This is a genomic window from Delftia sp. RIT313 (assembly GCF_000632165.1).
GTDB lineage: Bacteria > Pseudomonadota > Gammaproteobacteria > Burkholderiales > Burkholderiaceae_C > Comamonas > Comamonas acidovorans.
This window is the reverse complement of the sequence record NZ_JFYT01000032.1, coordinates 54,114-109,720: the sequence shown is the minus strand read 5'-3', so window position 1 is coordinate 109,720 and position 55,607 is coordinate 54,114. Positions and strand designations below refer to the sequence as shown.

Below are 55,607 nucleotides of genomic sequence, written 5' to 3'. Positions count from 1 at the left end.
TTCCAGCAGATGGCCGGTGGCCAGGCGCGCATGCGAGTCGCTGTCCTGCTGCGCTGCCGTGCAGGGGTAGAGCAGCAACTGCAGCAAGGGCTGGGGCATGCCCGCGTCGCGCGCGGCGATGCACAGGGCCGTGGCCAGCGTGCCCCCGACGCTGTCGCCGCCAATGGCCAGGCGCTGCGCGTCCAGGCCATGGCGGCCGCCGTGCTCCAGCAGCCAGGCCAGGGCGTCCTCTGCGTCGAGGAAGGCTGTGGGAAAGCGGTGCTCTGGCGCCAGCCGGTAGTCGATGGCCAGCACATTGCAGGGCGTGCCCAGCGCCAGGCTGCGGCACAGGCTGTCATGCGAGTCGAGCCCGCCCAGCACGTAGCCGCCGCCGTGAAAAAACAGCAGGCAGGGCGCGGCTGTGTGTGCAGGGGCTGCGCGGTAGAGCCGGGCACGGATACGCGCGCCGTCGCGCGTGGGCAGATCCAGGTCCTCGGCGGGCAGATCGTCGCCCGGCAGGTCCAGCGCCAGCGTGGCGTTGTCGTAGGCGGCGCGCGCCTGCGCTGCCGTCATCTGGCTCATGCGCGGGCGGCTGGATGCCTGGGCGTTGGCGAGTTCAAGAAATGCTTGCAGGTCGGGGTGGAGAGCCATGGCGTCCTTCGGGTGTGCGGCAGACAAAGCAAAGCGGGCCGGTGCAGGGCAGGGCGCCCGCGCTGCCCCTTCTTCGTGATGACGCAGGCCGGCGGAATTTGTTCATCGCCTGGGCGGTGAACATTTTTGGCGCACGCACGTCTTGCAGGGAGTAGGGAGTGCTCGCCGTGCGCCGCGCTCCAGGAAACGCCGGGCCGCGCCGGCATTGCAAGGTCATGCGCCCACGGGCGCCAGAGGAATCCCTTATGGAAAACGCCAGCCGACCGCCCTCCGAGGTACTGCGCCTGCTCAGGCCCTTCCTGCCGTGGATGGCGCTGTCCGTGGTCACGGGAATTTGCGCGGGTGGGGCCACGGTGGTGCTGCTGGCGACCATCAACCAGGTACTCAACCGCCCCGGTGGGCTGGCGGGCGGGCTGCTGCTGACCTTCATCGCCCTGTGCGCCACCGTGCTGGTGTGCCGGGCCACGTCCGACATGTCGGGCAATTTCGTGGGGCAGCGTCTGGTGGCGCAGCTGCGCAAGGAACTGGCCGGCAAGATCCTGGCCGCGCCCATCGACGCGCTGGAGCGCTACCGCACGCACCGCCTCATGCCCGTGCTCACGCAGGACGTGGACATGATCAGCGACGTGGCCTTCGTGCTGGCCTCCAACGTGATTGCCCTGGCCATTGCGCTGGGCTGCCTGGCCTACCTGGCCCTGCTGTCGCCGCCGCTGTTTGCCATGCTGGTGGTGGCGCTGGTGCTGGGCGTGAGCCTGCAGGCGCTGGCGCAGTCACGCGGCGTGGCGGGGTTCTGGAAGGCGCGCGATCACGAGGAAGTGCTGCACAAGGCCTACCGCGCAATCAGCGAAGGCGCCAAGGAGCTGCGCATGCACCGCGCGCGCCGGGGCCGCATCTTCGACGGGCAGATTGGCTCCACCGTGGATGCCATCCGCCGCATCAACAGCCGCGCCATCAATACCTATGTATTGGCCACGGCCTTCGGTTCGGCGCTGTTCTTTCTGTTGATCGCCCTCATCCTGGGCTGGGCCGCGCTGCGCACCACCGAGCCCGTGGTGCTCAGCGGCTTCGTGCTGGTGCTGCTGTTCCTCAAGGGCCCCATGGACCAGATCGCGGGCGCGCTGCCCAACCTGGGCCGTGCCAAGGTGGCGCTGCAGCGCATTGCCGACCTGTCGGCACGCTTTGCCAGCCCCGAGCCGCACCTGCACCTGGACAGCCCGCCCGGCGAGGTCCGCCTGGACCACGGCCTAGAGCTGCGGGGCGTGCGCTATGCCTTCGATGCGCCCGAAGGCGGCAAGGCCTTCGAGATCGGCCCCATCGACCTGAAGCTGGGCAAGGGCGAACTGGTCTTTGTGGTGGGCGACAACGGCTCGGGCAAGACCACGCTGATCAAGCTGCTGCTGGGCCTGTACGCGCCCCAGCAGGGCGAGATCCTGCATGACGGCCAGCCGGTCACGGCCCTGGCGCGCGACGACTACCGCCAGCTGTTCACCACGGTGTTCTCGGACTTCTACCTGTTCGAGGACCTGGTGGCCGGCGGCGAAGAGGGCCAGGCCGCCGCGCTGCCCGAGGCCGCGCTGCCCTACCTGCAGCGGCTGGAGATCGCCCACAAGGTCAGCGTGCGCAACGGCAGCTTCAGCACCATCGACCTGTCCACCGGCCAGCGCAAGCGACTGGCCCTGGTCCACGCCTATCTGGAGGGCCGGCCCGTGCTGGTCTTCGACGAATGGGCGGCCGACCAGGACCCGAGCTTCCGCCACCTGTTCTACACCGAGCTGCTGCCCGAGCTGCGCGCCAGGGGCCACCTGCTGGTGGTCATCTCCCATGACGATCGCTACTTCCACCTGGCCGACCGCATCGTGCGCATGGAGGCGGGCCGCATGGTCCTGCCGCAAGAAGGGGCGCAGCCGGTGGCGGCTGCATCGGCCAGTCCCGCCAGTCAAGGCGCGCTGGCCGACATCTGAATTCCTGCTGAATCCACGAACATGGCAAAGACAAAACTCGTCTACATCTGGTCCCTGAGAAACGCCGCCGCCGACCAGGCCGGCCAGCACATCGCCTACAAGGGCACAACGCGCTACATGAAGTCGCCGCTCGAATACCTGGGCGAGTTGCTGGACACCAGCCCGCTGGGCGATATCTACAGCCTGGAGGCCGTGATCCACGACGACGACGAGGCCTCGCCGCGCGACCGCGAAAAAATCGGCGACTACGGATTTCACTACCAGCCAGGCGGTCGCTGGTTCTATCCGCCGGACCTGCGCATCCAGGGGCGCAGGGTCAATGACCTGCTCATGGCCGTGCCGTCCTCCTACCGGCGCCTGCCGCTGAACGATCCGCAGCGCGCCGCGGGCAAGCAGATGTTCGAGGCACAACTGCAGGACCGGCTGGTGCAGCTGGGTGCCGAGCGGGTGGTGCTGGACGGCCTGCTCGTCATCCTGGACCGGCTAGTGCGGCCCGGGGCCCTGTTCCACCGCAGGATCGCCAACATCCACCCCGGCATCACGCGGCTGGAATCACCCTATGAACGCCGGGGGGCCTGTGCCACGCTGGACGCGCTGCATGGCGCGCAGGGCTACAAGATCGTGGACTGGAAGACCATGGAACAGCGCCCGGTCCCGCCCCTGTTCAAGACCGGCGCATCCTTTCACTACGTGGACAACGGCATCGACTCCGGCGAAGTCATCGCCGACGTGCTGGGCACCGACATCGATCCCGAAGACACCATCCTCGAACTGCGCTGGAACAACTTCCAGCACAGCCTGTTCCCTGCATTGCGCAAGGGGCTGGAGATGATGGCCAGAGCGCCTGCAGACACGCCTGCAGACACCACGGTGTGACAACGCGCGTATCTCAAAAACCGGCACGGCCCAAAGCGAGGGACACCGAGCAAGGGCCGCCCCGCCGCGAGGGTGTCGTCCCCCTCCCTCGCGAAGCGAGAAAGAGAGGGGGAAGCGGCGCAGCCGCTCAGGGGGTGCTTACTTCGGCGCCAGACGAATGGCCCCATCCAGCCGGATCACCTCGCCATTGAGCATGTCGTTGTCCAGAATGTGGCGCACCAGCTTGGCATAGTCCTGGGGCGTGCCCAGGCGGCTGGGGAAGGGCACGCCGGCGGCCAACGCGTCCTGCACTTCCTGCGGCATGCCGAACAGCATGGGCGTGCCGAAGATGCCGGGGGCAATCGTCATGTTGCGGATGCCGTTGCGCGCCAGATCACGCGCAATGGGCAGCGTCATGCCGACCACGCCGCCCTTGGACGCCGCATAGGCCGCCTGGCCGATCTGGCCGTCGTAGGCCGCCACGCTGGCCGTGGAGATCAGCACGCCGCGCTCGCCCGTGCTCTCGGGCTCGTTGGCCGACATGGCGGTGGCGGCCAGGCGGATCATGTTGAAGCTGCCGATCAGGTTGACCGTGATGGTCTTGGAGAACAGCGCCAGGTTGTGCGCGCCGTTCTTGCCCACGGTCTTCTCGGCGGGCGCAATGCCTGCGCAGTTGACCAGGCCTGCCAGCTTGCCCAGGCTCACGGCCTTGTCCACCACGGCCTGGCCATCGGCCTCCTGGCTCACATCGCATTTGACGAAGACGCCACCGATCTCGCGCGCCACGGCCTCGCCCTTGTCCGCCTGCATGTCGGCAATCACCACCTTGCCGCCCTCGGCCGCCAGCATGCGCGCCGTGCCTTCGCCCAGCCCGGAGGCGCCGCCCGTGACGATGAATACCCGGTCCTTGATCTGCATGGAATGTCTCCTTGGTTATCTGACGTTGACGTAAACGTAACTCTCAAATTATGCATGCAGCCCCGGCCGCAGCCATGTCGCGCCCAAGAAAAAGCCCGGCAGTGCCGGGCTGGTGATGGGCGCGATGGGGGTTACTGGAACCCGGCGCGGTCCAGCATTTGCTGGACCTTGGTCATGTTCTTGCCCACGGCCGTGATCGGGATGGTCTCGCTCTTGAAGGGCTTGCCGCCGGTCATTTCCTTGAGTGCGGGGTTGTCCAGTTCCACGCCCTTGGCTGCGGGCCACTCGTTGTTGCCGTTGGCAAAGTAGTTCTGGGCGGCGGGGCTGGCCAGGTACTCCAGGAACTTGACGGCGTTGTCCTTGTTCTTGGCGTGGCGTGCCACGGCGCCGCCCGCGATGTTCAGGTGCGTGCCCCAGCTGGACTGGTTGGGGAAGACCACGCCGATCTTGCCGACCACGGCCTGGTCCTCAGGCTTGCCCGAACGCATCATGCGCGCCAGGTAGTAGCTGTTGGTCACGCCGATGGTGCATTCGCCCGAGGCCACGGCCTTGATCTGGTCGGTGTCGCCACCCTTGGGCGGGCGGGCCAGGTTGGCCTTCATGCCCTGGATCCAGCCTTCGGCCTTTTGGTCGCCCATGTGCTCGACCACGGTGCCGAACAGGCTCAGGTTGTAGGGGTGCGAGCCCGAGCGGATGCACAGCTGGCCCTTGAACTTGGGGTCGGCCAGCGATTCGTAGTTCTGCACGTCGGCGGGCTGGACCTTGGCCTTGTTGTAGACGATGACGCGGGCACGTGTGGACAGGCCGAACCAGCTGATGCCATCGGCCGTGGGCTGGGCGCGCAGGTTGGAGGGGATGGCGTCTTCCAGCAGCTTGGAGTGGATGGGCTGGAACAGGCCATCGACCTCGCCGCGGTACAGGCGTGCGGCATCGACCAGCAGGATCACGTCGGCCGGCGAGGCCTGGCCTTCGGCCTTCAGGCGCGCAATGATGCCGGCGTCGTCGCCGTCCACGCGGTTGATCTTGATGCCGGTGGCCTTGGTGAAGCCGTTGTACAGCTCCTCGTCCGTGGAGTAGTGGCGCGCGGAGTAGAGGTTGACGACCTGGGAGTCGGCAATGGCTGTGCCGGCAGCCACCAGGGCGCAAGCGGCAAACAGGGCTTTCAGGGATTTCGACATGAAGACAGGCCTCTCTTTGTTGGCAAAGCGCGATGATAGGTCAAACGCGAATTGTTCTTAATAAAGGGTGGGGCCCGTCTAAGGGCTTGTGCGCGGTGGTCCCTGGTGGGCCGCGAGCCATGGCGCGCGAAAAAGCGCACGAAAAAAAACCCAGTCCAAAGACTGGGTTTGAAAGGATCCAGAAACGGGGGTTTCAAGAGGATCCAAGGAGACAACTGGTCAGGTCTTTCGACCCGGGATGCGTGCAATTATGCGGGTAATCACTGATTCTTGCACGCAGCCTCGTTGTAAGACAGCGTGATCAACGCTTGCGGGTCTGGGCCGACTGGACGGCTTCGTTGGCGGTGTTGGTCACGGCCGTGAAGTTGGCTTCCGCCAGGTCCGAAGCCTGCTTGACGGCCTTTTGCACCGACTCGAAGGCATTGTTGGCAGCCGACACGGCGCTCTTCATCACGGCAACGGCGGTTTCGGAACCGGCGGGTGCGTTCTTGGCCGTGGTGTCCACCAGGGCGCTGAAGTTCTTTTGCAGGTCGGAAGCCTGGCTTTCGAAGGTCTTGGCCAGTTCGGCGCCGGTGCCGCTGGCGATGTCGTACAGGTGACGGCTGTAGGCAGCGGTCTTTTCAGCCAGGGGCTGGAACAGGTTGGCCTGCAGCGACAGCAGTTCCTGTGCGTCCTTGACGCTCAGGACAGCCTGGGTGTGCTGGGCGGCTTCGGTCAGTGCGGCGCGCGAGGCGGTCACATTCAGTTCCACCAGCTTTTCAACGCCTTCGAAGGCCTTGCTCGTCAGGCCGAACAGGGTTTCCAGGTTGGCCTTTTGTGCGCTCAGGATTTGGTCAGGGGTCAAGCTCATGTCAGTCTCCAGAAAAACGGACCACAGGGGTCTCGGGTTACGGGGAATTGCCTGCGCTGACCTGACTGAGTGTCATGTTGCAGTGCAGCATGGGTCTTATTGTAGGGATTGCAAAAAAGGAATCAAGTACCTGATGCTGCGGTGCAGCAAAAAAATCCGGAAAGCTGTGGGTTTTTTGTAAGTCTTTGATTTTGAATTGGTTTTATGTCGGTTTGACGACATTTTTCAGTTTGCATGCTTACTCACCTGGCGAGTGATTGGCCGCAGTGCGCGTCGTGATGGCGACAGTGTCCGGGGACAGGGCGCATTCGGCCGGCGGCACAATGGCCGCCATGAATGAATCGCCCCCGAGCCGCCCCGCGCCGCAGCCCCGTTCGGCCTATGCGGCATTCCGACGCATCAGCACGCGCTGGTCGGACAACGATGTCTACGGGCACGTCAACAACGTCGTCTATTACAGCTGGTTCGATACGGCGGTGAATGCCCATCTGATAGAGCAGGGCGCGCTGGACATTCATGCGGGCGAGACGATAGGACTGGTCATAGAGACCCAATGCAACTACTTCGCCCCGCTGGCCTTTCCGCAGGAGGTGGAGGCCGGCATCCGCGTGGCCCGCATCGGCGGCTCCAGCGTGCGCTACGAGGTGGGGCTGTTTGCACAGGGTGAGCCGCTGTCGGCCGCAGCCGGGCATTTCGTCCATGTCTATGTGGACCGGCAGACGCGCCGGCCTGCCCAGATTCCACAGGCGCTGCGCCGGGTGCTGGAGCCGTTGCTGCGCGGTTGATGGCGTTCGGGGCGCATGCAAGGCGCCCGCTCGCAGCGCGGCGGCGTGTGGATGGCCTACACTCGAAAGCTGTCTGCCATCTGACCGCTTGGGCGCTTACCGCCCGGCTCTGTCCATGATCATCACCAGCCTGCTCGATACCGACCTGTACAAATTCACGATGATGCAGGTGGTGCTGCACCAGTTTCCCGGGGCACAGGTCGAGTACCGTTTCAAGTGCCGCAATCCCGGAGTGCAGCTTGCGCCCTATGTGAACGAGATCCGGGCCGAGATCCGCTCGCTGTGCAGCCTGCGGTTCCAGGATGCGGAGCTGGCCTACCTGAGCTCGCTGCGCTTCATCAAGAGCGATTTCGTCGATTTCCTGAGCCTGTTCCACCTCAACGAGAAGTGCGTCACGGTGCAGGCGCTGCCCAGCGGCGAGATCGACATCACCATCCGCGGGCCCTGGCTGCACACCATCTTGTTCGAGATTCCCGTGCTGGCCATCGTCAACGAGGTGTACTTCCGCAACACCCAGCCGGTGCCCGATTTTCCCGAGGGCCGGCGCCGGCTGGATGCCAAGATCGCGCTGCTGCAGCAGCCGGGCCTGGAGCAGCTCAAGATTGCCGACTACGGCACGCGCCGCCGCTTTTCGCGGGCCTGGCATGAAGAGGTGCTGCGCGTGCTGTGCGCACGCCTGGGCCGGCCCGGCGCATCCGCGGAGTCCGAGGGGCAGTTCGCGGGTACCAGCAACGTGCTGTATGCCATGAAGCTGGGCGTGCGGCCCCTGGGCACGCTGGCCCATGAATACCTGCAGGCCTGCCAGTCGCTGGGTCCGCGCCTGCGCGACAGCCAGATCTTCGGCTTCGAGTCCTGGGCGCGCGAGTACCGGGGCGACCTTGGCATTGCGCTGTCGGACGTTTACGGTATGTCGGCCTTCCTGCGCGATTTCGACCTGTACTTCTGCAAGCTCTTCGATGGCGCGCGCCATGACAGCGGGGACCCGTTCGAGTGGGGCGAGCGGCTGCTGGCCCACTACCGCGCCAACCGCATCGACCCGCTGACCAAGACGCTGATCTTCAGCGACGGCCTGACGGTGCCGCGCACCATCGAGCTGTTCCAGCGCTTCCACGGGCGCTGCCAGCTGGCCTTTGGCATCGGCACCAACCTGACCAATGACCTGGGCGACGCGCCCGACCATGTGCCGCTGCAGATCGTCATCAAGATGACGCGCTGCAACGGCCAGCCCGTGGCCAAGCTCTCGGACACGCCGGGCAAGAGCATGTGCGACGACGAGAAATACCTGGCCTATCTGCGCCAGGTGTTCGAGATCGCGGCGCCCGCGGCACAGACTTGATCGCTGCGCGGCCCGCTGCCAGGAGGGGACAGTGAATACAGAACAAAGAGGAGACGGGACCATGAAGGCCTTGCGTGGATTGTTGGTGCTGCTTGTCGCCTGCGTGCCCTCCTGGGCCCTGGCGGCCGAGATCGATGGCGGCCAGCTGTCGGTGCTCTGGGGCGTGCCCTTTGCGGGCATGCTGCTGTCGATTGCCCTGGTGCCGCTGGCGGCTCCGCATTTCTGGCACCGGCATTTCGGCAAGTTGACGGCGGCCTGGGCGCTGGCCTTCCTGCTGCCCTTTGCAGCGGTGTTCGGTGCGGGTGCGGCCCTGGCCAACCTGGTGCATGCGCTGCTGGCCGAGTACCTGCCCTTCGTGATCCTGCTGACGGCGCTGTACACGGTGTCGGGCGGCATCTATGTGCGCGGCAATCTCAAGGGCTCGCCGGGGCTGAACACGGCCATCCTGGCCATCGGCGCCGTGCTGGCCAGTTTCATGGGAACCACGGGCGCATCGATGCTGCTGATCCGGCCGCTGCTGCGCGCCAACGACAACCGCAGGCACCAGGTGCATGTGGTGGTGTTCTTCATCTTCATCGTCTCCAATGCCGGAGGCTCGCTGACGCCGCTGGGCGACCCGCCGCTGTTCCTGGGCTTTCTCAAGGGCGTGGACTTCTTCTGGACGGTGCGCCACATCTTCACCGAGACCCTGTTCCTGGTCGGCGTGCTGCTGGCACTGTTCTACGCGATCGACACCTGGCTGCTGCGCAAGGCCGGCGAGGCGGACCTGCCCGATCCCACGCCCAGCATCGACGCCTCGGGCCGCGCCAGCCGCCTGGGCTTCGATGGCAGCGTGAACTTCGCGCTGCTGCTGGCCGTGGTGGCCCTGGTGCTGATGAGCGGCCTGTGGCGCACCGATGCGGGGCTGGTGCTGGCCGGCACGCATGTGGGCCTGCCGGGGCTGGTGCGCGATGCGGGCCTGATCGTGGTGGCGCTGCTGTCCCTGCGGCTCACGCCGCGCAGCGTGCACCAGGCCAACGAATTCGGCTGGGGGCCCATGCAGGAAGTGGCCAAGCTGTTCGCGGGCATCTTCCTGACCATCATCCCCGTGATCGCCATGCTCAAGGCGGGCACGGGCGGGCCGTTCGGCGCCATCGTGGGCGCCGTCACGCGCGCCGACGGCACGCCCGATCCGCTGATGTACTTCTGGGCCACGGGCCTGCTGTCCTCCTTCCTCGACAACGCGCCGACCTACCTGGTGTTCTTCAATACCGCAGGGGGCGACGCCGCGCAGCTGATGACCACGATGGCCTCCACGCTGGCGGCCATCTCCGCGGGCGCGGTGTTCATGGGTGCCAACACCTATATCGGCAACGCGCCCAATCTGATGGTCAAGGCCATTGCCGAGGAGCGCGGCGTGAAGATGCCCAGCTTCTTCGGCTACATGGCCTGGTCGCTGGGCATTCTGGTGCCGCTGTTCGTATTGATGAGCTTCATCTGGTTCCGCTGAAGAACCGCCTCCCGCCAAGACAAGGAAAGAGACAGACATGGCAAGCAAACCCCGCATCCTGATCGCCCGCGCCATCCCGCCCGAGGTGGTGCGCAAGCTGGAGCAGCACTTCGAGGTCGAGTCCAACCAGGACGACGTGGTCTGGAGCCCGCAGGAGCTGGCCGCGCATCTGCAGGACAAGGACGGCGTCCTGACCACCGGCTCGCAGACCATCGATGCGGCACTGCTGGCGGTCTGCCCGCGCCTGAAGGTCGTGGCCAACATGGCCGTGGGCTACAACAACTTCGACGTGCCCGCGATGACGGCTGCGGGCGTGCAGGGCACGAACGCGCCCGACGTGCTGACCGAGACCACGGCCGACTTCGGCTTCGCCCTGCTCATGGCCACGGCCCGCCGCGTGACCGAGAGCGAGCACTACCTGCGCGCCGGAAAGTGGAACTCCTGGCGCTACGACCTGTTCGCCGGCTCGGAAGTGCACGGCAGCACGCTGGGCATCATCGGCATGGGCCGCATCGGCCAGGGCATTGCCCGGCGCGGTGCGCATGGCTTCGGCATGAAGGTGGTCTATCACAACCGCTCGCGCCTGTCGCCCGAGCTGGAAGCCGAATGCAAGGCCGGCTACCTGGGCAAGGACGAGCTGCTGGCCATGGCCGACCATGTGGTGCTGGTGCTGCCCTACACCAAGGAAAACCACCACACCATAGGCGCGGCCGAAATCGCAAGGATGAAGCCCACGGCCACGCTGATCAACATCGCGCGTGGCGGCATCGTCGATGACGCGGCGCTGGCCAGGGCGCTGCGCGACAGGACCATTGCCGCCGCCGGCCTGGACGTGTTCGAGGGCGAGCCCTCGGTCCATCCCGACCTGCTGACCGTGCCCAATGTCGTGCTGACCCCGCACATCGCCAGCGCCACCATGGGCACGCGCAGCGCCATGGCCGAGCTGGCAGCTGACAACCTGATCGACTTTCTGAGCGGCAAGGGCCCGCGCACGCCCGTCAACCAGCCCGAGGCGGCGGCCGCAGGCGCGCGCGCCAGGGCCTGAGTGCCGTATTCCGACAATCGCGGGAAGGCAGGCCCTGGCCGTTTCCCGCTGCATGGAGCTGAAGCAAGATCTTGACCCAGATATCCGGAGTGTGGTGGGCGGCATGGGCCGTGCTGCTGTTGGGGCAGGCGGCCGTGATCTGGCTGCTGTGCAGGCGCTCGGCGCAGCGCGATGACGGGGTGGCGCCGCAGCAGTTGCTGCAGGCGCTGCAGATGCTGGATGTGCGGCTGCAGCAGCTCGAGCGCGGCGCCCAGGCCACGCAGATGGCCGTGGCCAAGAGCGACGGCGGTCTGGACCGCGTATCGCAGCAACTGCAGGCCCATCTGGCCCAGGCCCAGCTCGATGCCCAGGCGGCGCGGCGCGAGCAGGGCGAGGCGCTGGCGGCCTTTCGCATGGAGCTGGGCCGGCTCACGATGCGCCTGGCCGCCGACAGCGCCCAGGCCCGCGAGGCCCAGGGCGAAAGCACGCAGCGCTTCAACGCCCATGTGCAGGAGCGTTTCGAGGCGCTGGCGCAGACCACGCGCAGCACGCTGGACTCCCTCAAGACCGACATCCAGCAGCAGCTGGGCGGGCTGGCGCAATCCAGCCAGGTCCATGCCGAGCAGCTGCGCGGCACGCTCAACGAGCGCCTTGCCACCATCCAGTCGGACAACGCGGCGCGGCTGGAGGAGATGCGGCGCACGGTGGACGAGAAGCTGCATGCCACGCTGGAGCAGCGCCTGGGCGAATCGTTCAAGCTGGTCAGCGACCGGCTGGAGCAGGTGCACAAGGGCCTGGGGGAGATGCAGACACTGGCCGGCAGCGTGGGCGACCTCAAGCGCGTGATGACCAATGTGAAGACGCGCGGCACCTGGGGCGAGCTGCAGCTGGGCGCCATCATCGAGAACGTGCTCACACCCGAGCAGTACGCGCGCAACGTCAAGACCGTGCCCGGCAGCGACGATATGGTGGAGTTCGCCATCCGCCTGCCCGGGCGCAGCGACGAGACGCCGGTCTGGCTGCCCATCGATGCCAAGTACCCGGTCGAGCAATACCAGCGCCTGCTCGACGCCCAGGATGCGGCCGACAAGGCCGCCATTGCCTCGGCCGGCAATGCCTTCGAGGCATCGATCAAGTTCGAGGCCCGCAAGATCCATGGCAAGTATGTGAGCCCGCCCCACACCACGGACTTTGCCGTGCTCTACCTGCCCACGGAAGGCCTGTTTGCCGAGGTCATGCGCCGCCCCGGCCTGGTCGAGGCCGTACAGAACGGCTGCCGCGTGATGGTCACCGGCCCGGCCAACCTGGCGGCCATGCTCAGCAGCCTGCAGATGGGCTTCAAGACGCTGGCCATCGAAAAGCGATCGTCCGAGGTTTGGGCCGTGCTGGGCCAGGTCAAGACCGAGTTCGCCAAGTTCGGCGAAGTGGTGGATGCCACGCGCAAATCCATCGATGCCGCCGCCAAGCGCTTCGAGCAGGTGGGTGTGCGCACGCGCGCCATCCAGCGGCAATTGCGCGATGTGCAGGAGCTGCCCGCGCCGGCCTCGAGCGCAGGGCTGCCCGGTCTGCCGGACGACAAGGACACGGCGGCAGGCATGGAGCCAGGGTCGGAGCAGGACTGAGATGAATCTGGCGCTGTTCAAAGTCATCATGGCCCAGGTCAGCGTGCACGCCACCATGGCCGGCATGCGGCTGGCCGCGCCTTTGCTGGCGCTGCAGCAGGGCTACAGCGCGGCGGCCGTGGGGATCTTGCTGGCGCTGTTTGCGCTGACCCAGGTGTTCCTGGCGCTGCCGGCCGGGCGCTTTGCGGACAAGCATGGTTTTCGCAAGCCGTTTTTCCTCTCCATGCTGGCGGCCAGCGGCGGCTGTGCGCTGGCGCTGGCGTTTCCGGTCTATCCCGTGCTGTGCCTGGTGGCGCTGCTGACGGGCGGTGCCAGCGGCGCGGTGGTGATTGCCGTGCAGCGCCATGCAGGGCGGGTCACCCACGATGCGTTGGCGCTCAAGAAGGTGTTCAGCTGGCTGGCCATAGGTCCGGCCATCTCCAACTTCATCGGGCCTTTCAGCACGGGGCTGCTGATCGATCACGCGAATTTTGGCGGCGAGGGCAGCACCATGGGCTACCGCGTCGCCTTCGGCCTGCTGGCCCTGGTGCCCGTGCTGGCCTGGAGCTGGGTGCGCCACACGCAGGAGCTGCCACCCGTGCGTGCGCCCATCGGCGGCCCCAAGCAGCATGCCTGGGACCTGCTGCGCGACCGCAACTTCCGCAACCTGCTGCTGGTCAACTGGCTGCAGTCGGCGTGCTGGGATGTGCACACCTTCGTGCTGCCGCTGCTGGGCCATGAGAAGGGGTTGAGCGCCTCGGTCATCGGCACGCTGCTGGGCATTTTTGCCGTGGCGGCCGCCGCCATCCGCCTGGCCATGCCGCTGGTGGCCGAGCGCCTGCGCGAAGGCGCCGTGATCTCCGGTGCCATGGCCATCACCGCCTTCGTCTTTGCGCTGTACCCCTTCATGGACTCGGCACTGACCATGGGCGTGTGCTCGGTGCTGCTGGGCTTTTCGCTGGGCTCGGTGCAGCCCATGGTCATGAGCATGCTGCACCAGATCACGCCCGAGCACCGCCATGGCGAGGCGCTGGGCCTGCGGCTCATGGCCATCAATGCCTCCAGCGTGGCCATGCCCGTGCTGTTCGGCTCGGCGGGGGCGCTGATCGGCGTGTCTGCGCTGTTCTGGGTGGTGGGCGCGGCCGTGGCCTCGGGCATCCGCACGGCTTGGTTCATGGGGCTGCCGCCGCGCAAGCCGGAATGAAAAAGGCGACCTGCGCCTTGGTGCGCAGATCGCCTTGCGATGCGGTGGCGGCCTGCCGGCCGCTGCGGCTTACCAGCCGCCAGCGTGGAACTGCTTGATCAGCGCCCAGGCCTCCACCGGATCATCGGTATAGCGGAACAGCTGCAGGTCCTTGGGCGAGATCGTGCCTTCCTCGATCATCAGGTCGATGTTGAGCAGCCGCTTCCAGAACTCGGTGCCAAAAAGGATCACGGGCACGGAATGCGTCTTGCCGGTCTGCATCAGGGTCAGCACCTCGAACAGCTCGTCCAGTGTGCCGAAGCCGCCGGGGAAGGCCACCAGGGCCTTGGCGCGCATCATGAAATGCATCTTGCGCAAGGCGAAGTAGTGGAACTTGAAGCTCAGGTCCGGCGAGATGAAGCGGTTGCCGTTTTGCTCGTGCGGCAGCTCGATGTTCAGGCCGATGCTGGGTGCGCCCACATCATGGGCGCCACGGTTGGCCGCCTCCATGATGCCGGGGCCGCCGCCGGTGCAGATGTAGAGGCGCTCCTCGGGCGGCTGGTTCAGGCTGTCGGCAGCCACGATGCGCGTGAAGGCGCGGGCCTGCTCGTAGCGGTGGGCGTTGCGCACGGCGCGCTCGGCCACTGCAATGCGCTGTGCATCGCCGCTGGCCTGCGCGTCGGCCAGTTGCTGCTCGGCCTGCTCCAGGTCCACGAAGCGCGCGCTGCCATAGACCACGACGGTGTTTTCTATGCCGCGTTCGATCTGCGCCAGGTCGGGCTTGAGCAGCTCCAGCTGCATGCGGATGCCGCGGGTCTCGCGGCGGAACATGAATTCCGGGTCCGCGAAGGCGAGGCGATTGGAATTCTGCTGCAATGCCATGCCGTTGTGCGCCTGGTTGTGAAGGGCCGACCAGCCGTTGGCCAGATCGGTATCGGTCAGGGGGGAAGAGATTTGCATGAACCCTCGTACACAGAAAAACCCAGGGCGGCCACGCCTGTGGCCGTTCCATCAAATGCGTTGCCAGCGCAGATGATGACTGCACTATACGCTCACAAACTCATAGCCGCGGGGCTCGCGTATCCGTTGCTTTGCGCATTGACGGGGCCGGTGGCAGATTCGTATGCTGAGCAGTTGGGCAGGGCTTGGGCCTGGGGCCCGCCACCGGCAATGGGCGGGCATTTTCAGGCGCCGCAAGCGATTTCAGACGTCCGGGTGCTCGGCCGGTTCGTTGCGCACGACGGTGCTCAGCGGCGGCGGCACGTCCTGGCCCGCACGGCGCGCGCGGAACAGGGCTGCGCGCATCAGGAAGATGGTGGTGATGGGCACGGTCACGGAAATGAAGACCGCAATCAGCAGCGCATGCACGGCCAGGCTCTGGCCGCTGACGGAAAAGTAGATCCAGGTGGCATGCATGATCAGCCAGCAGCCCATGGTGGCGATGATGGAGGGCGCATGCACGCGCTCGAAATAGCTGCCCAGCCGCCACAGTCCCATGGAGCCCAGGAAGGCGATGATGGCGCCGCCCAGCGCCAGCGCGGCAACCAGGATCTGGCACCACAGCGGCAGTGTGGTCTCCGGCGTCATTCGATCACCTCGCCGCGCAGCAGGAACTTGGCCATGGCGGTGGAGCCCACGCAGCCGAACAGCGCGACCAGCAAGGCCGCCTCGAAGTAGCTTGTGCTGTCGTAGATGATGCCCATGAGCAGCATGGCCAGCATGCCGTTGAGGTACATGCAGTCCAGCGCCAGCACGCGGTCCTGGGCGTGCGGGCCCTTGAGCAGGCGCAGCACGGCGCAGCCCATGGCCGCGACCAGCAGGCCCAGCGCGAACATCAAAGTCCAGTGGAACCAGGGCATCATTCGAAAATCTCCATCAGGGGGCGCTCATAGCAACGCTTGACGTGCTGGACGATCTCCTCGGGATCATCGACCTCCAGCACATGCAGCATGAGCTGCGAGCGGTCGCGCGAGATCTCGGCCCAGGCCGTGCCGGGCGTGATGCACACGATCATGGCGAGCACGGCCAGACCGTTGGGGTCGCGCAGTTCCAGCGGGATGCGCACGAAGTTGGCCGGGTGCTTGCGCATGCCCGGAAACAGCATGAACCGCACGACGTTGAAGTTGGACAACGAGGTGTCCCAGACCACGCGCAGCGCCAGGCGCAGGATGGTCAGCGGATGGCGCACCCGCACGGGCAAGGGGCGCAGGCCGCGCAGCAGCAGCGGCAGCAGCAGGCCCAGCAATGCACCGAGCAGGATCTGTCCGCTGCTGAACGAACGGTTGAGCAGCAGCCACAGCAGGAACAGCGCCACCGACAGCAGCGGCGCGGGCAGCAGGGTTTTCATCATCGGGAATCCTCCTTGCCCGCCGTCGTGCCTGCATCGCCTATGCCTGCGGGTATGGGCGCGCCACTGGCCTGGGCCGCGGCGCGTGCCGCGCCTTCAGGGCCGGCTTCCAGGCGAGCCTTCTTTTCTGCCGGGCTGGGCTCGGGCTGCGTGCCCATGACGGAGCGCACATAGACATCGGGCGCCAGCAGCGCATCGGCTGCGCGCTGTGTGTAGCCCATCAGTTCGCCGCCGCGCATCGTCAGTGCTACGCAGCAGGCCAGCAGCAAGGCGATGGGCAGGCCTTCGACCACGCGCAGCGAGGGGGAGTTCTGCTCCTCGGTCGCCCAGAAGTGGCGTATGCCGGCGCGCACCAGCGACAGCAGGGCCAGCAGCCCGGTGATGATCATCAGCGCCACCAGCACCCAGCCGGCCCAGCCGGCCTGGAAGCCACTGGAGTTGCCCAGGCCCAGCGGGTTGAGCAGGGCAGACAGCATGGCGAACTTGCCCACGAAGCCCGACAGCGGGGGCAGGCCGGTAACCACCAGGGTGGCCAGCATGAAGCTCAGGCCGATGAAGGCGGCTGCGGCGGGAATGGCGCGGCCGATCAGCACCTCTTCGGATTCGTCGAGGTTGAACCCTTCGGTGGGAAGCAGCTCGGCGTTGAGGAAGGGCGCCTCATCGTCTTCATAGGGCTCGCCCGCGTCGTCGTCCACGCGCCAGCGGTCCACCACGTCGGCAATCAGGAAGAGCGCGCTCACGGCCAGGGTGGAGCTGGGCAGGTAGTACAGCAGCCCCGCCGTCAGTGCATTCTGGCCAAAGCCCGTGGCAGCCAGCAGGGTGCCTGACGACAGGATGGCCGCAAAGCCCGCGATATGCGTCAGGCGCTGCGAGCCCAGCATGCCCAGGCCGCCGAAGGCCATGGTCAGCATGCCGCCGACGATCAGCCAGGTGCTGCCGAACAGGGCGGAGGAGCCGGCCTCGGAACTGAACAGCAGCGTCCACAGCCGCAGCACCACGTAGACGCCCACCTTGGTCATGAGCGCGAACACGGCACCGACGGGCGCGGTGGCCGCGCTGTAGGCCGGCACCAGCCAGAAGTTCAGCGGCCACATGGCCGCCTTGGTCAGGAAGGCGATGCCCAGGATGGCCGCTGCCGAATGCAGCAGCCCGCGGTCGGCACTGCTGATCTGGGGAATGGCGCGCGCCAGGTCGGCCATGTTCAGCGTGCCGGTCAGGCCGTAGAGCATGGACACGCCGATGAGGAACAGCGACGAGGCGGCCAGGTTGATGGCGATGTAGTGCAGGCCCGCCTGGATGCGAGCCCGGCCCGAGCCATGCAGCAACAGGCCGTAAGAGGCCGCGAGCATGATCTCGAAGAACACGAACAGGTTGAACAGGTCCGCCGTGAGGAAGGCGCCGCTCAGGCCCATCAGCTGGAACTGGAACAGCGAGTGAAAGTGCATCCCCGCGCGGTGCCAGCGGGCGCTGGAGAAGATCAGCGAGGCCAGGGCCACCGTGTAGGTCAGCACCAGCATCATGCCGGTCAGGCGGTCCAGCGCCAGCGAAATGCCGAAGGGCATGGGCCAGTTGCCCGGCATGTAGACGCCCAGGTTGACGGGTGCGCCGGCCTGGTCGGTCCACAGCATCAGCAGCACGGCCACGCCCAGGCCCAGCACGGTAGACACCAGGCCGAGGGCGAACTTCACGCGCTGGCGCTCCTCGCGCAGCAGCAGCATCAGCGCTGCCGAGAGCATGGGCAGCACGATGGGCGCCAGCATCAGGTGCGGCATGAGACGGGCAGTCAGCTCGTTCATGGCATCTCCTGCTCGGTGCGGGAATGGGCTCCGTCCACATGGTCGGTGGCGGTGGTGCCGCGCGAGGCCAGCAACACCACGAGGAACAGCGCCGTCATGGCAAAGCCGATCACGATGGCCGTGAGCACCAGCGCCTGGGGCATGGGATCGGCATAGTGCGCGAGATCCTGCGGTACGCCGGCCCGCAGCACGGGCTCCTTGTCAATGGCCAGGCCCTGGCGGCCCATGCTGAAGATGAACAGGTTGACTGCATACGACAGCAGGGCCAGCCCCATGATGACCTGGTAGGTGCGTGGGCGCAGCAGCAGCCACACGCCCGAGCCGGTCAGTACGCCGATGGCAATGGCAAGCACGACTTCCATCAGAAACCTCCTCGCGCCAGGGCTGCGGCGGTGGCCTGCTGCACGGCGGCTTCGGCCTCCTCGGCCTGTTGTTGCTGCTCCTCCAGCAGGCGGGCGTGGTAGCGGTGGCTGCGCACCGATTGGTGGGCGATGGCCGTCAGAATGAGCATGGTCGCGCCCACCACCAGCGAGAACACACCGATGTCGAAGAACAGGGCGCTGGCGAGATGCACGTCGCCGACGACTGGCAGGGTCATATGGAAGGTGTGGCTGGTGAGGAAGGGATAGCCGGCCACGATGGAGCCCATGCCGGTACCCAGTGCGAACAGCAGGCCGACACCGATCCATCGGCGCGGGAAGATCGGCAAGTGGGCCTCGACCCACTGCGTGCCGGAGATGATGTACTGCATCAGCAAGGCGACCGAGAACACCAGGCCGGCGACGAAGCCGCCTCCGGGTTCGTTGTGGCCGCGCATGAAGATGTAGACCGAGACCAGGGCCGCGAAAGGCAGCAGCAGGCGGACCAGCACGGCGGGCACCATCAGGTAGCCCACGGCTGTATCGCCGGCATTGCGCGGATTGAACAGATCGGTCTGCAGGTCGCCTGGCACGTAGCGCTGCTGTTCGGGCAGGTCCAGCGTCTCGCGGGCTGGGCGAAAGCGCCGCAGCAGGGCATAGACCACCAGGGCCACGATGCCCAGCACCACGATTTCGCCGAAGGTGTCGAAGCCACGGAAGTCCACCAGCATGACGTTGACCACATTGGTGCCGCCGCCGTCGCTGAGCGCATGTTCGAGGAAGAAGGTGGAGGCGCCGTCATAGAAGGGGCGGCTCATCATGGCGAAGGCCAGCCAGGCCATGCCGCCCCCGGCCACCAGCGACAGCAGCAGGTCGCGCATGCGGCGCGAGCGCGCACGCAGCTCGGCGGACAGCACGGGAATGTGCAGGCTCTTGTCGCGCTTGGGCATCCAGCGCAGGCCCAGCAGCATCAGCACCGTGGTGGCGACCTCGACCACCAGCTGGGTCAGCGCCAGATCGGGTGCCGAGAACCACAGGAAGGTCAGGCAGGTGCACAGGCCGGCACCGCCCAGCATGATCAGCGCGGTCAGCCGGTGGTACTTGGCCTTCCAGGCCGTGCCCAGGGCGCAGAGAATGCCCACCGACCACAGCAGCACGAAGGCGGGCGACAGCGGCAGCATGCCCCGATCGCCCAGCTTGATGCCCTGCAGCCACAGCGGTAGAACGCCCGCCAGCACGGCGGTGCAGACCAGCCACAGCATCTGCCACTGCAGGCGCATGGTGGACAGGCGCCGGCGCGACCAGCGGCCCAGCAGGGACAGGCGGGCCAGCAGGTTCTCGAAGATGCGCTGGCCGCTGAGCGTGCCCACCAGCGGTGCGGTATCGATATGGCCGGCCTGGCGCTGCCAGCGCAGCAGCATGTACAGCAGGATGCCGCCAATCAGGGCGACCAGGCTCATGATCAAGGGCATGTTCCAGCCGTGCCAGATGGCCAGGCTGTACTCGGGCAGATCGCCGCCGACCACAGGCGTGGCTGCCGCTGCAAGGAAGCTGCCCACCGCCCATGCCGGCAGCATGCCCACCACCAGGCAGGCCAGCACCAGCAATTCGACGGGCACGCGCATCCAGTGCGGCGGCTCGTGCGGCTCGTGCGGCAGGTCGGTGGCCTTGGGGCCGAAGAAGACGTCGATGGTGAAGCGCAGCGAATAGGCCACGCTGAACATGCCGGCCACCGTGGCGGCCACGGGCAGGGCCGTGCGCACCCAGGGAGCAGCGTCCAGGTAGACGGTTTCGGCGAAGAACATTTCCTTGGACAGGAAGCCGTTGAGCAGCGGCACGCCCGCCATGGCCGCGCTGGCCACGCAGGCCAGCGTGGCCGTGATGGGCATCATGTGCCGCAGGCCCGAGAGGCGGCGGATATCGCGCGTGCCGCTTTCATGGTCAACGATGCCTGCGGCCATGAACAGCGAGGCCTTGAAGGTCGCGTGGTTCATGATGTGGAACACCGCAGCCACGGCGGCCAGCTTGCTGTTGAGGCCCAGCAGCAGCGTGATCAGGCCCAGGTGGGAAATCGTCGAATAGGCCAGCAATCCCTTGAGATCGTGCTGGAACATGGCCAGATAGCCACCGATGAGCAGCGTTGCCGCGCCGGCTCCGCCCACCAGCCAGAACCAGGCATCGGTGTCACCCAGCACGGGCCACATGCGCGCCAGCAGGAACACACCCGCCTTGACCATGGTGGCGGAGTGCAGGTAGGCCGACACCGGCGTGGGCGCGGCCATGGCGTGCGGCAGCCAGAAGTGGAAGGGGAACTGCGCGCTCTTGGTCAGTGCGCCCAGCAGGATCAGCACCAGGGCGACCAGATACAGCTGGTGGTCGCGCACCTGCTGGCCGGCGATGAGCACGTTGTCCAGGTCATAGCTGCCCACGATGTGGCCCAGCACCAGCATGCCGGCCAGCATGGCCAGGCCGCCCGTTCCCGTCACCGTCAGCGCCATGCGCGCGCCCCGGCGCGCATCCTTGCGATGGTGCCAGTATCCGATCAGAAGAAAGGAGAAGAGGCTGGTCAGCTCCCAGAAGAAGGCAATCTGAATGATGTTGCCCGACAGCACCACGCCCGCCATCGCGCCCATGAAGGCCAGAAAAAACGAGAAAAAGCGCGGCACGGGATCGGCCGGCGACATGTAGTAGCGCGCATAAAGCACCACCAGCGAGCCTATGCCCAGCACCAGCATGCAGAACATCCAGGCAAAGCCGTCCATGCGGATCACCAGATTCAGCCCCAGTGCCGGCAGCCACTCGATCTCCTGGCGCAGCACCTCCCCATCGGCGATCTGGGGGAACAGCAATGCCGTCTGGATGGCGCAGCCCAGAGCAATGACGCCGGCCAGCGTTGACTCCGTATTGCGCGCATTGGCGGGCAGCATTGCGGCAATCAGGCTGCCGATGAAGGGTAGGAGGATGAGGGTGATCAGGGGCATGGGCGGTTCATTTTACGGGCAAGGTTTTTTGCTTCGCTATGAAAACCTGAGCATGTTTCAGGCTATGGCCGCGCATACCCCGAGGGTAGTACGCATGAAAAACCCGCCGAAGCGGGTTGGATAGAGACAGTTGGCGTACTCAGGAGGCCGCGCCGGCCTTGGCCGGCGTGGCCGGTTTGGCGGCCTGGTCCTTGGTCGGCTTGGCGCCTTTGGCTGCCGTGTCCTTGGTATCCTTGGCATCCTTGGCATCCTTGGCCGCCGTATCCTTTGCAGCGGGCTTGGCTCCCTGGCCCTTGTAGCTGGTGCCATTGACCGTCAGGCCGTCACCCGAGAACTTGGCGGCGGTCGGTTCGCCCACGCCTTTGACGCGGGCAATGAAATCGGGCCAGTCCTTGAAGGCGGAGGATTTGCGCTCCTCTAGAATGCGTGCCGACATGGCCGGGCCAATGCCCTTGATGGATGTCAGTTCGGCTTCATTCGCCTTGTTGACCTCCACGGCAGCCAGGGCCATCACGGACCACAGCAGTGCAATGAAGCCAGCCATCAGTTTTCTGAACATACAAACCTCCTGATCCCAAAATGTTGAGGGCCGCAACATTGCGACCCAGAGGCATCTTATGCAGGGCCTTGGCGTGCGGCTAGGCGGTGAAGGGGGCCAGCAGGCCCGTGCAGGCATGGCCGAACGTGTGCAAAGTCAATGGCCATGCGCCTGCCAAGGCGGTTTCTAGGAATACTCTGAAAATACACCGTCCATGCGGTGTTTGCCAATGGGGGTGACGCGATGCAGGGGGTGGAGCTGCCTCTCGCGCCTGCCCCGCATCACAGCTCCTCGACGCGCCGGGCCGGATAGCTGTCCCAGCTCTGGCAGCCGGGGCAATGCCAGAAATGCTGGCGTGCCTCGAAGCCGCAGGCCGCGCAGCGGTAGCGGGTCAGCGGCTTGGCCGCGTGGTCCAGCGCGCGTTGCACGGCCGGGTGGTACTGCTCCTCGGCCAGCTTCTCGCCTGCCAGCCACTGCGCGGCAGCCACCAGGGAGGGCTCCCTGTCCAGATGCTGGACCAGGCGTGCGCGTCCCGGTGCCCTGGTTTCACCATCGTTGCTCTGTTCTTCAATTTGAGCGTCCAGCGCGACCAGCGCCTGCAGCAGATCCAGCGAGGGTGCCTGCTCGTACTGCTGGCTGAGCAGTTGGTGGATGTGCTGGCGCTGGCCGGTGGCGGCGGCAATGTCCACCAGCAGCTGAGCCGCCAGCGGCAGCGAGGCCGGGGACTGCTCGGCCAGGCTTTCCAATGTGTGCAAGGCCTGGGCCGATTGCCCCATGCGGTGCTGCAGCTGCGCGTGCTCCAGGCGCGGGCGTGCGGCCTGGGGGGCGGTGGTGATGGCCTGCTGCAGCCGCTGCAGTGCCTCGGCCTGCTGGCCCTGGGTCAACAGGGCCTGGGCGTCTTCGCAGAGGTAGTGGGCCAGGCGGCCGCTGAAGTCGCCCTGGTTGGCTTCCTGCATGCGGCGCGCAATGGCGGCGGCCTGTGTCCAGTCGCGCGAGCGTTCGTAGATGGCCAGCAGGGCCAGGCGGGCTTCGGCCTCGAAGGCCGTGCCTTCCAGGCGGCGCAGCGCGTCCTCGGCACGATCGAGCAGGCCTGCCTTCAGAAAGTCCTGGGCCAGCGCGTGCTGGGCGCGGTCGCGGTCCACGCGGCTGAGGTCGCCGCGCGACAGCAGGTGTTCGTGCACGCGCACAGCGCGGTTGTATTCGCCACGGCGGCGGAAGAGGTTGCCCAGCGCGAAGTGCAGCTCCGAAGTGTCGGGGTCGTTCTGCACGGCTTCGATGAAGGCGTCGATGGCCTTGTCCTGCTGCTCGTTGAGCAGGAAGTTCAGGCCCTTGAAATAGGCCTTGGGCGCCTGGCGGTTTTCGGCGCGAATCTGCCTCAGGTCCCAGCGCGAGGCCAGCCAGCCCAGCACGAAGGCGACGGGCAGCCCAAGCAATATCCAGCTCAGATCAAATTCCATGCACGTCGCCCGGCAGGATGGGGGATGGGGCGGGCTTGGGCGCCGTGGCCGCTGCCGGTGCCTCGGCCGCGGCAGGCACCGTGGCCTGGGTCGAGCGCGCGGCGTTGCGGTGCTTGAGCCAGCGCGGCACCATGCCCAGAACGCCCACGATCAGGCCCAGGGCGAAGGCGGCCAGCACCACCAGTACCAGTGGCGCAGTCCAGGAGGTGCCGAAGAAGAAGTGCACCGTCGCGTCCTGTTGGTTGTTCAGGGCGAAAGCGAACAGCGTAAAAAAAATGGCCGCCTTGAGCAGCCACAGGAAGTACTTCATGTGTTCCCTTGTGTGACGGGAACGATTCTAGAGCCTGGCGGAGAGGGCGGCTGCGGCGCGCGCAGCCGGTCAGCCCGCTTTCAGGCGGCAGGGCCGGTGCCTGTGCCGGAGCCTGTGTTGTCTGTATCGATGGCCGCACCGGGGCGCAGGTCCACGGCTTCGCGCAGGGCCTTGCCGGGCTTGAAGTGCGGCACGCGCTTGGACGGAATGTGGACGGCCTCGCCACTGCGGGGATTGCGGCCCATGCGGGGCGGGCGATGGTTGACCGAGAAACTGCCAAAGCCGCGGATTTCGATGCGATGGCCTCGCACCAGGGCATCGCTGACGGCGTCAAGAATCGTCTTGACGGCCTGCTCGGCATCGCGCTGGCTCAGTTGGCCAAAGCGGGCGGCGAGTTCTTCGACGAGATCGGATCGGGTCATCAAGGATAGGAATCAGGGGTTGAAATGGCGACGGGCGCCCGGAGGCGCCCGTCGCATCCGACCTTCAGCGGTCAGCAGACTGGCTGCTGATTACTTGTCGGAGTTGTCCAGCTTGGCGCGCAGCAGGGCGCCCAGGCTGGTCGTGCCGGCGTTTTCCTTGGCCGACTGAGCGGACAGGGAAGCCATGGCTTCTTGCTGGTCGACCTGGTCCTTGGCCTTGATCGACAGCTGGATGTTGCGGGTCTTGCGATCCACATTGACCACCACGGCGGTGATCTCGTCGCCTTCCTTCAGCACCGAGCGGGCATCTTCCACGCGGTCCACGGCGATTTCCGAAGCACGCAGGTAACCGATGATGTCTTCGCCCAAGTCGATTTCAGCACCACGTGCGTCCACCGTCTTGACCTTGCCCGACACGATCTGGCCCTTGTCGTTCACGGTCACGAAGGTCGTGAAGGGATCGCTGTCCAGCTGCTTGATGCCCAGGGAGATGCGCTCGCGCTCGACGTCCACGGCCAGCACGATGGCTTCGACTTCCTGGCCCTTCTTGTAGTTGCGCACGGCGGCTTCGCCGGGCTCGTTCCAGGACAGGTCGGACAGGTGCACCAGGCCGTCGATACCGGCAGCCAGACCCACGAACACGCCGAAGTCGGTGATCGACTTGATCGGGCCCTTGACGCGGTCGCCGCGCTTGGTGTTCTGCGCGAACTCTTGCCAGGGGTTGGCCTTGCACTGCTTCATGCCCAGCGAGATGCGACGCTTGTCTTCGTCGATCTCCAGCACCATGACTTCGACTTCGTCACCCAGGGTAACGAGCTTGGTCGGAGCAATGTTCTTGTTGGTCCAGTCCATTTCGGAGACGTGCACCAGGCCTTCGATGCCGGGTTCCAGCTCGACGAACGCGCCGTAGTCGGCAATGTTCGTGACCTTGCCGAACAGGCGGGTGCTCGAGGGGTAGCGGCGCGAAACGCCCATCCACGGGTCGTCGCCCATTTGCTTCAGACCCAGCGAGACACGGTTCTTCTCGGTGTCGAACTTGAGGATCTTGGCGGTGATTTCCTGGCCAGCCTGCACGACTTCCGAGGGATGACGCACGCGGCGCCATGCCATGTCGGTGATGTGCAGCAGGCCGTCGATGCCGCCCAGGTCCACGAACGCACCGTATTCGGTGATGTTCTTGACCACGCCTTGAACGATGGCGCCTTCCTTCAGCGTTTCCATCAGCTTGGCGCGCTCTTCGCCCATCGAGGCTTCGACCACGGCGCGGCGGCTCAGCACCACGTTGTTGCGCTTGCGGTCCAGCTTGATGACCTTGAACTCCATCGTCTTGTTTTCGTACGGAGTCAGGTCCTTGATCGGACGGGTGTCGATCAGCGAACCGGGCAGGAAGGCGCGGATGCCGTTGACCAGCACCGTCAGGCCGCCCTTGACCTTGCCGGAGGTCGTGCCGGTCACGAATTCGCCCGATTCCAGGGCCTTTTCCAGAGCCAGCCACGAGGCCAGGCGCTTGGCGGTGTCGCGCGACAGGATGGTGTCGCCGTAGCCGTTTTCGATCGAGCCGATGGCGACCGACACAAAGTCGCCCACCTGGACTTCGATTTCTCCCTGGTCGTTCTTGAATTCGTCGATTGGCACGTAGGCTTCCGACTTCAGGCCAGCGTTCACGACGACGAAGTTGTGCTCGACGCGCACGACTTCAGCGGTGATGACCTCGCCAGGACGCATTTCCGTGCGTTGCAGCGATTCTTCAAACAGGGAGGCAAAAGATTCAGACATGTATTTCCTTGCCCGCAAGCAGGTTTCCGCTGGCACTATTGCCAGGCGTTTCTAGGACTGTTTGCGGAGGTGTTGTGGGTTCAACCACTGTGTTGGAGTCTATGGACCTCGGGCCGTACATGGGGCGGTGCCGCCATGTCTGGGCCCGGAGGGCGGGTTTGCCGACGTGCGGCGCAACTGGCAATCAGTCGCGGCCGAACGGCTGGCGTTCCTGCCACCACGAAAGCACCTGCTCTGCCACCTCTTCGATGGAGAGTTCGGAGCTGTCAAGCAGCATGGAATCCTGGGCGGGCTTGAGCGGTGCGACGCTGCGGTTCATGTCCCGCGCATCGCGTGCTTCAAGGTCAGCCCGAAGGGCGCTTATGTTAGCGGCAATTCCTTTGGAAATCAACTGCTTATGCCGGCGCTCGGCGCGACAGGCGGCGGAGGCCGACAAATAGACCTTGAGGGGAGCATGGGGAAAGATCACCGTGCCCATGTCGCGGCCATCGGCAACCAGCCCCGGAAGCTGCTGGAAGGACAGCTGCAGGTCCACCAGTGCGTCGCGCACGGCAGGCAGGGCCGAGACGCGCGAGGCGTTCATGCCCGACTCCTCGCTGCGCAGGATGAGGGTGACATCCTCGTCACCCAGCCAGATGCGCTGCTCGGCGTCAAAGCGCACGGGCAGCTCACGCGCCAGCACGGCGATCTGCTGGGCGTGCGGTTCATCCAGCACCAGGCCGGCGCGCGATGCGGCCAGCCCCGTGAGCCGGTACAGCGCGCCCGAGTCCAGCAGGTGGTAGCCAAGAGCCTGGGCGACCTCGGCGGCAATCGTGCCCTTGCCCGAGGCCGTGGGGCCATCGATGCAGATCACGGGAATGCGCGCGCGGGCCGTCTCGCAGACCGAGAACAGGGCCTCGAAGTAGTCGGGGAAGGTCTTGGCAACGCACTTGGGGTCTTCGATGCGCACGGGCAGGGCGGCCGGATTGAAGGCCGCCAGCGAAAAGCACATGGCCACGCGGTGGTCGTCATAGGTGTGGATGCTGGCCGCACGCCATGCGGCGGTGGACGCGGGCGGCGTGATGCGGATGTAGTCCGCACCCTCCTCGACGTCGGCGCCCAGCTTGCGCAGCTCCTTGGTCATGGCCGCGATGCGGTCGGTTTCCTTGACGCGCCAGCTTGCGATGTTGCGCAGCGTGGTCGTGCCATCGGCATACAGGGCCATGACGGCCAGCGTCATGGCGGCATCGGGGATGTGGTTGCAGTCCAGGTCGATGGCCTTGAGCGGCCATGCGCCACGGCGGATGCGTAGCCAGTTGGGGCCACCTTCCACCTCGGCGCCCATGGCGCGCGCGGCCTCGACAAAGCGGATATCGCCCTGGATGGAGTCCAGTCCCACGCCGAGGATGCGGATGCCTTCGGCGCTGTCCGAGGCGATGGCGCCCAGTGCGATGAAGTAGCTGGCCGACGAGGCGTCTGCCTCGACATGGATCTCGCCCGGCGAGCTGTAGCGGCTGCCGGCCGGGATGGTGAAGCGCTGCCAGTTCTCGTTGTGCACGGCAATGCCGAAGCGGGCCAGCAATTCCAGCGTGATGTGGATGTAGGGCTTGGAGATCAGCTCGCCCACGACTTCGATGGTGATGTCGCGCGTGTTGGCCAGCAGCGGCAGCGCCATCAGCAGCGAGGTCAGGAACTGGCTGGAGACATCGCCACGCACCTGGATGGGGCTGTGCGGCAACTGCGAGAAATCGGGCTGGCGGATGTGCAGCGGAGGAAAGCCCTCGTTGCCCAGATAGTCGATGCGGCAGCCGAGCTGGCGCAGCGCATCGACCAGATCGCCGATGGGGCGCTCATGCATGCGCGGCACGCCGCTGAGCTTGAAGTCGCCGCCCAGCACGGACAGGGCTGCCGTCAGCGGCCGCATGGCCGTGCCGGCGTTGCCCATGAACAGTTCGGCGCTGGCGCCAGAGGGCAGGACGCCGCCCAGGCCGGTGATGCGCACGGGCTGGCCGAGGGTGATGGTCGTGGGCTCCACCGTGCAGCCCAGTTGCTGCAGGGCCCGGAGCATGACGCGCGTGTCGTCCGAGTCAAGCAGGTCGTGGACCACGGTCGTGCCCTGGCTCAGTGCCGCGAGCAGCAGCACGCGGTTCGAGATGCTCTTGGAGCCCGGCAGGCTCACCGTGCCCTGCGCGCGGGAAAGAGGGGGGATATCGAGAAAGGCGGTACTGAACATGGCAATTCGGAGGCAAACAGGCTGTCGGGAGGCATTGCGGCCGCGCCGGCCGCAATGCACAGGAGCGCTTTGGGTGCGCCGGGCTTGCGTCTGGCGCTTGCCCTGCGTCGCGCGTCAGCGGCGCGGAGCGCCCATGCGCCAATGGGCGCGCGCGGCGCTGGCCAGGGTCAGGCGGTCTTCAAGACCTTGTCCGTCACCGCCCTGGATCAGGGATTCGAGTTGCTGCAGCGCCTGCTGGAACTGGCGCGACTGTGCCAGAACCTGCTCGCTGTTGGCCAGCAGCACATCACGCCACATCTTGGGATCGCCTGCGGCAATGCGCGTGAAGTCGCGGAAGCCGGGGCCGGCCAGGGACAGCACGTCGTCGGAGTCGGGCTGGGTGATCACGCTTTGCATCATGGCGAAGGCCAGCAGATGCGGCAGGTGGCTGACCGTGGCAAAGGCGCTGTCGTGGGCTTCGGGCGACATGGCGCGCACGCGGCAGCCCAGCAGTTCCCACAAGGAGCGGGCCTTTTGCAGGTGGTCGGTCAGCGTGCGTTCGGTGGGCGTCAGGATGACCTGTGCGCCCTTGTACAGCTGGGGGTCGGAGTGCTCGACGCCCGAGACTTCCTTGCCTGCAATGGGGTGGGCCGGCACGAAGGAGCCGAGCTGGTCGCGCAGGGCCGAGCGGGCGGCATGCACCACATCGACCTTGGTGGAGCCCACGTCCATGATCATCATCTCGGGCGTGACCAAGTGTTTGATGGACTTGAGCGTGGCCTCGGTCGCCGCCACGGGCACGGCCAGCAGCACCAGGTCGGCACCGGCGGCGGCCAGCAGGGCGGAGGGGGCCTCCACATCGATGACGCCCATCTGGCGAGCGCGTTCGGTCGTCGAAGGCGACTTGCTGTAGCCCACGACGCGCTTGACCAGCCCTGCCTGCTTGAGCGCCAGGGCGAACGAGCCGCCCATGAGGCCGCAGCCGATCAGGCCCAGTTGTTCAAAGGGCTGCATCACTTGGATACCGGGTAGGTGCCCAGCACCTTGTAGAAGGCGCACAGGCCGCGCAACTCTTCCAGCGCGCTGGCCACGTTGGGCTGTGCCGGGTGGCCTTCGAGGTCGATGTAGAAGTAGTACTCCCACTGGCCGGTGCGCGCGGGACGCGACTCGAAGCGCGTCATCGACACGCCGTGCCTCTTGAGCGGCACCAGCAGGTCATGCACGGCGCCGGGGCGGTTGGGCACGGAGATGATGATGCTGGTGCAATCCTGGCCGCTGGGCGAGGGCGTGGCCAGCGTGTGCGGCAGGCAGATGACGGCGAAGCGCGTGCGGTTGTAGGCATCGTCCTGGATGGCATGCGCCACCACATGCAGGCCGAATTGCTGGGCCGCGCGTTCGCTGGCCAAGCCGGCGATGTTGGGGTGCAGCGCCGCCAGGCGAGCGCCTTCGGCATTGCTGGACACCGGGCGGCGCTCGGCATGCGGCAGGTGCTTGGCCAGCCAGCCCTGGCACTGTGCCAGGGCCTGGGGATGGGCTGCCACGACCTCGATGCCCTCGGTCGTGTTGCTGCTGCGAAGCAGGTTGTGGCGCACCAGCAGGCTGACCTCGCCCACCACGTGGCAGGGCGTGTGCAGGAACATGTCCAGCGAGCGCGTGACCACACCTTCGTTGGAGTTCTCCACGCCCACCACGCCGTACTGCGCGCTGCCTGCGGCCGTGGCGTGGAACACCTCGTCGAAGCTGTTGCAGTACATCAGATCGGCCGCGCCGCCGAAGTACTGGATGGCGGCTTCCTCGCAGAACGTGCCCGCCGGGCCCAGCACGGCCACGCGCTGGGGCGACTCCAGTGCCAGGCAGGCCGACATGATCTCGCGCCAGATGGCCGAGACATGGCCGTTCTTGAGCGGGCCGGGATTGGCGGACTCGATCTTCTGGATGACCTGGGCCACGCGGTCCGGGCGGAAGAAGGGCGTGCCTTCACGCTTCTTGACCTCGCCGACCTGCTCTGCCACGCGGGCACGTCGGTTCAGCAGGTCCAGCAGTTGCTGGTCGATATCGTCGATCTGCACGCGCAGATGCGCCAGATCGGGAGAGGCTTGGGGTGTGGTGCTCATGGGCGGGAGTGTGGGTCGGTCAGGCGTTGCGCTGTTCGAATTCGCGCATGTACTCCACCAGCGCCTGCACGCCAGCGATGGGCATGGCGTTGTAGATGCTGGCACGCATGCCGCCGACGGACTTGTGGCCCTTGAGCTGCAGCAGGCCGCGTTCCCGGGCTCCGGCCAGGAAGGCGTCATTGCGCGATTCGTCGCGCAGGAAGAAGGGGATGTTCATGCGCGAGCGGCAATTGGCAGCGACCTTGTTCACGTAGAACGAGGACTGGTCCACGTACTGGTAGAACAGGTCGGCCTTGGCGATGTTGCGCGCCTCCAGGGCAGCCACGCCGGTCAGGCCGCCTTCGGTCTGGCGCTTGATCCATTGGAACGTGAGGCCCGCGATGTAGATGCCCCAGGTCGGCGGCGTGTTGTACATCGACTGGTTGTCGGCCACGGTCTTGTAGTCGAAGGCCGAAGGGCAGGCCGGCAGGGCGTGGCCCAGCAGATCCTCGCGCACGATGACCAGGGTCAGGCCGGCCGGGCCCAGGTTCTTCTGCGCGCCGCCGAACGCCAGGCCCACGCGGCTCCAATCGACGGGGCGCGAGGCCACGTGCGAGGAGAAATCAACCACCAGCGGAGCATCGCAGCCCAGCGCCTTCAGGTCGGGCAGCTCCTGGAACTCCACGCCATGGATGGTTTCGTTGCTGCAGATGTGCACGTAGCTGGCGCCGCGGCTCAGTTGCCAGCTCTCGGGGGCGGGCAGGGCGGTGAACTTGCCGTCCTCGCCGCTGGCCGCGATGTGCGCGTCGGCCACGTACTTGCGTGCTTCCTTGGCCGACTTCTGGCTCCAGCTGCCGCTGAGCACGAAGTCCACCGTGCCGGCGCGCGACAGGTTCAGGGGAACGATGGCGTTCTCGGCCAGACCGCCGCCCTGCATGAACAGGATCTTGAACTCGGGCGGTACGGCCAGCAGCTCGCGCAGGTCGGCCTCGGCCTGTTCATAGATGGAGATGAACTCCTTGCCGCGGTGGCTCATCTCCATCACGCTCATGCCGGACCCGTGCCAGTCGAGCATTTCGGCGGCTGCCTGCTGCAGCACTTCGGCGGGAATGGCGGCGGGGCCGGCGGAGAAGTTGTAAGGGCGGTTCATGGAGTTCACTGTCAAGTCACGCGCAGGCGCCAGTTCGGGCGGTGCCTGCAACTGTCAAAAATCTGGGCCGCCGCTGGGGCTGCGCTCCCGGTGCGGGAGGCAGCCCCAGCGGCGGCTGGGTCATCAGGCGGGCTCGCCCGTGCCTTCGGCAGCGGCTTCGTCGCCGCCCGTGGCCTCCTCGCCCGTGGCCTCGTCCTCGACTTCGTTGGCATCGTTTTCAACGATGCGCTGCAGGCCGCCGAGCTTGGCGCCTTCGTCCAGGGAGATCAGCGTCACGCCCTGGGTGGCGCGGCCCAGTTCGCGGATTTCCGAGACCCGGGTACGCACCAGCACGCCAGTGTCGGTGATCAGCATGATTTCGTCATCGGCATGCACCAGGGTGGCGGCGACGACCTTGCCGTTGCGCTCGGACTGCTGGATGGCAATCATGCCCTTGGTGCCGCGGCCATGGCGCGTGTACTCCACGATGGAGGTGCGCTTGCCGTAGCCGTTCTCGGTGGCTGTGAGCACACTTTGCGACTCGTCCTCGGCCACCAGCATGGCGATCACGCTCTGGCCTTCTTCCAGGTTCATGCCCTTGACGCCGCGCGCGTTGCGGCCCATGGGACGCACGTCGTTCTCGTCGAAGCGCACGGCCTTGCCGCCGTCGCTGAACAGCATCACGTCATGCTTGCCGTCGGTCAGGGCTGCGCCGATCAGGAAGTCGCCCTCGTCCAGGCCCACGGCGATGATGCCGGCCTTGCGCGGGTTGGAGAACTCGTCCAGCGCCGTCTTCTTCACGGTGCCCATGCTGGTGGACATGAACACATAGTGGTCGGCCGGGAAGCTGCGGTACTCGCCCGTCAGCGGCAGCACCACGTTGATCTTCTCGCCATCCTGCAGCGGGAACATGTTGACGATGGGGCGTCCGCGCGAGCCGCGCGAACCTGCGGGCACTTCCCAGACCTTGAGCCAGTACAGGCGGCCGCGGTTGGAGAAGCACAGCAGGTAGTCGTGCGTGTTGGCGATGAACAGCTGATCGATCCAGTCGTCTTCCTTGGTGGCCGTGGCCTGCTTGCCGCGTCCGCCGCGCTTTTGCGAGCGGTACTCGGACAGCGGCTGGCTCTTGATGTAGCCCGTGTGGCTGAGCGTGACCACCATGTCGGTGGGCGTGATCAGGTCCTCGGTGGACAGGTCCTGCGCGCTGTACTCGACCGTGCTGCGGCGGGCGCCGACCTTGCTCTGTCCGAACTCGGCCTTGATCTGCTTGAGCTCGTCGCCAATGATGGCCGACACGCGCTCGGGCTTGGACAGGATGTCCAGCAGGTCCTCGATGACGGACATCACGTCCTTGTACTCGGCGACGATCTTGTCCTGCTCCAGGCCGGTCAGGCGCTGCAGGCGCATCTGCAGGATTTCCTGGGCCTGGGTTTCGGACAGGCGGTACAGGCCATCGGCCTGCATGCCGAATTCGCGCTCCAGCCCGTCGGGGCGGTAGTCGTCGGCGTTGACCACGCCGCCATCGGTGCGGGTGCGCGTGAGCATCTCGCGCACCAGCTTGCTGTCCCAGTTGCGCGTCATCAGCTCGGCCTTGGCCACAGGCGGCGTCGGCGCGTTGCGGATGATGGCGATGAAGTCGTCGATATTGGCCAGCGCGACCGCCAGGCCTTCCAGCACATGGCCGCGCTCGCGCGCCTTGCGCAGCTCATACACCGTGCGGCGCGTGACCACTTCGCGGCGGTGCTGCAGGAAGACCTCGACCAGATCCTTCAGGTTGCACAGCTTGGGCTGGCCATCGACCAGCGCCACCATGTTCATGCCGAAGGTGTCTTGCAGCTGGGTCAGCTTGTACAGGTTGTTGAGCACGACCTCGGGCACTTCGCCGCGCTTGAGCTCGATCACCAGGCGCATGCCCGACTTGTCGGACTCGTCCTGGATGTGGCTGATGCCTTCGATCTTCTTCTCGTGCACCAGCTCGGCCATGCGCTCCTGCAGCGTCTTCTTGTTGACCTGGTAGGGCAGCTCGTCAACGATGATGGCCTGGCGCTGGCCGCGATCGATGTCCTCGAAGTGGCACTTGGCGCGCATCACCACGCGTCCGCGACCCGTGCGGTAGCCTTCCTTGACACCGTTGATGCCATAGATGATGCCGGCCGTGGGGAAGTCAGGCGCGGGAATGATCTCCATCAGCTCGTCGATGGTGGCCTGAGGCGTCTGCAGCAGGTGCAGGCAGGCATCCACCACCTCGTTGAGGTTGTGCGGAGGAATGTTGGTGGCCATGCCCACGGCAATGCCCGAGGAACCATTGACCAGCAGGTTGGGCAGCCGCGCAGGCAGCACCAGCGGCTCGCGCTCGCTGCCGTCGTAGTTCGGGCCGTAGTCCACCGTCTCCTTGTCGATGTCGCCCAGCATCTCGTGGGAGATCTTGGACAGGCGGATTTCGGTGTAACGCATCGCCGCCGCGCTGTCCCCGTCCACCGAACCGAAGTTGCCCTGCCCGTCGACCAGCATGTGGCGCAGCGAGAAATCCTGTGCCATGCGCACGATGGTGTCGTACACCGCGCTGTCTCCGTGCGGGTGGTACTTGCCGATCACGTCGCCGACGATACGCGCCGACTTCTTGTACGGCCGGTTCCAGTCGTTGTTGAGCTCGTGCATGGCGAACAGCACGCGCCGATGCACAGGCTTGAGACCATCTCGCGCATCGGGCAGCGCCCGGCCCACGATCACGCTCATTGCGTAATCGAGATAGCTGCGACGCATCTCCTCTTCGAGGCTGATGGGCAGGGTTTCTTTAGCAAACTGGGTCATGTGTGGCGATACTCTGACGGCGGGAAAAGGCCCATTTTAGGTCGAATGACGTGTAGCAGCCGAGCAACATAACCCTGGAATTCCGCCGCTGTCCTACTTGTTGGCGCCCGCTTGGCGGTCCGTCTGCTTGTGACGTATGGCACAATCAATTCAACGTTTTTGGTGATGGTCACTGATAACGTCCACAGATTCGCAGCCCTGCTGCGGCTTTTTCCCCAAGAGGAGAACCATGAAGAAACTGAACAAAGTGGCGATGTTGTTTGCCTCTGCCGCCCTCGCAACGGCTGCTGGCGCACAAGTGAAGGCTGCTGACGGTGGCAAGACCATCGACAACTGGCAAAACGGCACCAGCGAACTGGTGTGGAAGAACGGCACGAACGAACTGTGCTGGCGCGATGCCAACTGGACGCCCGCCACTGCAGCAGCTGACTGCGACGGTGCCCTGAAGCCTGTGGCAGCCGCTGTGGCTCCTGCCGCAACGCCCGCTCCGGCAGCTCCCGCTCCGGCACCGGCTCCCGCTCCGGCCGTGGCTTCCAAGGTGACCTTCTCTGCTGACGCTTTCTTCGACTTCGACAAGTCGGTTCTGAAGCCCGAAGGCAAGGCCAAGCTGGATGACCTGGCCTCCAAGGTCAAGGGCATCAACCTGGAAGTGGTCATCGCCGTCGGTCACACCGACTCCGTTGGCTCTGACGCCTACAACCAGAAGCTGTCGGTTCGCCGCGCTGAAGCTGTGAAGGCTTACCTGGTGTCCAAGGGCATCGAAAAGAACCGCGTCTACACTGAAGGCAAGGGCGAAAAGCAGCCCATCGCCGACAACAAGACCAAGGAAGGCCGCGCAAAGAACCGTCGCGTGGAAATCGAAGTGGTCGGCACCCGCGCCGCTCAGTAATCTTTCGATTGCTTCCCGCAAAAGCCCCGGCAACGGGGCTTTTTTTATGGCCGAACGGTCGTCGCAATCACCGACAATCGAGCCATGAGCAACGCAATCAACGTCAATGCCGACCCGGCGGAGCTGGAGAAATTCTCCAGCCTGGCCCATCGCTGGTGGGACCCGGAAAGTGAGTTCAAACCTTTGCATCAGATCAATCCGTTGCGCCTGGACTGGATTGATGCGCAAGCTCCCTTGAAGGGCCGCAGGGTCCTTGATGTCGGCTGCGGTGGCGGCATCCTCGCCGATTCCATGGCCCGCAAGGGGGCGAGAGAGGTGGTGGGCATCGACCTGGCCACCAAGGCATTGCGTGTGGCCCAGTTGCATGCGCTGGAAACGGGTACTCCGAACATCCACTACCACGAAGTCAGCGTGGAACGTCTGGCCGAGGAGCAGCCGGGCTCCTTTGACGTGGTGACCTGCATGGAGATGCTCGAGCATGTGCCCGATCCCGCTTCCGTGGTCTCGGCCTGCGCCGAGCTGGTCAAGCCTGGGGGCTGGGTGTTCTTCTCCACGATCAACCGCAGTGCCAAGGCCTTTGGTCTGGCCATTGTGGCGGCTGAGTACCTGCTCAAGATGATTCCCAAGGGGACGCATGAGTACGCCAAGCTGATCCAGCCCAGCGAACTCGCCATGTTTGCCCGTCAGGCTGGCCTTGACCTGCAGGCCAGCAAGGGTCTGCAGCACAACCCCATCACCGGGCGCTACTGGCTCAGCGCGGACACGTCGGTGAACTACATGCTGGCAACGCGCCGGGCAGAAGGGTGAGCCGCATGTGGCAAGAAGTCCGAGCTGTTCTGTTCGACCTGGACGGCACCTTGATCGACAGTGCACCCGACCTGGGTGCGGCCGCAGACAGGATGCGCATTGACCGTGGCCTGCAGTCGCTTCCCTATGAGCGGTATCGGCCCATGGCGGGCGCCGGGGCACGGGGGATGCTGGGAGTGGGCTTCGGGCTCACGCCCGACTCGCCGGAGTTTCCGGAGATGCGCGAGGAGTTTTTCCGCAACTACGAGCAGTGCATGACCGAGCGCACCTATGCGTTCGATGGTGTCCCGGAGCTCATTGCACAGCTCCAGGCGGCATCCATGCCCTGGGGTGTGGTCACCAACAAATCCATGCGTTTCACCGATCCGCTGACGCAGCAGATGCCGCTTTTCGCAAGCGCTGGTGCCATCGTCAGCGGTGATACCACGCCCCACGCAAAGCCCCATCCAGCGCCGTTGCTGGAAGCTGCCGCGCGTATCGGCCTGCCGCCGCAGAGTTTTGTCTATGTGGGTGATGATGAGCGCGACATCGTTGCAGGCAAGGCCGCAGGCATGAAGACCGTGGCGGCCTGCTACGGCTACCTCGGCGCAGCGGGCGATACGCTGCAGTGGCAGGCGGATGCGCAAATCTATTCTCCGCTGGAGCTCTTGAAACTGCTGGAAAGAGGCTAAGATAGGAGTCTTGGGGCTGTCCTGGTTTCGACGTGGGTTCGGGACCGGTGTGGTGCATGTCGAGCTTGAGTGACGCTCGTAAATCTCCATTCAAAAAACTAACTGCAAACGACGAACGTTTCGCACTCGCCGCTTAAATCCGGTGAGCCTTGCAACAGCACGCTGATGGGCTGGGCAAGGGGGTAGCAATACCTCCCGGCTGCAAGGGAATTTACATCAGCTGGCTGCGTGCTGGGCTTCTTAGTACGTGGCAAGATCCAAGGAAGCTGGCATCCCGGGTAGCGTGCGCCTGCGCGACTTGGGAGGCGAGACTCAAAACAGAACGCTAAACATGTAGATCTGCCCGGCGAAGGCTTGCGGACGCGGGTTCAATTCCCGCCAGCTCCACCATCCAAGACACCGCCACACACTGATGACCTCAGCGTGTGGCGGTTTTTTTTGCCTTCAACTGTCCTGCGGTGTCGTCAGAATCGCACGGATTTCGCACGGGCTGCGGGAGCGGGCTCGGCAAGGAGGCTGGCCCAGGGTTGATTCAGCTGCTGCCCATGTCGGGCATGGGCTGTTGCGACAATTCCTGGATCAGCGTGAGGCGGAAATGCGCCAGGGCCTTGGCGCCATGCTGTATGTGGTGCAGGTCTGCCACCCCGCCGATGCCCGAGACCAGCAGCTCTGGTTTGTTGGACAGGATGACTTCTATGAAGTGGTCAGCCAGTTCTGCTGCCAACAGGGTTTCTGTGCTCTGTTTGCTCATGTGCGTTTCCTCCTTGTGTTGGAAATCGCATGGTATGGCATCGCGGCGGAATAGGGGGTGCCGACTGGAGGCGTGGCCAGCGCCCGGTGTCGTCCCTCAGATGGCGAGGCTTGCGCGGTCCTTGCCTTCTATCCACTTGGGCGGCTTGCCGCGGCCTGTCCAGGTGGCGCCGGTTTCAGGGTTGCGGAATTTGGGCTCTCCCACGCTGCGCTTGCCGGCCTTGCCGGGCTTGCCGGATTTGCTCTTGGCGGAGGGGAAGACGTCTTCCTTCGTCAGGCCATATTGCTGCACCATCGCCTTTGCTTCAGCGATCGCATCGGTTTTCGCGTGCTGGATGAGTGCGTCGATTTTTTTCTCAAGCTCGGCTTTTTGTTGCAGCAGGGCCTTGTAGTCGGATGTCATGGCAATGATGATTTTCAGTGGGAGATGCGCGTGTATATCACGGGCATGAATATTTTGTAAGTTATGAGTAAGAAAAAGAGTGTGCGGATGCAGAAGCATTCACCAGCGACGTAGCGCGTTCAGAACAGGTGATGGGGATGGTTGGGGCGACGAGGTGCGCCCAAGAAAAAGGCCAGCGGCTTGCGCTGGCCTGGGAAGAAAGAGCCGGTGCTTTTTGAAAGCTTCCTGGGGGAATGAGAGGGAGGGAGGAGGAAATGCCCCAGACCCGGCAATGAAACGGTGCAGAAACTGATGGCGATGATGCCTGCCGTGCGCAGGCCGGCCGATGGGTGAGAGGCGAGTCTGCACGTAGGACGGGGGAGCATCTGCCGAGTCACAGGCTGGTCATCTCCATGCGCGATAAACCGGGAGTTGCGCAACCATGGGGGGGAGCGCATTGTTTTTTTATTGCGCATCCATGTCCATTGCTGCCACGCTGATTCCATTTGTTTTCAACCCGGCCAATCCGATGAGTGCGCCATTGCAGCGCCATCGTTGGCGCCTGTATGGTGCGGGCCTGCTTCTTTCGGCGTCTGCCGGGGTATGGGCGCAGGTTCCCTTCAACGGCACCTACACGCAGGATTTCGACACCCTGGCCGCGTCCGGGGCGGGGCTGGCCTGGGCCAATAACAGCACCTTGCCGGGCTGGTTTCTCTTCAACAAGAGCCTGGCATCCATCACCTCTTATGTGGCTGGCAATGGTGCCTCCAACACCGGCAGCTTCTACAGCCTGGGGCTGAGCGCGGACCGTGCCTTGGGTGGCGTGGCATCAGGCGGGGCCTACTTTGGCAGCCCGGCCCAGGGGGCTGTAGCGGGTTGGATTGCGCTGGCAGTGCGCAATGACACGGGTGGCTCGGTCGATGGCATCACCTTGCGATTCAACGGCGAGCAATGGCGCAATGGTGGCAATACGGAACGGCAGCCCATGGTGCTGGAGTACGGCATGGGAGCCACCTTTGCCGACGTGCCTGAATGGCTGCCTGCCGGCGCGAACTTCAATTGGCAATCGCCTGTTGCCACCGGCACTGCTGCCGCCGTGGACGGCAATGTGGCCGGGCGGGTGAACAATGTGGGCGGTGATCTGCGCGGCCTGGGCTGGGCGCCAGGTGCCACGCTGTGGCTGCGTTGGGTGGAGCTCAATGATGTGGGCAACGACCACGGCCTGGCCATTGATGACGTCTCCATCACCCTGGCGCTGCCCGACACCACGGCGCCCACGCTGCAGGCAAGCATTCCCGCGGCGGCGGCAACCGGGGTGGCGCTGAATCCCGAAATCAAGCTGAGTTTCGATGAGGCGGTGAAGCCCGGTAGCGGCAGCTTCGAACTGCGCCAGGGCGCCACGGTGGTGGCAACGCTGCAGGCTGGCGATGCGGCGCAGGTGAAATTCAGTGGCTCGACCATCACGCTCAACGCGGGTGTGCGGCTGGCGGTCAATACGCCCTATAGCCTGGTTTCCGTGGGCGAGCCGGTGCTGGATACCTCGGGCAATGCGTGGACCGGCACGACGCTGGGCTTCACGACAGGAGGCGAGCCGCCGGTCACCAGGATTTCTGCGGTCCAGGGCTCTGGCGATCAGTCTCCGCTGGTGGGGCAGAAGGTGACGGTGAGTGCCGTGGTGACGGCCTATATGCCTGGACTGAGCGGCTTCTTCGTGCAGGAAGAGGCGGCGGACTCCGATGGCGATGCTGCTACCTCGGAGGGCATCTTTGTCTACTACGGCAACGCCAATCCTGGCGTGGATGAAAGCACGGTGGGCAAGCTGGTGCAGATTTCCGCATCGGTGAGCGAGTTCCGCAATCAGACCCAGCTCAGCGCCATCACGGACTTCGTGGTCCGCGGCGCGGCGGCCTTGCCGGAGCCGGTGCGCATCGCACTGCCTGTCAGCGACATGGGGCAATGGGAGCGTCTGGAAGGCATGCGTGTGGAGGTGGCATCCGCCACCGCAGGCGGCAAGCTGGTGGTGAGCGACAACCGCACGCTGGGCCGCTACGGCAATGTCACGCTGTCTGCCGATACGCCGTTGGCGCAGTACACCGAAGTCAACGCTCCCAGCGTGGCGGGCTATGCAGCCTACGTGCAGACGCTGCAGCGCAGCCAGATCATTCTCGATGATCGCTCGGGGGCCCAGAATCCCGAGTTCGTGCCGGGTCGTGGCGGCCTGCCGCTGTCGGCGTCCAACACGCTGCGCGCTGGCGATGGCGTGGACCGCGTCATCGGCGTGCTCGACCAGTTCTTTGATGCTGCCGCCAGCGAGCCCTATCTGACCAGCTACCGCGTGCAGCCCACGCAGACGCCGCAGTTCACGGGAGCCGCGCGACCTTCAGCTGCTGAATTGCAGCAGGCCGTGGGAGCGGCCACGCTCAAGATCGCATCGGCCAACGTTCTCAATTTCTTCAACCTCACCGGTGCCACAAGCGGCTCTTCCCAGGTGATGTTCAACACGCCGCTGGGCAACCAGCAGGGCATTCGCGGCGCCAACAGCATTGCCGAGCTGGACAGGCAGCGCGCCAAGATCGTGGCCAATCTGCTGGGGCTGGGCGCCGATGTGTATGGCCTGATGGAGGTGCAGAACAATGGCTTTGGCCCGGGCAGCGCCATCCAGGATCTGGCCGACGCCTTGAACGCGAGTGCCGACAAGCCTGCCGGCGCCGTGTATGCGGTGGTCAAGGCACCCTTCAGTGAGGCTGCAGGCACGGTGCCAGGCGCGGGCACGGATGCCATTACCGTGGCCATCCTCTATCGCAGCGACCGCGTCACGCCGGTGGGCAGCGCAGCGGCACCCAATGTCTCTACCTACGATGCCTTCAACGGAAGCATCGGCGGAGCCCGGGTGCCGATTGCGCAGACCTTTGCCGTGGGCGGCAGCACGGAGCAGTTCACGCTGGTGGTGAACCATTTCAAATCCAAGGGCAGCGTGCTCGGGGGCGCGGGCAATGCGGACGTGCTCGACGGCCAGGGCGCCAACAACGCGGCGCGCGTGAAGACGGCCCAGCAACTGAGCAACTGGCTGGCAACCCGGCCCACAGGCGCGACCAGCCCCCACGTGGTGCTGGTGGGCGATTTCAACGCCTATGCGAAGGAAGACCCCATCACCACGTTGGAGTCCGGCGGCTATGTCAAGGTCTCCCAGGGTCTGTCCTATGCATTCGACGGAATGTGGGGTTCGCTGGACCATGTGCTGGTGAGCACCAGTCTGCAGCCCAGCGTGGGGCGTGCGGTCAAGTGGGCCATCAATGCCGAGGAGCCCGAGGTGCTCGACTACAACGTCGAGTTCAAGTCGCTGGATCAGCAGGCCAGCTTCTATGCGCCCACTGCCTATCGTTCCAGTGACCACAACCCCATTCTCCTGGGGCTGAATTTCGGTGGCCAGGCGCCCTCGTTCAGTGGCGTGCCTGCCAATGCGCAGGCCGTGGTGGTGGGACAGGCGGCCGATCTGGCGGACGTGGTGGTGGCCGATGCCGACAGCCCCGTCGTGACACTGTCCATCGTTGCCAGCGGCGGACAGGTGCTGGGCCTGGAGGATGCCGATGCTGCACAGCCCGGCATACAACTGCGCGGCAGCCCCGAACAGGTGTCGCAGCAATTGCGCGCCGCCATGTACATGGCTTCGGCAGCCGGCCCGGCCAGCCTGCAACTGAGCGTGAGCGATGGTGTCCATGCGGCTGTGACGGCCACCTATCCGCTGCTGGCGACCGCAGCGGGCGCAGTGGACCCGGCCAATCGATTCAACATCACCGGAGCAAGCCAGATTGCGGTTGCGGGCGAGGTCGTGGGCGGTGGCGCCAACTGCCGCCTGGCCGAGCCGCCGCAGGTCGTGGCGGCACCGGGTACTCCACGTCCTGGGGCGGTGGTGCCACACGGGCTGCTGAAGCTCAATACCGATGGCTGTGATGCGGGTGCGCTCGTGACGGTCAGGCTGACCTATCCGAACGATCTGCCCAGTGGTGCCGAATACTGGAAGTGGGGCCGCACGGCAGATAACACCACGCAGCACTGGTACCGCATACCTGCAACGCTGCAGGGGCGCGTCGTCTCCTTCGTGCTGCGCGATGGCGGCCTGGGCGATGACGATCTTCTGGCCAATGGCCGTGTGGAAGACCCTTCGGCCCTGGTGCTGCCTGCAGCGGTCGGTGGCGGTACGCCGGCGGCGATTCCGTCACTGAGCGAGTGGGCGGTCGCGCTGCTGAGCCTGATGATGGGTGGGCTGGCCATCCGTCTGCGCCGCCGCAAACCTTGATGCTGCCGTGAAAGCCCGGTCTGCACCACGTGTAGGCCGGGCTTTTTGCTTTGGGGCAGGGGAAACTGCGGACAGGCATTTGCCCGACTGCGTGCAAGAGGGATGGGTGGGAGAGGATCTTGGTGTGCAGCCGCAGGCCGATGCTTGATGATGGCCGGGCTGGGTGCGAAAGTGGCGCGTCTGCTGCTGCGGGCGCCGTCTCGGTGCAAGGAATGAGAGAGATATCCAGAAACGATCGTGCTTGAAAAAGAGCCTGGCTAACCGGCATACCGCTGGCTGGCAAAAACGACTGCAGGCTGAACTGGCCTGACGAGTCGCCCCACGATGAAACTGAACTGCTGCAACACCATGAATGCTGCAGCATGGGTTGAATGATATACGCAAACAAGAATCATTCTCAAATAAACCCAGAACTTCTCTGGAATTAGAAAAAGCTTGTGTTTTGCGGTTTTCGCCTGCTGGGCGGGTATCTGACGTGGTGCCGCTCAAGAAAAAACGCCCCGGCTGCGGAGGCGGCCGGGGCGCTGAATGGAGCGTTCCATGCGATCAATCCAGGAAGGACACATGCTAGGGGTTTTGAATGAGAGCGCTTGCGTCTGCGTCTCCGGTCCTTCCTGGTTGTCAAGTGTAAATTGAAACAAGGTGCTTGATGGGGTCAAAGCAGCCGAAGTTGCATGCATCTGAGCCGTAAAGCTGTTTTTTTGTACTCCGATGCAACCGCCTCAAGCCAAATGCGCCGTGCAATGCAAAAAGCCCGCTGTGGAGCGGGCTTTTATCTGGGAATGTGGACGATGGCTCTTACGCGACCATCGTTTTACGGCAGAACGTCTCTGCGGCTGTCACCGTTGTTTTTTTCGTCGTAGTGCACGACGCGCCGGCGTGAGATACAGCATTGCCTGCGCAGACAACCACGGGATTATAGCAGAGGCAGAATTTGCCGCTGGAGCCATGGGCCTGTGTTGCCGCTGAAAGGGGTTTGAAGATGAATGAAATGACGCAAAGGCTTGAGGGCCTGCTCGCATCCGGCAAGGACTCGGCCCTGCTGCGCTGTACCTTGGGCAAGACCTATCTTGAAAACGAGGCGCCTGGGGTGGCTCATTCACACCTGGAGCGGGCCACTGAACTCGATCCCGGCTATTCGGTGGCGTGGAAGCTGCTGGGCCGGGCATTGCTGGCGCTGGGCGACGCTGCTGGAGCGCGGCGGGCGTGGAATACGGGATTGGCCTGCGCGCAGCAGAAGGGGGACGCCCAGGTCGTAAAGGAGATTGGGGTGTTCCTCAAGCGCCTGGACAGGCAGCAGGCGGCCTGAGTCGAGACCCTGCGCAAGGGTGGGTGTGGGTGTGGGTGCGGAGCGGGATTCACGCCTGCAAAAGAGCTTCCCTGGCCAAGGCGTCGGCCTCGGTGTTGCGGTGGCGGGGTATCCAGCGCAGTTGCACGTGCTCGAACCCGGTCAGCATGGTGCGGGCCTCGTCAAAGAGGTCTGCCAGGCGCGCGATGGGCTTGATGGGGCGTGGCGATGGAGTCAACTGCTCCACCAGGATGCTGCTGTCCGTGAAGATGCTCAGGCGGCGCGCCTGCAGGGCTTGCAGGGCCTGCAGCGCGGCCATCAGGGCGCGCAGTTCGGCTTCGTTATTGCAGCCTCGCTCGGGGCAGGGCTCGGACAGAAGGTGGCGGCGTCCGTCGGGTGCGGTGATGACGGCGCCCATGGCCATGCGTCCGGGGTTGGGTACGGCGCTTGCATCAATGTAGGCAGTCCAGAGGTCGGCATCTGAGGGCGCGGGGCCGCAGGCGCTTGGGCGTGATGGGAGCTTTTCCAGGGGCATGCCTGCATCATGCGGCAGCGGTGGAGGTTCGGTCGCATTTCTTGTCGGATGGCGCGGGACAATGCAGGTCTGCAAATCACCGAAACCGAAGAAGGCAGCGAATGATCAGGATTCTGGGCAAGTCATCGTCCATCAATGTGCGCAAGGTGCTGTGGCTTTGCGTGGAGTTGGGAATTTCTTTCGACCAGGAGGAATGGGGTTCAGGCCATCGTTCGACGCAGGAGCCGGGATTTCTGGCGCTCAATCCGAATGCGATGGTTCCGGTGCTGCTTGATGGACCGCTGGTGCTGTGGGAGTCCAATGCCATCTGCCGCTACCTGACGTCCCGCCATGACCGGCAGGACCTGCTGCCTTCAGCACCCGCCGAACGCGCGCTTGTCGAGCAGTGGATGGACTGGCAGGCAACCGAGTTGAACAATGCCTGGCGCTATGCCTTCATGGGATTGGTGAGAAAAAGTCCGGAGCATCAGGACCCCGCGCAACTGGCTGGCAGCATGGCGAACTGGCATCGCCACATGCGCATTCTGGAAGACCAGTTGTCGCACACCGGCGCCTTTGCTGCTGGCACGCAATTGAGCCTGGCCGATATCGTGCTGGGTCTGTCCACGCATCGCTGGATGTCGGCGCCCATGGAGCGCCCTGAATTGCCTGCAGTCCGCGCCTACTACGAACGGCTTTGCGAGCGGCCGGGCTTTCGCCTGCACGGCGCCAACGGCATGCCTTGATGGCGGTCTGGCGCCCTGCGTGACAAAGCCCGCCAGGGTTCCTGCGGGCTTTGGTTGTTGAAAGCGTGGGGTCAGGGGGCGACGCGCACCAGCATCATGTCGGCCTTCGAGCCTGCACCACGGGTCAGCACCGGGTGGACGGTGTCATTGATGAAGATGAGTTGGTTGCCCTGGGTAATGCGTGAGGTGACCGTGTATTGCGCGGCAGGATTCAGGCGGCTGGGCTCGACGGGCAGCTTGAAGCTGTAGGGCGGCTTGAGGCCTTCGAGCCGCATGGACTGCTGGGATATCACCGGGGCGGGAGCATCGGCGCGCGAGGTGTCCTGCAATTCGACGACCAGCACGGCATCGGGCGCAAGCGGAGCGGGCTCCCTCAGGTCAACGGTTCCCATGACCGCAGTGACGGGCGCATTGGGCGCCGGCTGGGTCTGGGCGCATGCACCCAGCAGTGCTGCGGACATCACGAGGGCCAGGGTTGTGCGGCGCTGAAGGCTGTTGGAATTCATTGGAGCTCCTTCTTGATTTGGGAGTCCCAGTCTGGCCTGGCGCGGCTTGCGGGGCTGTAGGAGCAGGCTCAACGCAAGCTGCTGCCATTTCCCAAAGTCGCATGGGCCGATCTGCTGGCTGGTTGCCAGTCTTGGAGGCAAGGGTGTGAAAGGTTTGTGCTCGTGCTGCGGGCGCTGCGCTGGCGACGCTCGGTTGAACACTTGCGATCTGCACAGACAAAAGCCCCTGGCTCTTTCGAACCAGGGGCTTGAATCATTTGGTCGGAGCGGCGGGATTCGAACTCGCGACCCTCTGCTCCCAAAGCAGATGCGCTACCAGGCTGCGCTACGCTCCGACTAAAACGCTATTGTAGCGTCAAAAAAATGGGTATTTTCGCAATGGGCGAATTTTTTGCTCAACGCGAGCCAGGTCCCGGGCCGCGGTTGGCCAGGTGGCGGAAGGTGATGCGGCCCTTGGTCAGGTCGTAGGGCGACATCTCCAGCGATACCTTGTCGCCAGCCAGGATGCGGATGTGGTGCTTGCGCATCTTGCCGCCGGTGTAGGCGATCAGCTGGTGTCCGTTTTCCAGCGTCACACGAAAGCGAGAGTCAGGCAGGACTTCCGTGACGGAACCCTGCATTTCAATCAGTTCTTCTTTGGCCATGTGTTCAATCTCTCAGGTCTGGGTCGGTTGCGGCACTCACTTGTCGGAACCACGAAGGCCTTGCCTGGCCCACAGAACATGGGGTACGTGGGCCGAGGCTGAAAAAGCAGTGGATGTTCTGCGCAAGAGGCGCAGACCGAACGGAAGGCCAGGTCACAATGGTGTCGCAAAGGCAAAGCCCGGCAACAGCTAAACCTCCCAATTCTACAGCGTTGCATTCCCGTGCGTGCGCGGCCCAATGCGGCCGTCGCACGCAAAACACAGGTTGGATTTTTGCTGGAACGGTGCTGCCTTTGTCATCTGCGTTTCATCCGCGGCCTCCGGAAAGCGTGCGCTTGGCTTCGAGGCGGGCGTGACAAGTGCTGAAAGCGGCGGGAGGAGTTGAGGGCGAGGGGTGTGGGTTGGCTAGAATCCGCCCACAACTTCTATTACTTTCATAGCAAAACCTCGATGTCTGATCGACTTGCCGTTCTCTCCCAGTATCTTTTGCCCAAGCAGGCGCTGACTGCCGTCATGGGGCGCCTGGCCCAGGCGCGTGCTGGCGACCTGACCACGGCAGTCATCCGGCGCTTCATTGCACGCTATGGCGTGGACATGTCGGAGGCGGCCGATTCCGATCCTGCGGCCTATGCCAGCTTCAACGAGTTCTTCACGCGGGCGCTCAAGCCCGGTGTGCGGCCGCTGGCTTCGGCCGACTGGGTCTGTCCGGTGGATGGGGCCATCAGCCAGATCGGCGCCATCGAGGGCGAGCAGATCTTCCAGGCCAAGGGGCACAGCTACAGCGCCACGGCGCTGGTCGGCGGCGATGCGCAGTTGGCGCGGCAATTCGACAACGGGCATTTCGCCACCATTTACCTGAGCCCGCGCGACTACCACCGCATCCACATGCCCTGTGCAGGCCGGCTGCGGCGCATGATCTATGTGCCGGGCGAACTGTTCTCGGTCAACCCGGTCACGGCGCGCGGCGTGCCGGGCCTGTTTGCGCGCAACGAGCGCGTGGTCTGCGTTTTCGATACCGACCACGGTCCCATGGTGCTGGTGCTGGTGGGGGCCACCATCGTGGGCAGCATGGGAACGGTGTGGCACGGCATCGTCAATCCGCCCCGTCCTGGACGCATCCAGGACTGGCGCTATGACGACCAGTCCATCGTCCTGGGCCAGGGCGAGGAAATGGGGCGCTTCCAGCTGGGCTCCACCGTCGTCATGCTGTTCCCCGCATCGGCAGGGCTTCGCTTCAACGGGCAGTGGACGCATGCTGCGCCCGTGCGCCTGGGCCAGAAGATGGCCGGGCGCAACGAGGCCTGAGCCTGGATGATCGATGAAACCGGGCCCAGGCCCGGTTTCTTTCAAAGGATCCAGCTCAGGGCTTCAGGGCGCCTCTGTGTGGTGAACATCGAAGGCGTGATGCTCAGCCGTTCAGGCCTGACGGGGTCTTCATGGCCGACCAGGTAGACCATCAGTTCGCGGCGGCGCAGTATCACGTGGCTGACCTTCTCGGCCTTGCCGTTTTGCGTGACATGCGTGCCGGGGCGAAACAGCGGCATCTGGAAGGTGAAGCTGCGCGGATCGGCCGGTGGCGCGATCGCGGTGCTGGGAGGGGCTTCGAGTGTGGCAACCATAGGCTTGATGTGCATGAGTGGACGCTGCCAACTCTATCGACACTGCCGCGCCAAACTGTAGGGCCGCCGGGGTGCGGCCACGAGCAATCATGCCTGCGGGTGGGAAACGCCAAGGATGGCGTGCAGACGTGCGCTGGTCGTCGTGTACTGCAGCAGCGGTTTTTCGCCCTGCAGATACTCGGCGGCGGCAAAGGCCGCCATGGTGGCTTCATGGAAGCCGCACAGGATCAGCTTGTGCTTGCCCGGGTAGCTGACGATGTCGCCAATCGCATAGATGCCTGGCGCATCGGTGGCCTGGGTTGCAGGGTTCACCAGCAGCTGCTTGCGTTCCATGGCCAGGCCCCATTCGGCGACCGGGCCCAGGCGGGGGGAGATGCCCAGGCAGACGACCAGTTGCTGCGCCGCCAGTTCGTGCTCCTGGCCTTCGCCATCCATCCATTGAACGGCGCGCAGTTGGCCTGCATCGGCATGCAGTTGCGTGATCTGGCCGATCACCACGCGGATGGCGCCGCTGTCGCGCAACTCCTGCAGGCGCTCCAGCAGTGCGGCCGAAGCCTGGAAGGCGTCGCGGCGGTAGAGCAGGTAGGTGGCCTGGGCCCTGTCGGCGCAGGCAATGGCCGCGGCCACGGCCTCTTCGTCGCCACCGTGGACGATGGCGGTCTGGCCGCGCACCATTTCCAGATCGGCAGGATGGTAGTGAAGCTGGCCAGCAGCCAGCAGCTCCACGCCGGGCACCTTCAGCGCCTTGGGCACAAAGGCCCCCACGCCAGCCGCAATGAAGACGCTGCGCGCGTGCAGTTCAAGGCCTTGCGAGGTCTGCGCCAGCCAGCGGCCATCGTCCATGCGCTGCAGCTGGGAGACCTGCTGGGAAAGGTGCAGTTGCGCGTCCATGGGCGCGACCTGCCGCTGCAGCAGCTGGACCAGTTCATGGCCCGTGCATACCGGAATGCCGGGAATGTCGTAGATGGGCTTGTCGCCGTACAGCTGCGCGCACTGCCCGCCCACATGGGGCAGGGCATCGACGACATGGCAGCGAATGCCTTGCAGGCCCAGCTGAAACACCTGGAACAGGCCGGCCGGGCCCGCGCCTATGACGAGGGCATCGGTCTGGATCGGTTGCGTGCCGGAGCTGTCTTGCATGGGCTGCGCGGCTTCAGCGTTCGAGCTGGTCGATCTTGCCGGGCTTGCCGTTCCAGTCGTCGGCGTCGGGCAGCGAGGCCTTGCGCTTGGTGATGCTCTTCCAGCCCTTTTCCAGCGACAGCTCGGCATTGAGCTTGATGAAGGCCAGTTGGTCGGCGGGGACGTCTTCCTCGGCAAAGATGGCATTGGCCGGGCATTCGGGAATGCACACGGCGCAATCGATGCACTCGTCAGGGTCGATCACGAGGAAGTTGGGGCCTTCGCGGAAGCAGTCCACGGGGCAGACATCCACACAATCTGTGTATTTGCACTTGATGCAGTTTTCGGTGACGACGTGAGTCATGGGAGTCTTTTATGGCAGTGTGAATGTCGGTATCAACCCGGGATTCTAAAATTTTTCAGGAGCCAGTCCCGCACATGGCAAGGATTCTGGCGCGGACTGCTGCGGTTTTCCGAAAGCCCACGAGCCGGCATGTGCCGGCTCGCGAAGCGGGACTGTCCAGTTGCTCAATCCAGCAGTGCAGCGCCTGCGGTAGCGTGGCTGGCCGTGTCCACGAGGATCAGCGCACCCAACTGGCGGGCCTGGGCGAAGGGCGCTGCGGGAATGCTTTCCTGCAGCAGCAGCTCCACGCGGCCGATGGCGTTGGGCTCCAGCTGGGTGGCCTCTTCCTGGGCCAGCGTGTGGATGTTCAGGCGGTGCACCACGCGGCGGGCCTTGGCCTTGATCCAGCGGTGGCCGTGCAGCGCCAGGTAGGTGCGGCCGGGGACCAGCGGCTGCTCGTCCATCCAGGCCACGGTGGCAGTCAACTCGCGCTTGCTGGGCCATGCGGGCTGCGCTTCCTGGGCGTCGAAGTCGTCATCGGCAGCGGCCGCTGCAGCCGCAGGGGCTGCGACGAGCCAGTCGCCGCGCGAGACATCGACCTCGCGGTCCAGCGTGATGCCGGCCGACAGGCCTGCGTCGATGGAGCCGGGAACGCGGGCATGGTCCAGCACCTGGGCAATCACGGCCTGCTGGCCGCTGGGCAGGATCTGCACGGCGTCGCCCACGCGTGCGCGGCCTGCGGCCACGCGGCCCCAGAACACGCGGCGGCCCTGGCTGGTATCGGCCGAGGACGAGAATTTCTCCACCCACTGCACGGGGAAGGCCAGCGCCAGGCCGGTGTCGGTCGGCGTGTTGGGCAACTGCTCCAGCAGCTGCAGCAGGCTGGGGCCGTCGTAGCCGGCCCAGCCGGGCTCGGCGTTGACCACGTTGAAGCCCTTGAGGGCCGAGACGGGCACGGTGGCCGCGGAGGCGATGCCGGCCTCGGCCGTGAAGCGCTCCAGCGCGCCGCGGATGTGGACGAAGGCCTGTTGCGGGTCTTCGACGGCATCGAGCTTGTTGACGGCAAACACCAGCGAGTGCACGCGCAGCAGGTGGGCCAGCAGGCTGTGGCGGCGCGTCTGCGGCAGCAGGGTGAGCTGCGGGTTCTTCCAGTCGAGCTTGGTGGCATCGACCAGCACCACGGCGGCGTCGGCGCTGCTGGCGGCGGTGACCATGTTGCGCGTGTACTGCTCATGGCCCGGCGCGTCGCCGATGATGAACTTGCGGCTTTCGGTGGCGAAGTAGCGGTAGGCCACGTCGATGGTGATGCCCTGCTCGCGCTCGGCCGACAGGCCGTCGGTCAGCAGCGCCAGGTCGGTCTCGCCGCTCTTGGTGACGCCGGCCAGCTGGTCCTGCAGCACGGCGCGCGTGTCCACCAAAAGGCGGCCGATCAGCGTGCTCTTGCCGTCATCGACGGAGCCGCAGGTGATGAAGCGCAAGGCCGAGGCGTTGGCGGCGGTCTGCTGTGTGGCCTGGCTGGCCTGGGTGGCCGTGGAATCCGCGACGGCTGCGTCGGCGGCAATGCTTGCGGTGGTCATCAGAAATATCCGTCCTTCTTGCGCTTTTCCATGGAGGCGTCGCTGGTCTTGTCGTCCATGCGCGTGGCGCCGCGTTCGCTGACTTCGGCGGCCAGGGTTTCGAGCACGATGTCGGCTGCCGTGGCGGCTTCGCTTTCCACGGGGCAGGTGCAGGTGATGTCGCCCACGGTGCGAAAGCGCACGTCGCGCACCACGACTTCCTCGCCGTCGCGTGGGGGCGTGAGTTCGGTCACGGGCACCAGCAGGCCGCGGCGCTCCACCACTTCGCGCTTGTGCGTGTAGTAGATGCTGGGCAGGGCGATCTGCTCGCGCTCGATGTATTGCCAGACATCGAGTTCAGTCCAGTTGCTGATGGGGAACACGCGGAAGTGCTCGCCGGGGGCCAGACGCGTGTTGAACAGTGTCCACAGCTCGGGGCGCTGGGCCTTGGGCTGCCATTGGCCGAAGCTGTCGCGGTGGCTGAAGATGCGTTCCTTGGCGCGGGCCTTTTCCTCGTCGCGGCGCGCGCCGCCGATCAGGGCGTCGAAGCGGAATTCATCGATGGCCTCCAGCAGCGTTACCGACTGGTGGACGTTGCGGCTTTCGCCCGGATGGGCCAGGCGCACGGTGCCGCGTGCCATGGAGTCCTCGACGCTGCGCACGATGAGTTCGGCACCGAGCTCCTTGGCACGCAGGTCGCGGAAATCGGTCACTTCCGGGAAGTTGTGGCCGGTGTCGATCATCAGCAGCGGGTAGGGGATGCGGCCCTTGCCGAAGGCCTTTTCGGCGCAGCGCAGCATGACCAGCGAGTCCTTGCCGCCCGAAAACAGCAGGGTGGGGCGCTCGAAGGCGGCGGCCACTTCGCGCAGCACGAAGATGGTTTCCTCTTCGAGGGCGTCGAGGTGGCGGTTGCTGAGATGGCTCAGCACGGAGGTGTCCACACGGGCATTCATTTCTTGGTTTCCAATCAAATCGGTGTCAAACCCTGCAGGCGTCACTTCTTGGCATGCAGGCCGCATTCCTTGGCCGCTTCATCCTCCCACCACCAGCGGCCGGCGCGGAAGTCCTCGCCAAGGCTGACCGCGCGCGTGCAGGGTGCGCAGCCGATGCTGGGATAGAACTGGTCGTGCAGCGGGTTGTAGTCCACGCCGTGGCTGGCGATGTAGTGCCAGACATCGCCCTGGGTCCAGTCGGTCAGCGGGTTGAACTTGGTCAGGCCCTTGGTCTCGACCTCGCTGCGGTCCACGGCGGGCACGTCGGCGCGGGCATTGGACTGCTCGCGGCGCAGGCCCGTGATCCAGGCGCTCTTGCCGGCCAGCGCACGCGCCAGCGGCTCCATCTTGCGCACGCCGCAGCAGGCCTTGCGCAGCTCGATGCTGCGGTACATGGCGTCCTGGCCGTTGTCGCGGATGAAGTGGATCACCGATTCGAGCTGCGGCCGGTAGACCTTGACGCTCAGGCCGGGCAGCGACTGGGTGCGCTCCAGCAGGGCCAGGGTCTCGGTGTGAAGGGCGCCGGTGTCCAGCACGAAGACGGGGATGTCCAGACCCAGGCGGTGGATGATGTCGGTGATCACCACATCCTCGGCGCCCAGGCTGGAGGCCTGCGTCACGGCCTCGGCGCCCAGCGCCGCTGCCTCGCGCAGCAGGGCCTCGGTGGCGGCCAGCTTGTCGGCAAAGCCGCTGCTGGCACGGCCGTTGACCTCGGTGGCCTTGGCCGATGCCTGTCGCGACAGAAAGCTTTGCGCACCCATGTTAGGCCGCCTTGACGAAGTGGGGCTCGGGATGCACGGCATCGCCCTGGTAGAAGCCGTGGAAGCGGTCCAGCTGGCGCTGGGCGTCGGCGATGTCCACGCCTTCGCGCAGCACGGCCACGTCGAAGCCGCAGCGCTGCATCTGCACCAGCTGGTCGATCAGCACGTCGCCGGTGGCGCGGATCTCGCCCTGGAAGCCCAGGCGCTTGCGCAGCAGGCGGGCCTGGCTGAAGGCGCGGCCATCGGTGAACTTGGGAAAGTTGAGGTCGATGCGCTGCACGCCGGTCAGATCCAGCGTGAAGGGATCGGCGTCATTGGCCGGGGCGATGATGGTCTGCTGGCCTTCGGCCGGGCTTTGGTGCTCTTGGGCGGCGATGATTTTCATGGGGATCTCCTGCGGCTCTCACCTGGGGTCAGGCGGCCGCCTCCTCGGTGTGCTTGGCGGGGTGGCGGGCGGCATTGCCGGCGGCCTTGAACGGGTCGATGCCCACGCGGCGCACGGTGGCGATGAAGGTCTCGAAACGGCCGCCTTCGCTTTGGCGCTGCTCGCGGTAGGTGGCCAGCAGGGCCTCGATCACGCCGGGCACTTCGGCGGCGCTGAACGAGGGGCCGATGATCTTGCCGGGCGTGGCCGGGCCGGACAGGTGGGAGCCGTCGGCGCCGCCCAGCGTGATCTGGTACCACTCCTTGCCGTCCTTGTCCACGCCCAGGATGCCGATGTGGCCGCTGTGGTGGTGGCCGCAGCTGTTGATGCAGCCGCTGATGTGCAGGTCGATCTCGCCCAGGTCCCACAGCTCGTCCAGGTCCTGGTAGCGCTCGGTGATGGCCTCGGCAATGGGCAGGGAGCGCGCATTGGCCAGCGAGCAGAAGTCGCCGCCGGGGCAGGCGATCATGTCGGTCAGCAGGCCGATGTTGGGCTTGGCCAGGCCCAGGGCCTTGGCCGCCTTGTACAGCTGGGGCAGCTGGTCGCGGCGCACCCAGGGCAGCAGCAGGTTCTGCTCGTGGGTGACGCGCATCTCGCCGGCCGAGAACTGGTCGGCCAGCGCGGCGGCGGCATCCATCTGGTCGGCCGTGGCATCGCCGGGCGCGTAGCCCAGGCGCTTGAACGACAGCAGCACGGCGCGCAGTTGCGGGTGGCGGTGCGGGCGCACGTTGCTGATCAGCCAGCGGCCGAAGTCCTTGTCTTCCTCGGCGGCCGTGCGCAGCAGGGCCAGGGTCTCGGCCTCGGCATTGGCGGGCGACAGGTCCAGCTCGGGCTCGCGGAAATTGGCGGCCACGCGGTCGTACTCGGCTTGCGTGATGGTGTGGGGACCACCCTCGACCTCGACGATCTGGCGGAATTCCTCATCGACCTGGTCGATGAAGTTCTGGCCCTCGGACTTCACGAGGATCTTGATGCGCGCCTTCCAGGCGTTGTCGCGGCGGCCGTAGCGGTTGTAGACGCGGATCACGGCTTCCAGGTAGTTCATCAGCTGGTTCCAGGGCAGGAACTCGCGCAGCACCGGGCTGATGGTGGGCGTGCGGCCCATGCCGCCGCCCACGCGCACCTTGAAGCCCAGCTCGCCAGCCTCGTTCTTGAGCAACTGCAGGCCCACGTCGTACCAGCCCAGCGCGGCGCGGTCTTCCTCGGCGCCGCTGATGGAGACCTTGAACTTGCGCGGCAGGAAGCTGAACTCGGGGTGCAGCGTGCTCCACTGGCGCAGGATTTCGGTGAAGGGGCGGGGGTCGGCGATCTCGTCGATGGCAATGCCCGCCAGCGCGTCGCTGTTGATGTTGCGGATGCAGTTGCCGCTGGTCTGGATGCCGTGCAGGTTCACGCTGGCCAGCAGGTCCATCACGTCGGCGGCCTTGGACAGCGGAATCCAGTTGTATTGGACGTTGGTGCGCGTGGTGAAGTGGCCGTAGCCGAACTTCAGGTCGGAGCCGATGCGGCGGCCGTCGTGCAGCGGGATGTCGCCCAGCCGGTCCTGGGTGGCGCGGGCCTCGGCCAGCAGGGCGGCGTCGGGCTGGTCGTACTCGCGGGCCACGCGGGCCAGAACGCGCAACTGGGCGCTGGACAGTTCGCCGTAGGGCACGGCCACGCGCAGCATGGGCGCGTAGCGCTGCACATACCAGCCGTTTTGCAGACGCAGGGGCTTGAACTCATCCTCCGAGAGCTTGCCGGCCTGCCAGCGTTCGAGCTGGTCACGGAACTGCTCGGCGCGCAGGCGGATGAACTGTTTGTCGAATTCGGTGTATTGGTACATGGCGCTTCGGATGTGGGGTCTTCGACTGCCGCCAGTGGCGGCGGTGCAGGGGTTCATTGCGTGGCACCGAGGCACTTGCGGGAAACGCGCGCAGAACCCTGCATGGACGGAAATGTAAGCAATGGCCTTATAGAAGCAAACGATTGTTTTGTCCTGCAAGTATGTGGATATGGATATAAGTGAATGGCAGCAGGCTTTGTGGGGCTGGGCATGCCAAACGCATGAGCGGCCGATATGCTTTCCGGCCAGAGGGAGGATTTCAGAATGCGAAACCGTTGTGCCGCCATCGGGCTGGCCTTGGCATTGGCAACCGCTGCTCAGGCGCAGGCCCAGAAGCCGGCACAGCCGCCGTCTCCGTTGTCAGCAGCGCACACAGCTGACATGCCTGAACCCGACAAATCCGCACAGGAATCAGCCTGGGATGCGTATCTGCATCGCGTGGCGGCGCAGTTGGCCGGTGCTGGCAGCGGGCGCGATCTGGCCTTTGCGGCCATCCTGATCAATCTGTCGCCCCGCGACAAAAGCGCTGTCAGCCAGGCCGAGGGCTGGCGCCAGGACGCGCTCGAGCGGGCAGGGCAGGATGCGCTGGCCTATCAACTGCTGGCCTCCAAGGCCCCTGAGGACGAAGGCGAAGTGCGCTCCGAGGCTGCTCGCCGCTGGCTGGCGCTGGAGCCCAGCAATTTCTCTGCGCTGATGCAGCAGGCGCTGGGACCGCAGGAACTGCTGGTTGCAGCGCGCGAAAGCCGCTACGCGGACCTGCACATGTATGACGGCGTGCGCTGGATGCAGTCCGCTTTGCTGCGCCATCCGCCCACGGCACAGGAGCTGCAGGCGCTGGGTGGCAGTCCGAACTACCGGCTCGAGGAAGGCGCGGTGATCACTGCAATAGGTATCTGGACAGCCTTTCCCTTGACGGGCTACAAGACGCTGCTGGATACCTGCAAACCCGAAGCGATGGGCAAAACCCCGGCGCGCGAGGCCGACTGCCTGCATGTAGCCCACCTGCTGACGCAGCGCTCATCGACCGTGCTGGACGAGGGCTTTGGGCTGGCGATTCAACGCCGGCTGGCCAAAACCCCGACCGAGCGCGCCGCGGCCCAGGCCCGGCGCCGCCAGTTGGAGTGGCTGCTGCAAGCGTCCGCCCCGCTCGGCATGCAGGACGGAGGAGCCCAGTTTGCCCGGCTGCTGGCCGATCCTTCCATCCACAGCGAGCAGCAATTGCTGCAGCGCTTGCTCAAGGATGCAGGCCGGCCCTTGACGCCGCCGCCGTGCTGGAAGTGGCGCCCGCCCAGACCTTAGGGATTGCCGGCAGCCGCGCCGCCACCGCCGCCTCGCTCACCCCATAGAGCGCAGCCAGCGCGGCCGGTGTCGCCACCTGCGCCGCCGCACCGCAGGCCTGCAGTCCGTCGCGGCCCAGCAGGGCGATGCGGTCGGCCACCTGCAGCGCATGCTCGGGC

The 55,607-nt window shown here is 65.4% G+C and carries 51 protein-coding genes, 1 tRNA gene and 1 other RNA gene (2 of these 53 cut by a window edge); 17 read left to right on the top strand and 36 right to left on the bottom strand.

The genetic code is table 11. The annotated features are described in order from the left end of the window. Positions 1-630, bottom strand: the 5' portion of a protein-coding gene (locus tag BW39_RS06645) for an alpha/beta hydrolase (RefSeq protein ID WP_043820635.1). Its footprint begins 336 nt before the window's first position; the window shows 630 of its 966 coding nt (coding positions 1-630); its start codon is at positions 628-630; its stop codon lies off the left edge, out of view. Positions 631-875: 245 nt separating this feature from the next. On the opposite strand from BW39_RS06645, the gene BW39_RS06640 reads away from it, so the two are divergent. Together BW39_RS06640 and BW39_RS06635 are read left to right on the top strand one after the other, a co-directional pair. After that, positions 876-2,591 carry a cyclic peptide export ABC transporter gene (locus BW39_RS06640; protein WP_043820632.1) on the top strand — a complete coding sequence of 572 codons (1,716 nt, stop codon included), beginning with the start codon at positions 876-878 and terminating at the stop codon, positions 2,589-2,591. Between the two features lie 21 nt (positions 2,592-2,612). After that, positions 2,613-3,467, top strand: a complete 855-nt coding sequence (locus BW39_RS06635) for a N(5)-hydroxyornithine transformylase PvdF (protein ID WP_043820630.1) — start codon at positions 2,613-2,615, stop codon at positions 3,465-3,467. Between the two features lie 138 nt (positions 3,468-3,605). Here BW39_RS06635 and BW39_RS06630 read toward each other — a convergent pair whose 3' ends face one another. The 3 genes from BW39_RS06630 to BW39_RS06620 form a co-directional block, all read right to left on the bottom strand. Beyond that, a complete protein-coding gene (locus BW39_RS06630; protein ID WP_013801611.1) occupies positions 3,606-4,364 on the bottom strand; it encodes a 3-hydroxyacyl-CoA dehydrogenase in 759 nt (252 codons plus the stop codon). Positions 4,365-4,495: 131 nt separating this feature from the next. Continuing rightward, the gene (locus tag BW39_RS06625) at positions 4,496-5,542 is read right to left on the bottom strand and encodes a Fe(3+) ABC transporter substrate-binding protein (protein WP_012206542.1); all 1,047 of its coding nucleotides are present in this window, start codon (positions 5,540-5,542) and stop codon (positions 4,496-4,498) included. A 301-nt stretch (positions 5,543-5,843) separates the two neighbouring features. Next, on the bottom strand, positions 5,844-6,392 hold the full coding sequence (locus BW39_RS06620) for a phasin family protein (RefSeq protein WP_013801612.1): 549 nt from the start codon (positions 6,390-6,392) through the stop codon (positions 5,844-5,846). Between the two features lie 323 nt (positions 6,393-6,715). On the opposite strand from BW39_RS06620, the gene BW39_RS06615 reads away from it, so the two are divergent. The 6 genes from BW39_RS06615 (at position 6,716) to BW39_RS06590 (ending at position 13,831) form a co-directional block, all read left to right on the top strand. Further along, positions 6,716-7,177 carry an acyl-CoA thioesterase gene (locus BW39_RS06615; RefSeq protein ID WP_034394994.1) on the top strand — a complete coding sequence of 154 codons (462 nt, stop codon included), beginning with the start codon at positions 6,716-6,718 and terminating at the stop codon, positions 7,175-7,177. A gap of 115 nt (positions 7,178-7,292) precedes the next feature. Beyond that, positions 7,293-8,513: a nicotinate phosphoribosyltransferase gene (gene pncB / locus BW39_RS06610; RefSeq protein ID WP_013801614.1), complete on the top strand. Its 1,221-nt coding sequence runs from the start codon at positions 7,293-7,295 to the stop codon at positions 8,511-8,513. A 61-nt stretch (positions 8,514-8,574) separates the two neighbouring features. Continuing rightward, positions 8,575-10,002: a sodium:proton antiporter gene (locus BW39_RS06605; RefSeq protein ID WP_013801615.1), complete on the top strand. Its 1,428-nt coding sequence runs from the start codon at positions 8,575-8,577 to the stop codon at positions 10,000-10,002. A 37-nt stretch (positions 10,003-10,039) separates the two neighbouring features. Continuing rightward, on the top strand, positions 10,040-11,047 hold the full coding sequence (locus tag BW39_RS06600; protein ID WP_043820628.1) for a 2-hydroxyacid dehydrogenase: 1,008 nt from the start codon (positions 10,040-10,042) through the stop codon (positions 11,045-11,047). Between the two features lie 110 nt (positions 11,048-11,157). After that, on the top strand, positions 11,158-12,648 hold the full coding sequence (locus BW39_RS06595; RefSeq protein WP_043820639.1) for a DNA recombination protein RmuC: 1,491 nt from the start codon (positions 11,158-11,160) through the stop codon (positions 12,646-12,648). A gap of 1 nt (position 12,649) precedes the next feature. After that, entirely contained in the window at positions 12,650-13,831 is a 1,182-nt protein-coding gene (locus BW39_RS06590) for an MFS transporter (protein WP_013801618.1), read from the top strand. Between the two features lie 69 nt (positions 13,832-13,900). Here BW39_RS06590 and BW39_RS06585 read toward each other — a convergent pair whose 3' ends face one another. The 17 genes from BW39_RS06585 to gyrA form a co-directional block, all read right to left on the bottom strand. After that, the gene (locus BW39_RS06585; protein ID WP_013801619.1) at positions 13,901-14,770 is read right to left on the bottom strand and encodes an LOG family protein; all 870 of its coding nucleotides are present in this window, start codon (positions 14,768-14,770) and stop codon (positions 13,901-13,903) included. Positions 14,771-15,013: 243 nt separating this feature from the next. Further along, a complete protein-coding gene (locus tag BW39_RS06580; RefSeq protein ID WP_012206533.1) occupies positions 15,014-15,397 on the bottom strand; it encodes a monovalent cation/H(+) antiporter subunit G in 384 nt (127 codons plus the stop codon). Next, on the bottom strand, positions 15,394-15,672 hold the full coding sequence (locus BW39_RS06575) for a K+/H+ antiporter subunit F (protein ID WP_012206532.1): 279 nt from the start codon (positions 15,670-15,672) through the stop codon (positions 15,394-15,396). Before BW39_RS06575 ends, BW39_RS06580 begins: the two co-directional genes overlap by 4 nt. Beyond that, positions 15,669-16,160, bottom strand: a complete 492-nt coding sequence (locus BW39_RS06570) for a Na+/H+ antiporter subunit E (protein WP_013801620.1) — start codon at positions 16,158-16,160, stop codon at positions 15,669-15,671. The genes BW39_RS06575 and BW39_RS06570 overlap by 4 nt, the downstream gene beginning before the upstream one ends. After that, positions 16,157-17,953 carry a monovalent cation/H+ antiporter subunit D gene (locus tag BW39_RS06565; protein ID WP_012206530.1) on the bottom strand — a complete coding sequence of 599 codons (1,797 nt, stop codon included), beginning with the start codon at positions 17,951-17,953 and terminating at the stop codon, positions 16,157-16,159. The genes BW39_RS06570 and BW39_RS06565 overlap by 4 nt, the downstream gene beginning before the upstream one ends. Continuing rightward, positions 17,950-18,315: a Na+/H+ antiporter subunit C gene (locus tag BW39_RS06560; protein ID WP_012206529.1), complete on the bottom strand. Its 366-nt coding sequence runs from the start codon at positions 18,313-18,315 to the stop codon at positions 17,950-17,952. The genes BW39_RS06565 and BW39_RS06560 overlap by 4 nt, the downstream gene beginning before the upstream one ends. Next, the gene (locus BW39_RS06555) at positions 18,315-21,293 is read right to left on the bottom strand and encodes a monovalent cation/H+ antiporter subunit A (RefSeq protein WP_034395005.1); all 2,979 of its coding nucleotides are present in this window, start codon (positions 21,291-21,293) and stop codon (positions 18,315-18,317) included. The genes BW39_RS06560 and BW39_RS06555 overlap by 1 nt, the downstream gene beginning before the upstream one ends. 139 nt (positions 21,294-21,432) lie before the next feature. Beyond that, entirely contained in the window at positions 21,433-21,852 is a 420-nt protein-coding gene (locus BW39_RS06550) for a ComEA family DNA-binding protein (RefSeq protein WP_043820627.1), read from the bottom strand. Between the two features lie 260 nt (positions 21,853-22,112). Further along, the gene (gene lapB / locus BW39_RS06545; protein ID WP_043820625.1) at positions 22,113-23,288 is read right to left on the bottom strand and encodes a lipopolysaccharide assembly protein LapB; all 1,176 of its coding nucleotides are present in this window, start codon (positions 23,286-23,288) and stop codon (positions 22,113-22,115) included. Beyond that, complete coding sequence (locus BW39_RS06540) at positions 23,278-23,598, bottom strand: LapA family protein (RefSeq protein WP_013801625.1); 321 nt, start codon at positions 23,596-23,598, stop codon at positions 23,278-23,280. The genes lapB and BW39_RS06540 overlap by 11 nt, the downstream gene beginning before the upstream one ends. An 80-nt stretch (positions 23,599-23,678) precedes the next feature. Further along, positions 23,679-24,020, bottom strand: coding sequence for an integration host factor subunit beta (locus tag BW39_RS06535; protein WP_013801626.1), 342 nt, complete (start codon positions 24,018-24,020; stop codon positions 23,679-23,681). Between the two features lie 90 nt (positions 24,021-24,110). After that, positions 24,111-25,814, bottom strand: coding sequence for a 30S ribosomal protein S1 (gene rpsA / locus BW39_RS06530; RefSeq protein WP_288124655.1), 1,704 nt, complete (start codon positions 25,812-25,814; stop codon positions 24,111-24,113). Between the two features lie 166 nt (positions 25,815-25,980). Then, entirely contained in the window at positions 25,981-28,008 is a 2,028-nt protein-coding gene (locus tag BW39_RS06525) for a bifunctional 3-phosphoshikimate 1-carboxyvinyltransferase/cytidylate kinase (protein ID WP_043820624.1), read from the bottom strand. Between the two features lie 114 nt (positions 28,009-28,122). Next, positions 28,123-29,001, bottom strand: coding sequence for a prephenate dehydrogenase (locus BW39_RS06520; RefSeq protein ID WP_043820638.1), 879 nt, complete (start codon positions 28,999-29,001; stop codon positions 28,123-28,125). After that, entirely contained in the window at positions 29,001-30,101 is a 1,101-nt protein-coding gene (gene pheA, locus BW39_RS06515; RefSeq protein WP_013801628.1) for a prephenate dehydratase, read from the bottom strand. The genes BW39_RS06520 and pheA overlap by 1 nt, the downstream gene beginning before the upstream one ends. A gap of 19 nt (positions 30,102-30,120) precedes the next feature. Continuing rightward, positions 30,121-31,230: a 3-phosphoserine/phosphohydroxythreonine transaminase gene (serC, locus tag BW39_RS06510; protein ID WP_012206519.1), complete on the bottom strand. Its 1,110-nt coding sequence runs from the start codon at positions 31,228-31,230 to the stop codon at positions 30,121-30,123. A gap of 123 nt (positions 31,231-31,353) precedes the next feature. After that, positions 31,354-34,020: a DNA gyrase subunit A gene (gene gyrA, locus BW39_RS06505; RefSeq protein WP_034395021.1), complete on the bottom strand. Its 2,667-nt coding sequence runs from the start codon at positions 34,018-34,020 to the stop codon at positions 31,354-31,356. A gap of 229 nt (positions 34,021-34,249) precedes the next feature. Between gyrA and ompA the strand changes: the two genes are divergently transcribed. The 4 genes from ompA (at position 34,250) to ssrA (ending at position 36,777) form a co-directional block, all read left to right on the top strand. Continuing rightward, positions 34,250-34,909: an outer membrane protein OmpA gene (ompA, locus tag BW39_RS06500; protein WP_012206517.1), complete on the top strand. Its 660-nt coding sequence runs from the start codon at positions 34,250-34,252 to the stop codon at positions 34,907-34,909. An 84-nt stretch (positions 34,910-34,993) separates the two neighbouring features. Then, positions 34,994-35,716, top strand: a complete 723-nt coding sequence (gene ubiG, locus BW39_RS06495) for a bifunctional 2-polyprenyl-6-hydroxyphenol methylase/3-demethylubiquinol 3-O-methyltransferase UbiG (protein ID WP_043820619.1) — start codon at positions 34,994-34,996, stop codon at positions 35,714-35,716. A gap of 5 nt (positions 35,717-35,721) precedes the next feature. Then, positions 35,722-36,387, top strand: coding sequence for an HAD family hydrolase (locus BW39_RS06490; RefSeq protein WP_043820616.1), 666 nt, complete (start codon positions 35,722-35,724; stop codon positions 36,385-36,387). A 12-nt stretch (positions 36,388-36,399) separates the two neighbouring features. Continuing rightward, positions 36,400-36,777: a transfer-messenger RNA gene (ssrA, locus tag BW39_RS30110) on the top strand. Between the two features lie 142 nt (positions 36,778-36,919). Here ssrA and BW39_RS06485 read toward each other — a convergent pair. Both BW39_RS06485 and BW39_RS06480 read right to left on the bottom strand, forming a co-directional pair. Beyond that, complete coding sequence (locus tag BW39_RS06485; protein WP_013801634.1) at positions 36,920-37,138, bottom strand: hypothetical protein; 219 nt, start codon at positions 37,136-37,138, stop codon at positions 36,920-36,922. Positions 37,139-37,234: 96 nt separating this feature from the next. Then, a complete protein-coding gene (locus tag BW39_RS06480) occupies positions 37,235-37,540 on the bottom strand; it encodes an H-NS histone family protein (protein ID WP_043820614.1) in 306 nt (101 codons plus the stop codon). 508 nt (positions 37,541-38,048) lie between these two features. Here BW39_RS06480 and BW39_RS06475 point away from each other — a divergent pair. Further along, positions 38,049-41,816, top strand: coding sequence for an ExeM/NucH family extracellular endonuclease (locus BW39_RS06475; RefSeq protein WP_235264159.1), 3,768 nt, complete (start codon positions 38,049-38,051; stop codon positions 41,814-41,816). 982 nt (positions 41,817-42,798) lie between these two features. Beyond that, positions 42,799-43,125: a tetratricopeptide repeat protein gene (locus BW39_RS06470; RefSeq protein ID WP_081816136.1), complete on the top strand. Its 327-nt coding sequence runs from the start codon at positions 42,799-42,801 to the stop codon at positions 43,123-43,125. Between the two features lie 49 nt (positions 43,126-43,174). Here the strand turns inward: BW39_RS06470 and BW39_RS06465 are convergent, their stop codons facing one another. Next, positions 43,175-43,639: a ribonuclease HI family protein gene (locus BW39_RS06465; protein ID WP_081816135.1), complete on the bottom strand. Its 465-nt coding sequence runs from the start codon at positions 43,637-43,639 to the stop codon at positions 43,175-43,177. Between the two features lie 101 nt (positions 43,640-43,740). On the opposite strand from BW39_RS06465, the gene BW39_RS06460 reads away from it, so the two are divergent. Then, positions 43,741-44,364, top strand: a complete 624-nt coding sequence (locus tag BW39_RS06460) for a glutathione S-transferase family protein (protein WP_043820608.1) — start codon at positions 43,741-43,743, stop codon at positions 44,362-44,364. 71 nt (positions 44,365-44,435) lie between these two features. Here BW39_RS06460 and BW39_RS06455 read toward each other — a convergent pair whose 3' ends face one another. From BW39_RS06455 to infA, 3 genes are all read right to left on the bottom strand, one after another. Next, positions 44,436-44,870 carry a YbaY family lipoprotein gene (locus BW39_RS06455; RefSeq protein ID WP_043820605.1) on the bottom strand — a complete coding sequence of 145 codons (435 nt, stop codon included), beginning with the start codon at positions 44,868-44,870 and terminating at the stop codon, positions 44,436-44,438. Positions 44,871-45,128: 258 nt separating this feature from the next. After that, positions 45,129-45,205 (bottom strand) — tRNA-Pro (locus tag BW39_RS06450). Positions 45,206-45,265: 60 nt separating this feature from the next. Further along, complete coding sequence (gene infA / locus BW39_RS06445; protein WP_012206460.1) at positions 45,266-45,514, bottom strand: translation initiation factor IF-1; 249 nt, start codon at positions 45,512-45,514, stop codon at positions 45,266-45,268. A gap of 450 nt (positions 45,515-45,964) precedes the next feature. Here infA and asd point away from each other — a divergent pair, with 450 nt between their 5' ends. Continuing rightward, entirely contained in the window at positions 45,965-46,819 is an 855-nt protein-coding gene (asd, locus tag BW39_RS06440) for an archaetidylserine decarboxylase (RefSeq protein ID WP_012206459.1), read from the top strand. Between the two features lie 41 nt (positions 46,820-46,860). On the opposite strand, the gene BW39_RS06435 is transcribed toward asd, so the two are convergent. The 8 genes from BW39_RS06435 to BW39_RS06400 all read right to left on the bottom strand — a co-directional run bounded on the left by BW39_RS06435 (position 46,861) and on the right by BW39_RS06400 (position 54,150). Continuing rightward, positions 46,861-47,133, bottom strand: a complete 273-nt coding sequence (locus BW39_RS06435) for a hypothetical protein (RefSeq protein WP_224986237.1) — start codon at positions 47,131-47,133, stop codon at positions 46,861-46,863. Positions 47,134-47,220: 87 nt separating this feature from the next. Next, on the bottom strand, positions 47,221-48,273 hold the full coding sequence (locus BW39_RS06430) for an NAD(P)/FAD-dependent oxidoreductase (RefSeq protein ID WP_043820603.1): 1,053 nt from the start codon (positions 48,271-48,273) through the stop codon (positions 47,221-47,223). Positions 48,274-48,286: 13 nt separating this feature from the next. Further along, positions 48,287-48,616, bottom strand: coding sequence for a ferredoxin FdxA (fdxA, locus tag BW39_RS06425; RefSeq protein ID WP_013801644.1), 330 nt, complete (start codon positions 48,614-48,616; stop codon positions 48,287-48,289). A 164-nt stretch (positions 48,617-48,780) separates the two neighbouring features. Beyond that, the gene (locus BW39_RS06420; RefSeq protein WP_043820601.1) at positions 48,781-50,172 is read right to left on the bottom strand and encodes a sulfate adenylyltransferase subunit 1; all 1,392 of its coding nucleotides are present in this window, start codon (positions 50,170-50,172) and stop codon (positions 48,781-48,783) included. Continuing rightward, positions 50,172-51,104 carry a sulfate adenylyltransferase subunit CysD gene (gene cysD / locus BW39_RS06415; RefSeq protein ID WP_013801646.1) on the bottom strand — a complete coding sequence of 311 codons (933 nt, stop codon included), beginning with the start codon at positions 51,102-51,104 and terminating at the stop codon, positions 50,172-50,174. The genes BW39_RS06420 and cysD overlap by 1 nt, the downstream gene beginning before the upstream one ends. A gap of 41 nt (positions 51,105-51,145) precedes the next feature. After that, a complete protein-coding gene (locus BW39_RS06410) occupies positions 51,146-51,904 on the bottom strand; it encodes a phosphoadenylyl-sulfate reductase (RefSeq protein WP_013801647.1) in 759 nt (252 codons plus the stop codon). Position 51,905: 1 nt separating this feature from the next. Further along, positions 51,906-52,289 (bottom strand): DUF934 domain-containing protein, encoded by a 384-nt coding sequence (locus BW39_RS06405; RefSeq protein ID WP_012206452.1) that lies wholly within the window; start codon positions 52,287-52,289, stop codon positions 51,906-51,908. 28 nt (positions 52,290-52,317) lie between these two features. Continuing rightward, entirely contained in the window at positions 52,318-54,150 is a 1,833-nt protein-coding gene (locus BW39_RS06400) for a nitrite/sulfite reductase (protein ID WP_013801649.1), read from the bottom strand. A 381-nt stretch (positions 54,151-54,531) separates the two neighbouring features. On the opposite strand from BW39_RS06400, the gene BW39_RS06395 reads away from it, so the two are divergent. After that, positions 54,532-55,449: a hypothetical protein gene (locus BW39_RS06395; RefSeq protein WP_235264158.1), complete on the top strand. Its 918-nt coding sequence runs from the start codon at positions 54,532-54,534 to the stop codon at positions 55,447-55,449. Here the strand turns inward: BW39_RS06395 and BW39_RS06390 are convergent. Next, positions 55,385-55,607: the final stretch of an ABC transporter ATP-binding protein gene (locus BW39_RS06390; protein ID WP_043820598.1), read on the bottom strand. It continues 611 nt past the right edge of the window; the window shows 223 of its 834 coding nt (coding positions 612-834); its start codon lies off the right edge, out of view — the gene reads right to left on this strand; the stop codon is at positions 55,385-55,387. The genes BW39_RS06395 and BW39_RS06390 overlap by 65 nt on opposite strands.

What these genes read in the sequence shown, in the direction of transcription:
- BW39_RS06470 (WP_081816136.1), top strand. Translation starts at nt 42,799, where the DNA reads ATGAATGAAATGACGCAAAGGCTTGAGGGCCTGCTCGCATCCGGCAAG.
- BW39_RS06410 (WP_013801647.1), bottom strand. Translation starts at nt 51,904, where the DNA reads ATGGGTGCGCAAAGCTTTCTGTCGCGACAGGCATCGGCCAAGGCCACC.
- BW39_RS06590 (WP_013801618.1), top strand. Translation starts at nt 12,650, where the DNA reads ATGAATCTGGCGCTGTTCAAAGTCATCATGGCCCAGGTCAGCGTGCAC.
- BW39_RS06520 (WP_043820638.1), bottom strand. Translation starts at nt 29,001, where the DNA reads ATGCAGCCCTTTGAACAACTGGGCCTGATCGGCTGCGGCCTCATGGGC.
- serC (WP_012206519.1), bottom strand. Translation starts at nt 31,230, where the DNA reads ATGAACCGCCCTTACAACTTCTCCGCCGGCCCCGCCGCCATTCCCGCC.
- lapB (WP_043820625.1), bottom strand. Translation starts at nt 23,288, where the DNA reads ATGGAATTTGATCTGAGCTGGATATTGCTTGGGCTGCCCGTCGCCTTC.
- pncB (WP_013801614.1), top strand. Translation starts at nt 7,293, where the DNA reads ATGATCATCACCAGCCTGCTCGATACCGACCTGTACAAATTCACGATG.
- ompA (WP_012206517.1), top strand. Translation starts at nt 34,250, where the DNA reads ATGAAGAAACTGAACAAAGTGGCGATGTTGTTTGCCTCTGCCGCCCTC.
- BW39_RS06400 (WP_013801649.1), bottom strand. Translation starts at nt 54,150, where the DNA reads ATGTACCAATACACCGAATTCGACAAACAGTTCATCCGCCTGCGCGCC.
- asd (WP_012206459.1), top strand. Translation starts at nt 45,965, where the DNA reads ATGTCTGATCGACTTGCCGTTCTCTCCCAGTATCTTTTGCCCAAGCAG.
- BW39_RS06620 (WP_013801612.1), bottom strand. Translation starts at nt 6,392, where the DNA reads ATGAGCTTGACCCCTGACCAAATCCTGAGCGCACAAAAGGCCAACCTG.
- BW39_RS06540 (WP_013801625.1), bottom strand. Translation starts at nt 23,598, where the DNA reads ATGAAGTACTTCCTGTGGCTGCTCAAGGCGGCCATTTTTTTTACGCTG.
- infA (WP_012206460.1), bottom strand. Translation starts at nt 45,514, where the DNA reads ATGGCCAAAGAAGAACTGATTGAAATGCAGGGTTCCGTCACGGAAGTC.
- BW39_RS06575 (WP_012206532.1), bottom strand. Translation starts at nt 15,672, where the DNA reads ATGATGCCCTGGTTCCACTGGACTTTGATGTTCGCGCTGGGCCTGCTG.
- BW39_RS06615 (WP_034394994.1), top strand. Translation starts at nt 6,716, where the DNA reads ATGGCCGCCATGAATGAATCGCCCCCGAGCCGCCCCGCGCCGCAGCCC.
- pheA (WP_013801628.1), bottom strand. Translation starts at nt 30,101, where the DNA reads ATGAGCACCACACCCCAAGCCTCTCCCGATCTGGCGCATCTGCGCGTG.
- BW39_RS06405 (WP_012206452.1), bottom strand. Translation starts at nt 52,289, where the DNA reads ATGAAAATCATCGCCGCCCAAGAGCACCAAAGCCCGGCCGAAGGCCAG.
- BW39_RS06525 (WP_043820624.1), bottom strand. Translation starts at nt 28,008, where the DNA reads ATGTTCAGTACCGCCTTTCTCGATATCCCCCCTCTTTCCCGCGCGCAG.
- BW39_RS06395 (WP_235264158.1), top strand. Translation starts at nt 54,532, where the DNA reads ATGCCTGAACCCGACAAATCCGCACAGGAATCAGCCTGGGATGCGTAT.
- BW39_RS06565 (WP_012206530.1), bottom strand. Translation starts at nt 17,953, where the DNA reads ATGAACGAGCTGACTGCCCGTCTCATGCCGCACCTGATGCTGGCGCCC.
- BW39_RS06485 (WP_013801634.1), bottom strand. Translation starts at nt 37,138, where the DNA reads ATGAGCAAACAGAGCACAGAAACCCTGTTGGCAGCAGAACTGGCTGAC.
- BW39_RS06630 (WP_013801611.1), bottom strand. Translation starts at nt 4,364, where the DNA reads ATGCAGATCAAGGACCGGGTATTCATCGTCACGGGCGGCGCCTCCGGG.
- BW39_RS06420 (WP_043820601.1), bottom strand. Translation starts at nt 50,172, where the DNA reads ATGACCACCGCAAGCATTGCCGCCGACGCAGCCGTCGCGGATTCCACG.
- BW39_RS06430 (WP_043820603.1), bottom strand. Translation starts at nt 48,273, where the DNA reads ATGCAAGACAGCTCCGGCACGCAACCGATCCAGACCGATGCCCTCGTC.
- BW39_RS06640 (WP_043820632.1), top strand. Translation starts at nt 876, where the DNA reads ATGGAAAACGCCAGCCGACCGCCCTCCGAGGTACTGCGCCTGCTCAGG.
- BW39_RS06570 (WP_013801620.1), bottom strand. Translation starts at nt 16,160, where the DNA reads ATGATGAAAACCCTGCTGCCCGCGCCGCTGCTGTCGGTGGCGCTGTTC.
- BW39_RS06455 (WP_043820605.1), bottom strand. Translation starts at nt 44,870, where the DNA reads ATGAATTCCAACAGCCTTCAGCGCCGCACAACCCTGGCCCTCGTGATG.
- ubiG (WP_043820619.1), top strand. Translation starts at nt 34,994, where the DNA reads ATGAGCAACGCAATCAACGTCAATGCCGACCCGGCGGAGCTGGAGAAA.
- BW39_RS06585 (WP_013801619.1), bottom strand. Translation starts at nt 14,770, where the DNA reads ATGCAAATCTCTTCCCCCCTGACCGATACCGATCTGGCCAACGGCTGG.
- BW39_RS06625 (WP_012206542.1), bottom strand. Translation starts at nt 5,542, where the DNA reads ATGTCGAAATCCCTGAAAGCCCTGTTTGCCGCTTGCGCCCTGGTGGCT.
- gyrA (WP_034395021.1), bottom strand. Translation starts at nt 34,020, where the DNA reads ATGACCCAGTTTGCTAAAGAAACCCTGCCCATCAGCCTCGAAGAGGAG.
- BW39_RS06560 (WP_012206529.1), bottom strand. Translation starts at nt 18,315, where the DNA reads ATGGAAGTCGTGCTTGCCATTGCCATCGGCGTACTGACCGGCTCGGGC.
- BW39_RS06580 (WP_012206533.1), bottom strand. Translation starts at nt 15,397, where the DNA reads ATGACGCCGGAGACCACACTGCCGCTGTGGTGCCAGATCCTGGTTGCC.
- cysD (WP_013801646.1), bottom strand. Translation starts at nt 51,104, where the DNA reads ATGAATGCCCGTGTGGACACCTCCGTGCTGAGCCATCTCAGCAACCGC.
- BW39_RS06480 (WP_043820614.1), bottom strand. Translation starts at nt 37,540, where the DNA reads ATGACATCCGACTACAAGGCCCTGCTGCAACAAAAAGCCGAGCTTGAG.
- BW39_RS06465 (WP_081816135.1), bottom strand. Translation starts at nt 43,639, where the DNA reads ATGCCCCTGGAAAAGCTCCCATCACGCCCAAGCGCCTGCGGCCCCGCG.
- BW39_RS06635 (WP_043820630.1), top strand. Translation starts at nt 2,613, where the DNA reads ATGGCAAAGACAAAACTCGTCTACATCTGGTCCCTGAGAAACGCCGCC.
- BW39_RS06435 (WP_224986237.1), bottom strand. Translation starts at nt 47,133, where the DNA reads ATGGTTGCCACACTCGAAGCCCCTCCCAGCACCGCGATCGCGCCACCG.
- BW39_RS06535 (WP_013801626.1), bottom strand. Translation starts at nt 24,020, where the DNA reads ATGACCCGATCCGATCTCGTCGAAGAACTCGCCGCCCGCTTTGGCCAA.
- BW39_RS06555 (WP_034395005.1), bottom strand. Translation starts at nt 21,293, where the DNA reads ATGCCCCTGATCACCCTCATCCTCCTACCCTTCATCGGCAGCCTGATT.
- BW39_RS06460 (WP_043820608.1), top strand. Translation starts at nt 43,741, where the DNA reads ATGATCAGGATTCTGGGCAAGTCATCGTCCATCAATGTGCGCAAGGTG.
- BW39_RS06490 (WP_043820616.1), top strand. Translation starts at nt 35,722, where the DNA reads ATGTGGCAAGAAGTCCGAGCTGTTCTGTTCGACCTGGACGGCACCTTG.
- fdxA (WP_013801644.1), bottom strand. Translation starts at nt 48,616, where the DNA reads ATGACTCACGTCGTCACCGAAAACTGCATCAAGTGCAAATACACAGAT.
- BW39_RS06600 (WP_043820628.1), top strand. Translation starts at nt 10,040, where the DNA reads ATGGCAAGCAAACCCCGCATCCTGATCGCCCGCGCCATCCCGCCCGAG.
- BW39_RS06550 (WP_043820627.1), bottom strand. Translation starts at nt 21,852, where the DNA reads ATGTTCAGAAAACTGATGGCTGGCTTCATTGCACTGCTGTGGTCCGTG.
- BW39_RS06475 (WP_235264159.1), top strand. Translation starts at nt 38,049, where the DNA reads ATGAGTGCGCCATTGCAGCGCCATCGTTGGCGCCTGTATGGTGCGGGC.
- BW39_RS06605 (WP_013801615.1), top strand. Translation starts at nt 8,575, where the DNA reads ATGAAGGCCTTGCGTGGATTGTTGGTGCTGCTTGTCGCCTGCGTGCCC.